Origin of the sequence: Pontibacter toksunensis, assembly GCF_042686245.1 — a bacterium.
GTDB classification, from domain to species: domain Bacteria; phylum Bacteroidota; class Bacteroidia; order Cytophagales; family Hymenobacteraceae; genus Pontibacter; species Pontibacter toksunensis.
The window spans coordinates 1-57,671 of record NZ_JBHUOX010000002.1 but is presented as its reverse complement, the minus strand read 5'-3'; the positions used below and the strand labels follow the sequence as shown (position 1 = coordinate 57,671).

Sequence of the window (57,671 nt, the reverse complement as noted above, 5' to 3'; positions counted from 1 at the left end):
AAATGGATAAAGATACAGTCGCTTTAGACACCGTTGTTTCGGTAGAGAATGTAGAGAAGGCAGCGAAGAACCTGAAAGGGGTCATCAATAAGACCCCTTTGCTGCAGAACCACTGGCTGTCGCAGTTATACGATGCCAATGTGTACCTGAAGCGGGAGGACCTGCAGGTGGTGCGTTCTTATAAGATCAGAGGTGCCTACAACAAAATGAGCATGTTGCCACAGCAGGAGGGGCGGGAAATTGTCTGCTCCAGCGCCGGTAACCATGCGCAGGGTGTGGCCTACGCTTGCCAGTTGCTCGGTCTGAAGGGCTATATCTTTATGCCAGCTGCTACACCTGCTCAAAAGGTGAGCAAGGTGCGGGGCTTCGGAAAGGAAATGGTGGAAGTGGTGCTGACCGGTGCCACCTATGATGACACGTTTAAAGCCGCCAAGGAGTATTCCGATAGCCGCGGCAGCACCTTTGTGCCTCCCTTCGATGACATAGCCATCGTGGAAGGGCAGGCAACGGTGGGGCTGGAAATACTGAAAGCCGCCACTTTCCCGATTGATTACCTCTTTATGCCGATTGGCGGCGGCGGTCTGGCCGCCGGGGTATCCAGTGTGTTCAAGCAACTTAGCCCCAAAACAAAGCTGATTGGCGTGCAGCCAGAGGGAGCTCCTTCGATGTACAATTCGCTCAAAGCGCAGAAGCGCCTGGCACTCGACGTAATTGACTCCTTTGTGGATGGCGCTGCCGTGAAAAGCCCGGGAGAGCTGACCTTCGAGATTTGCCGGGAGCTGCTGGATGATGTGGTGCTGGTGCCGGAAGGGCAGATTTGCGTGGACATCCTGAAGATGTACAATGAAGAAGGGGTGGTGCTGGAGCCAGCGGGCACGCTGTCGGTGTCGGTGCTGAAGTACTATGCCGATAAGATCAAAGGCAAGAATGTAGTCTGCGTTATCAGCGGCAGCAACAACGACATCACCCGCATGGAAGACATCAAAGAGCGGGCGATGCAACACCAGGGCCTGAAGCATTATTTTATGATCACGTTCAGCCAAAAGCCCGGTGCCCTCCGGACTTTTATGAACAAGGTGCTGCACCCGGACGATGACATCATCCATTTCCAGTATATCAAGAAGAACAACAAGGAGAAAGGTCCTGTCTTTATTGGCATTGAAGTGAAGCAGTCGGAAGATGTACAGAATATTAAAAAGAGGATGACGGAAGAAGGGTTTGCCTATGAGTACCTGAACGGCAGGCAGGATATCCTGAACATGTTTTTATAAAGTTTTTATTAGTTAGTGTGTTTGTTAGTTAACCATAAAAAGCCGCTCATTCTATAATGACGCGGTTTTTTGGTTTAATACAATTCAAATCTGTAATGCCGCAGGATGTTCACGATGCACCCATGAAAGCCTAAGCGGCAGCATTCCAAATTTTTCAAATCTTTACCTCCTGCCTGTTTGTACCTGCTGTCCTCAAGTAGCCGGATTTCCTTATAAGAGAAGTCCTTCTCCAGTCATATATTGTCCGGAAAATATGAAGTATTATTAAAAAAAATGGGTTAAATACGTATTAGTAATAAAATTTATACGTATAATTCTAGTGTATAACTGTGACTAAAAAGGAAACCTAAAGCTATAGATGTGAGAAGACGCCCTCCGTCTTTCAGAAACATCTGTTGTAGGAATGTAAAGTAATGAGCTGAATCACCCTCTTTAGCTTGTTTATCTGGATGTATTGATACAGGAATCTATAGTGTTGCCCCAGAGGACCAACTACTTCTGGTGCAGCTAGTTCTGAGCAGGTACTTTATTTTGAACTGGCGTTATGAGAATATCCCATTCTCTCTTCATGCATGTTATCTTGTTACTGCTAACATGTTTCAGCACCCTATCTGCACAGCAGGTTGCTTTTAAGCGCGTTCCCCCCTTAGAGGAGCTAAGCTCCGGAGGCTTCGTCACAGGTATGAGCCAGGACCAACAGGGGTACATGTGGTTCTCCAGGCAAACAGGTCTTTTCCGCTACGATGGCTACCAGTGGGTAGCCTATAAAAATGATCCGGCTGACCCTGGGTCACTGGCAGCCAACTGGACAGAGTGTGTTTACGCAGATAGCAAAGGGTATGTATGGGCCGGCACTTTTGGGCAAGGACTGGAGAGACTGGACCCCGCAACAGGTAAATTCACTCACTTCCCCCACGACCCGAGTAACAGGAACAGTCTCAGCAGCGATACCGTTACCGGCATACTGGAGGACCGGGAAGGGATGCTTTGGATTGGTACGCACAACGGGCTCAACCGCTATAATCCGTCAACGGGAATATTCACACATTACAAGCAGAATAAAAAAGATCCTTATAGCCTAAGCAATAACCAGGTGCGGGCGCTTTATGAGGACAGTCAGGGCACGCTGTGGGTGGGCACCGGGAGCCCCTTTCCGGGAGAGACACCGACAGGAGAGGGCGGCCTGAATCGGTTTGATAAGAAGACAGGTAGGTTCCAGCGCTTTCTGCACGACCCGGGCAACCCCAGCAGTCTGATTGACAACAAAGTGCGTGCAATCTTAGAGGATTCAAAAGGTAACTTCTGGATTGGCACATACGGGGATGGCTTGCATACCATGAACCGTGAAAAGGGCACTTTTATACGCCACCAGTTTGACCCGGAGCAGCCTGAGAAGCTGAGCAGGCCATACCTGCGAAGTGGCAAAACAGAAGATGGCGTCTCTTTTATTCATGAGGATGCGTCCGGGGCTATCTGGATTGGCTCCTACAGGGGAGGATTAAACCGCTATGACCCTAAAACAAAAAAACAGAAGCACTTCGAGTACAGCAAGAACATTCCGCAAAGTCTGGAGGACAACGGCACCTGGTATGCTTACACCTCCCGGGAGGGCGTGCTCTGGATCAGCACCTGGGGAGGAGACATTTACCGGGTGAACCCACACATGAGCACCATCCCTTATATGGAAATGGGAACAGCCGTTTATACGTTTTTTGAGGAGCCTTCCGGTGTGCTGTGGTTAGGTACGGAGCAGGGACTTATTCGCCGGGACCAGCGCAACAACAGCAGCAAAAGGTTTACACATGATAAACTGAATCCTCACAGCCTTAGCGATAACATTGTGCTGACAATAGAGGAAGGGGATGATGGGATGCTTCTGATAGGAACACAGAATGGAGGCCTCAACCGCTATGACCGCACCACAGACAGATTCATGGCCTACACGCATAACCCGCATGTAAGCAGCAGCATAAGCAGTGACACAGTAGGCATCATCAAAGTAGATGAGAAAGGAAACATTTGGGTAGGAACAGCCGAGGGTCTCGACCGTTTTGATGAAAAAACATCCACTTTTGTCCATTATATAGATAAGTCAGATTTCGAGAAGAACGGAATACAAAGTGTAAAGTTCAGCTACTTTACCCACGATAGCCGGGGTAATTTCTGGATAGGAACCGCTCGCGGCCGGAATGGCCTGCACCATTTTAACCCTGCAACAGGAAAGCTCCGGCAATACCTGAAGGGAGAAGATATCAACGGTATTTATGAGGATATAAGCGGGAAATTATGGGTAGGCACAGACAATGGACTCTTCCGCCTGGACACTGCTACAGGTCAGTTTACTCCTTTCCTGGATCCACTTACAGGAAAGCACCTTGCCAGCGTCGTCCACATCACCGAAGATAACCAACAATGCCTGTGGGTAAGTACTTCTGTGGGGTTGATGCGCCTTAGCAAAGCCCGCGACGAAGTAGGTGTGTATGGCTGGAACCATGGCATCAATCCCAGTGCCTTTACTTATTGCGGGTATAAGGGCCGGAGAGGGGATATTTTCCTTGGTGACATGAACGGATACTATAACTTTGCTCCGGCGCATGTTGGCCTGAACAACAGGCCACCACAGATCCTTTTGACAGGTTTCCGGCTTTTTGATAAACCGGTATCTCCTGGTAAAAGAAGCACTTTAAAGGAACCCCTTCAGCAGGTAAGGGAGATACAGCTGCCTTACAACGAGAACGTCTTTTCTTTCAGCTTCGCTGGTATCCACCACATCAACCCGGAGGGAAACCGCCACCTTTATAAGCTGGATAATTATGACAATGCCTGGCGCACAGCAGGGGCCGACCGTACAGCCTCGTATTTTAAAGTGCCCCCGGGGGAGTATGTTTTTAGGTTGAAAGCTGCCAACAGTGATGGGGTGTGGGCAGAGAAAAGTTTGGCTGTAATTGTAAACCCTCCCTGGTGGAGTGCCTGGTGGGCCATTGGGTTATATGTGTTTGTGTTCGGTGGCTTTGTTTGGGGGGCTATAGAGTACCGCTCCCGCAAGTTGAAGTGCCAGAACAGGTTACTTGAAGAGAAGGTGCTTGAGCGTACGTCAGAAGTAATGGCACAGAATGATGAGATCCTGAAGAAAAACAGGAAAATACAGGCGCAACGCGACCAAATGGAAAAAACGCTCCGGGAACTGCAGGCTACACAGGCGCAGCTGATCCAGTCGGAGAAGATGGCCTCTCTGGGCGAGCTTACTGCAGGTATTGCACATGAGATCCAGAACCCGCTGAACTTCGTGAACAACTTTTCTGAAGTAAGCGTGGAGCTGTGCGCCGAAATGGGGCATGAACTGGATGCGGGAAGGGTGGAGGAGGCGCAGGCGCTGATAGGGGACCTGGCCCAGAACCTGCACAAGGTACAACAGCACGGCAGGCGTGCCGACTCGATTGTGAAAAACATGCTGCAACACTCCAGAGCCAGTTCCGGCCAGAAAGAACCTACTGACCTGAATGCGCTGGCTGATGAGTACCTGCACCTGTCTTACCACGGGATGAGAGCGAAGGACAAAACCTTTTCAGTGCGGCTGATAAAAGAACTGGACCCAGCCCTGGAAAAGGTTGAGGTAGTGCCGCAGGAAATGGGGAGGGTGTTGCTGAACCTGTTTAACAATGCCTTCTACGCAGTTCAGCAGCGGAAGCGGCATGCTTCGCCAGGTTATGAGCCGGAGGTGCAGGTGCACACACGGCAGCTTGAGGGCCTGGTAGAGGTGCGCGTGCGCGACAATGGTACCGGTATAATAGGAAAACTAAGAAATAAGATCTTTCAGCCTTTCTTTACCACGAAGCCCTCTGGGGAGGGAACCGGCCTAGGGCTTTCACTCAGCTATGAAATTATTACAAATGGCCACGGTGGAAAGCTACAGGTAGAGACAAAACAGGACGAATACGCAGAATTCATTATAACACTGCCGGTGAGAGACCTGGTAATAGCAGAAAGCGCAGCAGTATGAGCAGCGGTGGCGTGCAGTTTATTTTGAGTGCTTTAACAGACAGTATGATAGGGAGAAATATGCGGGATTAAACAGTTTTATAAAAGAACACGATGGAATGGTTCCAACTCCGGCCACAGTCCATAGCAGCTCTAGCCGAGTTTACCCTCTGCCTGACGCTTGCAATGTACCTGCTAAGCATCAAAAACAAATCAAGTGATGGCCTGCTGATTACAGGCATGTTTATACTGCACACGATATACAATGCCATCTCCTTTCTTCGTAATTCCGCATTTGGTACTGATGCCTATGAGCCTATAGTATGGGTGCACAGCGTTGTGCTGGTTTTCCTGGGACTTTACAATCTGCTTTTCTGCTATACTTACCGCTACAACCCCTATCCGCGTGAAACGAAGGTGGCGCTCCTGGTAAGCTTTGCCTTAATGAGTATGGGCATGTACTTTCACCAGGTTGGTTACCCCTGGACATTTCCTGTACAACTGTTGCTAGCTATCTGGTTTGTAATAGTATTTGTAAGGAAAGCCACACTGTCTGCCCGGGTGCACGTCGAGACAGCAGGTGCCACCGGTTCTGTGCCCCCAGGCGGATCTCTGCACAGGTGGAGCGCTATACTACAAGAACTAATGGAGCCCTCTACCCGCGATACGAAAGCGTACAGGGCCTTTGCCTTCTGGTGCATCCTGCTTGTTGTTGCCTGGCTGAATGCCAATCTCGGTATATTCCGCATCACCTCCACGTGGTGGGAACCGGTTCATCATGCCATTTACCTGATACTGATAACCGGGATTGTCATCAACTACATGACCTATGCCCAGGAGAAGACCACTTTCCTGGCAAAGCTGGTAGGGTTGTTTATGTGCCTGACCTTAATTGTTCTGGGGATGCTGGGCTTTATGCTGTACGGCAACTATAACGAAGTTGGCGTAGCAGACGTGCATACACAGAATGCGCTTCGGTACCTGGCTTACCTGATCCCCATTTCCACCCTGTTAATCGTGCTAGTATTCCCACCTTTCTTTCGGAATAATTTGTTGCGCCCCCTCAACTATGTGCTGGAAGGTGTGAAACGGGTAAACGCCGGGGAACTGAAGGTAGAGGTGCCTATTGAAGTGCAGGACGAGATTGGGGCGCTGGCCAGGCATTTCAACCTGATGACCGAATCTTTAAGGCGCTATGCAGAGCAGATGGAAAGCCTTGTGGCACAGCGTACAGCTGAACTGGAACGGAAGTCAAAGGAGCTGGAGCAGCAGAAAATGGAGTTGCAGCAAACCCTCGACAACCTAAAGTCTACACAGGCGCAACTCGTGCAGTCAGAGAAAATGGCTTCGCTGGGTGAGCTAACAGCCGGTGTTGCCCATGAGATTCAGAACCCGCTGAACTTCATCAACAACTTTTCAGAGGTTAGCGCAGAACTGGTGGAAGAGCTACGCCTCGGGCCCGCTCAGCAACTGCAGGAAGAGCCAAGGCGGGAGGCAAACAGCCTGCTTACGGAACTGGCACAGAACCTGTCTAAAATCTACACTCATGGTTTGCGTGCCGATTCTATAGTGAAAGGCATGCTGCAACATTCCCGAAAGAGCCTGGGGCATAAGGAGTCAACAGACATCAATGCTTTCGTTAACGAGTACCTGCGCATCTCTTACCACGGCTTGCGGGCAAAGGACAAGACCTTTACAGCAACAGTCGTGACGGATTATGATGATGAAGTAGGCAAGGCAGAGATAATCCCACAGGATTTGGGCAGGGTATTGGTTAACCTTCTGAACAATGCCTATTATGCAGTGCAAACAAAGCAAAAAAAGGAGGGACAAGCCTATGAGCCACTGATTACCGTGAGCACACACCGCCTCAGCGATGCCTTTGAGATAAGGGTGAAAGACAACGGAACCGGTATTTCAAAAGAAGCTATGAACCGTGTTTTTCAGCCCTTCTTTACAACCAAACCTACAGGCCAGGGAACCGGCCTCGGCTTGTCGCTGAGCCATGATATTGTGACGAAGGGACATGGTGGCAAATTATACTTTGAAACAGCAGAAGGCCAGTATACAGAGTTTATTATACAGGTGCCTGTGGCGCATGTAGATGATAAGGTACTGGTTTCACATTAACAGGGGGTGTTCCTCAAACAGGATAGTTAACAGTTATAATTTTCCACTTAGACGAATTTTCTCATGGCAGTACAAATCAAAACCTCAGGTATACATCACATTGCTTTAAGGTGCAGGGATATGGACAAGACAAAGACATTTTACCATAAAACTTTAGGGTTCGAACTGGTGCTGGACACACCGGACCTGTTTGGTTTTATGATCGGTTCAAACTTTGTCGGATTTGAGTTAGCTAAAATAGAAGTTGGCGGCGAAACACGTTTCAATCCTTATCATATTGGCATGGATCACCTGGCGATGGCCTGCGAGCAGGAGGAAGAGTTAAAGCGGGTGGCACAGGCGCTAACGGATGCCGGAGTAGAAAACACCGGTGTGAAAAAAGACGCTACTTTGAATAAAGACTATGTTGCGTTCAAAGATCCAGACCGAATACAATGGGAGCTTTACATGGTCTGACGCCTATGCAGAAGATTGTTGTGTCTTCCGTTGCTGAAGCCACTAAAAAGAAAGTAGATGCATTGAACAGCGAGGCAAAAGCGCTGATGGTTATCCAATCGAACCAGGCGCTTTTGCTCAGCCAGGAAGCGTTGCGTCTGGCCGAAGGTGTTGCTTATGCTAAGGGCGAAGCAGAAGGCTTGAGCACCCTGGGGTTTTGCCACATCCGCCGCTCAGAGCATAACCAGGCAATTAGCTGCCTGGACAAAGCATTTCCGATTTTCCAGACACTAAATGATTTAAAAGGACAGGCTGACATATGGCAGTACAAGGGCATTATAAACCGTTACCACGGTAACTATGTATCCTCTCTCAAATGCCTGTTCAAGGCCTTAAGCATCAGGGATCAGTTAGCAATTCAGGAGGACATCCCATTGAACCTGTATGATTTGGGGATAACGTACAAGTACCTGGGGAGCTACGGCAAAGCACTTGACTACCTGCTGAGGAGCCTGCAGGAAGCAAGAAAGATTAAAGCCACTTTAACAGAATCCTATGTACTTAACAACATAGGCCTTATCTATTACGAAAGCAACGAGTACACCAAGGCGCTCTCTTATTACCAGCAGAGTTTGAGCCTTCGGAAATTAAGCGGAGACCAGTGGGGGGAAGCAGGATGCCTGGATAATATTGGCACTGCTTACTATAAACTAGGAGACCACACAAAGGCCCTTACCTACTGCCAGGAAAGCTTAGGAATAGCGGAAGCCATTGGAGATAAAAAGGGGCAGGCAAACGCGTTATTCCACATAGGCAGCATTTACTTTAAGCTCAGGAGCTTTGAACAGGCACTTCTGAACTGGAAAGCAAGCCAGCAGATCCGAGTGGAGATTCAGGACAAAAAAGGCCAGGCGGAGGTACTGTTTTGCTTCAGCGAACTCTACTGTGACAAAGACTATGCCGGAGCAGACACCGGAAAGGCCTTGGGGTTTTTGAATGATGGCCTGGCAATAGGGGAGGAGATAAAGGCGAAAGACACGCTTTCCAAAATCCATAAAGGCTATTACCAGGTGCTTAAGCAGGTAGAAAGGTACCAGGAGGCACTGGTACACTATGAAAAACACATTGCGCTGGATAAAGAGATCTATAACGATGCGATGAGCAAAAAGGTGATTGACCTGGAAATTACTCATGGCATAGAGAAAGCAATAAAGGAAATGGAGTCGTTCCGGCTCCGTAATTCAGAGTTAGCCAAACTGAACGAAGAAATACAGGAGCAGAAAGAGCGGACGGAGCTACAGCGGGACGTACTCAGAAAAGCGCTGACAGATCTGAAGGCCACGCAGTCGCAGCTTGTCCAGTCGGAGAAAATGGCCTCGTTGGGAGAGCTGACAGCGGGGATTGCGCACGAAATACAGAACCCCCTCAACTTTGTGAACAATTTTTCGGAGGTGAGCGTGGAGCTGTGCACTGAGATAGAGCAGGAGCTTGAGGCGAATCAGACGGAGGAGGCGAAGGTGTCTTTGGCGGTCCTTGTTCAGAACCTCTACAAAATTCAGGAGCACGGCCATAGGGCGGAAGCGATTGTGAAGGGCATGCTACAGCACTCGCGCAACAGCACCGGCCAGAAAGAAGAAACAGATTTGAACGCGTTGGCGAACGAGTACATGCGCCTGGCTTACCACGGCCTTCGGGCAAAAGACCAGACTTTTAACACCGCCCTTACCACATCTTTTGATGAGAAGCTTCAAAAAGTCAGGGTAGTGCCCCAGGAAATAGGACGAGTACTGCTAAACCTGTTTAACAATGCCTTCTATGCCGTTCAGCAGAAGCAGCAGCAGGCAATTGAGGGGTATAAACCAGAGGTGCGGGTGAGCACGCTGCAGTTAAAGGATAGGGTGGAAGTGCGGGTGCGCGACAACGGCACCGGAATTCCAGAAAAGGTAAAGAGTAAACTCTTCCAGCCTTTTTTCACGACAAAGCCTAGCGGGCAGGGCACCGGGCTCGGGCTGTCGCTAAGCTTTGATATAGTTACGAAAGGCCATGGCGGAAAGCTAAAGGTAGATAGCCAGGAGGGGAAATTCACAGAGTTTATCATAGAGTTACCGCTGGAAAAGTTACATTAGGCAGACGATTGAAAACAACTTTTATTTCTTCAGGTATAGTGAAGATGGAGCTTCTAAGGGTATGATATTCTTTCAATAGGAACTCCTGGTACTTTTTAAGAATTTTATTTTTAATGTTCAGCAAGCTATACTGGTTTGCTTTGAATCTTAAATATCAATATATTCAGAAGCGTTTTGCTTTAGCAGGCATAACAAATGCAGCATTCCCGTCATTAATTCTGGGGATTTTGCGTAGTAAATATCAGCCTGTAAGTGTTTTTGAGTTATATTGTATTATATATATTAGCAATGAAGATACTTGTAGTAGACGATGAAGCTGATGTTCAGCCACTGTTCGTGCAGCGCTTCCGGAAAGAAATACGAAATGGGGAACTTAGCTTTTCCTTTGCTCTCTCCGGCGAAGAGGCTGTTTCTTACATGGAGCAACATCCATCAGAGGTAGTGCTTATTTTATCCGATATCAACATGCCTGGCATGAGCGGTATTGAGCTACTCCGGCAGATACGTAAGAAATACAACTCGCCTCCTCCGGTTGTGATGATGATTACGGCTTATAGCGACGAAGAGAATTACCAGCAGGCAATGCAGTATGGAGCCGATGATTTTTTAACCAAGCCGCTGGACTTCACAACTTTGAAAGATAAGTTTAAAACTTTAGCTATTTGATGGCAAAAATACTAGTGGTAGATGATGAGGCCGATTTAGAGCTTCTGATCAAACAGAAGTTCAGGCGGAAGATCAGGGAAAACGCATACAAATTCGTTTTCGCACAGAACGGTGTGGATGCGCTGGCAAAGCTGCAGGAACACCCTGATCTGGATATTGTGCTCAGTGACATTAACATGCCAGAGATGGATGGTTTGACGCTGCTCACAAAACTGCCGGAAGTTAACCCTATCATCAAAGCAGTTATCGTTTCGGCTTATGGCGATATGGATAATATCCGGACCGCCATGAACAGGGGGGCCTTTGATTTTGTGTGCAAGCCCGTGAATTTTGAGGACCTGGAGCTCACAATGGAGAAGACCCTGCAACACGTTAACCAAATCCGCGCAACCCTGAAGGCTATAAAGGAAAACAACATTCTCAAAATGTATGTGGACGAGAATGTGCTCAACTTTATGACACATAAAGAGTTTGAGAACAGCCTGATGCTGAACGAGACGATCGAGGCTACCGTCATGTTCATTGACATATGCGGCTTTACTGCTATCACAGAAAGCATGCCTGCCAATACGGTTATTACCATACTAAACAAACTCTTTGACCTGATGGTAAAGGGCGTAATAGCTCAAGAAGGACATGTAGATAAATTCATGGGAGATGCCGTGCTGGCTGTTTTCCGTGGTGAATATCACTTAGACAGGGCTATAGATGCAGCCATCGCCATCAGGAAGGAGTTCGATGCTGTTGAGGAGATAGTTTCTGATGGCACCGCATACAAACCGAAGGTATCCATTGGCTTAAGCTCAGGCGAAATGGTATCGGGTAATATTGGATCCGCATCCCTCAAACGGCTGGATTATACTGTTATTGGCGATGTCGTGAACGTTGCGCAGCGCCTGCAGTCATCGGCCCAGCCCGGGCAGATCGTCATTACCTCCAATGTGTATGAAAAGGTAAAGGAGTCGTTTATGTGCCGCCAGATTGGGGAAGTGAAGCTTAAAAACAAGACTAACCCCGTGATGCTCTTCGAAGTGCTGGAGTAAGAGCCGGCTTTATTACAGGTGTCAGGTACTTATTATACTTATCTAATCTTGTCGCTGCTTGGTTGCAGGAGCATTGCTACATCTAACTTGTAAAAAGTTATTCCATCAATAGTTTCTGAACATAGTGTTAGAAGCCCCGCTTTCTAATCTCCGAAAATAATCCTCTTCCGGACATAAAGTCCAACAGCCTGAGTTACCAGGGTTGGTCACCATCACCGATGCTCCCGGTGCTGTTTTCAAACCCATTTTGTGGGCTGTAAGGGGTGCCTTTGCCCTCCAGGTGGTTCTGCATATCTCTGTCAAGTTTCATCCGGTCCATCCGCATAAATTCTTTCCAGAGTTGTTTGTCCCTGGCCGTCATCCTGTCAATGAGTTCCCCCAGTTGTATACTTTTGCCCTGGCTCACCGCCTCCTGCAGAAAAGTGTCAGTAGTTAGGAGTTCGTTTATTTTCTGCCGGAAGTGTGCATTCAGCAGGTTGTATTTTTCATCGTCCCATTCGTTTGAGTTCTGTTGTGGTATCATGACTAAATTTTCGTCTGTTCTATATAAAGGGAGGTGGCAGGAGAAAAAAAGGTAAAGGCTCCCACAATCGGAGAGCCTTTACCTTTTTATTAGAATTTACTTTTCAACTTTTAGCCATTTTATTCTACGTGTAGAAGCTGTTGTTAGTTTTAAAGTGTCTTAAAGTTCAGGGCTGCTGTTTGTGAACAATGCAACTCGCAAACAGCATTGCCAGCGTTTCCCATACGTCAAGTGTCGGGTGGAATTTGCCTGCTGTATGATTGTGTTAAGGAGAGTTTAAACACAGGCTTGTTTTAAAACAAGCCAACCTTAATCTGATTTTAGTATATTGATTTCTGAAGCGCTTGAGCAGTCCAAACAGCAGATAGCTTTTCCCAGAGCAGAATAGCATATTCATTATCACCCGAAATGAAAAAAAAACTTTTATGGACAGTACTGCCGCTTGCCGGCGTCTTGTCTCTTTCATGTGTAAAACAGTTCACAACAAAGCACGAGGAGGAGCCTGCTGGCTATAGCGGTTGGCCTGCCTATGCCGGAAGCAAAGCAGGTAACCGCTATTCCTCAAACGAGCAGATTAACCCTGGCAATGTACACCAGTTGCAGGTAGCCTGGCGTTACAGTGCGGGTGACAAAGACCCCAAGAACCGTTCGCAAATACAGTGTAACCCGATTGTGGTTGATGGAGTGCTGTTCGGTACATCACCTTTCCTGAAGCTGTTTGCCCTGGATGCTGCCACCGGAGAGCAGAAATGGTTGTTTGACCCAGCTTCGGCTGGAAACAATCAGGATGGTAACATGGCATGGTTTCACCAGATTAACCGTGGTGTGGTGTATTGGGAGAGTGCCGGGGGGGCTGAAAAACGTATCCTATACAGCGTGGGGCCTAAGCTTTTTGCTGTCAATGCCGCAGATGGCTCGCTCGTGAAAAGTTTTGGCATAGGTGGTTTTATTGATCTCTCAGAAGGGCTGGACAGAGAGGGAACAGAGGATGATTACATTGCCGGCACCACCCCTGGTGTTATTTATAAAGATTTGCTCATCATGGGCATGCGCGTAACCGAGGATGGTGATGCAGCGCCCGGCCATATCCGGGCTTTTGATGTGCGCACCGGGGAGCGCCGCTGGATATTCCATACCATACCCCATCCGGGAGAAAAAGGCTATGAAACATGGGAAGATCCTGATGCATGGAAGAAAATAGGTGGTGCCAACAGCTGGGCGGGCATGTCGCTGGATGAGGAGCGGGGGATTGTTTTTGTGCCTACAGGTACGGCTGGCCCTGACTTCTACGGCGGCGTGCGCAAAGGACAGAATCTCTTCGCCAACAGCCTTTTGGCACTGGATGCCGCCACCGGAAAATACATCTGGCATTTTCAGGTAGTGCACCACGACCTCTGGGACCGCGACCTGCCCGCTAATCCCAACCTGGTGACTATCAGCAAGGGAGGAGAAAAAATTGATGCAGTTGCCCAGATAACGAAGCACGGTTATGTGTTTATGTTCGACCGGGTAACAGGCAAACCCATTTTCCCTATAGTAGAAAAACCTGTGCCTACCGATGGTTTGCCTGGTGAAAAAGCCTGGCCAACACAACCTATTCCGACATTACCCGAACCCTTTGCCCGACATAAGTTTGAGGAAGAGGATGTGTCGGATCTGACACCTGAGACACATCAGCAAATGCTGGAGAAATACAGGAAGGTCCAGCACAAAGAGGTGTTCTACCCACCGACTAAAGAAGGCAGCTGGATTTTCCCCGGCTACGATGGGGGTGGAGAGTGGGGAGGTGCTGCAGTGGATCAGGAATCCGGCATTATGTACGTAAACAGCAGCGAAATGCCCTGGATCCTGACCATGATGGATGTGCCGAAGGAAGCTAAAAAAGATCTGTCCCTGAAGGGTATTGGCAAAACAGTGTACAATAAATACTGCATCTCCTGCCATGGAACAGAAATGAAAGGCAACGGGACCTCTATTCCAACCCTGGTGGCACTCAACACCCGCATGAATGAGGACCAGGTGAACCACATCATCGAAAGCGGCCGGAACATGATGCCTGCTTTCCGACAGATACCGGAAAGTGAGCGGGTGGCCCTGATTGCGTTTCTGCTGGACTCAGATGAAAAAGAAGCTCACGCAAAGCTGGAACTGGCAAAGGAAATAGGCGGTGCCGAAGCTGATAACATAGCGGGAGTAAAGAATATTATGGATGATATTCCTTATGTATCTACTGGCTATCATCGTTTCCTGGATAAGAACGGCTACCCCGGCATCAAGCCTCCCTGGGGAACGCTGAATGCGGTTGATTTAAACAGCGGAAAGCTTCTCTGGAAGGTGCCGCTGGGAGAGTATGAAGAGTTGAAAAAGAAAGGGATTCCGCCAACAGGAACCGAAAACTACGGAGGCCCTTTGGTTACAAAAGGAGGCCTTGTGTTTATTGCCGCAACAAAAGACAATATGATAAGGGCGTTTGACAAGAAGACAGGCAAGGTGCTGTGGGAGGCGAAGCTGCCGGCCGCAGGCTATGCTACTCCTGCCACTTATAGCCTGAACGGTAGGCAGTATGTTGTGATAGCCTGTGGAGGCGGCAAAATCGGTAGTCCGTCAGGTGACCAATACGTGGCATTTGCCCTACCTGAGAGCTACAAATAACAGGATCATTTTTAATAAAAATAGCTTCTTTAAATGCTGGAGGATTCAGCATTTAAAGAAGCTATTTTTTTAATATAAAGCTATATCCAATTGAATTTATATACGTACTGAGTTTAGACATGCCATGATAATATAGGACTTTAGCCTTGTTCCAGAATCTGTATCATGAGGAATTAATTTTCACGGGAAAGTTCCTGCACAAGCGATCACCCTGCGCTTATAAACTTTTTCCATAACTACCCGAAAGGCAGCCTGTGGCTTACCGGGCAGAACTCTGTTCAATTTGAGGTGTCACGTACTCCCGGGTTCTTTTTCCTGTTGTGTTGTTCATCAGCTTAAAAGTAGCTCTTGCTAAACATCCATCATCTACTAACTATATAAGGCCATGCCACCGGCATAGGTCCGGGCTGAAGTATACATCAGCCGCATTGCCGGTTGCCTGATCCATGAGTACTTTAGTTTCTTATCGGTTTAAATGGTACATGCTCCTGGTAAAACCTAATGTAGGTGAGGAAGCTGAATTTCCTGATCGGTTAATTGCAAGGGCTGTTTATATGAATTCAGCTTCAGAAAATGGAAATAACTTATCTTTTTAACCTTTAATACAACGAAACATGAAAGTAGAACAGTTTACTATCAACAATGGCCTTGTGCAGTCAGAACTGGCTGAACTGCGTGCTCGGATTAAGGGAAAAATTTTTTCCGATGTTGTGGATGATGAAGGACACCAGTATGTGGACCTGGTAATGGAAGGAGGAGGCATGTTGGGCATAGCCCTTGTAGGTTACGTATATGCGCTGGAGCAGGCGGGAATTCGGTTTTTACAGTTGGGAGGTACTTCAGCGGGCTCTATTAATGCGATGCTGATGGCAGCTGCCGGTCAGAAGAACATGGAGGCTAGCAAATGGATACTGGGAATTCTGGCTAACAAGAACTTCGATGAGTTTGTGGATGGTGACGCAGATGCGAAGATTTTATAAAGGCCATTACGACAAACAGCAGCCTGAAGAAGCTCATTTTTAAAGGAGCACAGGTGGTGGATAACATGCGGGATGACTTTGGGTTAAATCCCGGCAAGAACTTCCATAACTGGTTAACAGGTCTTCTCAAGGAAAGAGGAGTAGAGACATGGGGGAAGTTAAAGCTGCTCAGGCAGCAAGGGAATGAAAAACTAAAGCTCAGGAATGGCAAGCCTTATACTTCTATACCGTAGGCCGGATAGCCCTGGTGGCCGCAGACATTACGACACAGACGAAGGTCAACTTCCCGGCGATGGCAGACATGTACTGGGCAGACCCTGATCAGGTGAACCCGGCTGATTTTGTCCGAGCATCCATGTCAATCCCTTTCTTCTTTCACCCTTTCCGGCTCAAGGACCTCCCGTTTGGCCCTAATGAGCTGAAGAAATGGAGAGAAGTAGGTTATACCGGTAATGTTCCTGATGAAGTCTTTTTTATAGATGGGGGAATCAACTCAAACTTTCCTATCGACCTCTTCCACGACAACAATAAAGTGCCGGAGGCACCGACTTTTGGTGTGAAGCTTGGCGCAGACCGTAATAAACCGAAGCTCATCAATAAACTGCCAAATTTAGTCGGCGCTATTTTCGACTCCGCCCGGCAGGTGCATGACTTCGATTTTATTACCAAGAACCCGGATTACCGCCACCTGGTACATTGCCTCGATACAGACCACTTTGACTGGCTTGACTTCAGCATGCCAGACGAGGAAAAGCTTCGGTTGTTTGAGGTAGGGGTGAGGGGTGCTGCCAACTTCCTCATCAAGTTTGACTGGAAGAAGTATAAGGATCTCAGGTCAGCTATGGTAAAGCTGAAGCACAAATCAGACGACATGGTTGCCAATGCCGCTGTTCAGAAGCTTATAAATGAAGTTAAACCCGATAAGGAAAGCGCTGGCCATATAAGGTGTTTAGATACAACTACAACGTAAACCGTCGCCTGAAAACCAGAAGTATGGCGGGCGCTTATTCATGTAAAAGATTAAGCTGAAATGGCTTTTATCCATTTGTTCAGGACTCCTAAAATCGATAATGCTATAAAATGAAACTGCCTCTGAAAAAATAAAATGAACTTAAAGGATCTTTGCTCAAGGCCTGCCTTTCAGTTTCTTCTTATGTGAGGCGAATATACCGCTGCGTTTCAGTAGGTAACCGGCCTTACTACTGCATCTGATTCTGGAACATGCAAAGGAGGGGGGCATAAACCGCGGCTTGTGTTAAGTAAGCGTTTGACCATTCACTTAGGCATATGTCACTTTCCCTGCACAAGGTACCTACAGGTTGAAGCGTAGAACAGGTGCCTCTTAGCAGGAGAGAGAAGCCATTCTTGTTTCAGGTTGGTACTTCTGAAGCAGACAGCAAGCCTGAAGTCAGATTGTAGCAAGGCTGCTAATAGCTAAATTTTTAGTTTACCGTTTTGTCATGTAGCATAATAATATCTAAATCAGGAGGTAAGGTCAATCAACCTTATTCTATTGTACAAATATGTTTTGTCTTTCAAGCCTGCTTTTTTGCTTGTCTCAGGTTCTGCTTTTAAGTGTTAGCCGGGAGAAATCCCGCTGGCAGGTATTATATGAAAGCTATCATTTGTGAGCAATTGTTTTTATCTTGTGGTAGATTCAACTATTGCTACGAACCTGCTTTCTAACAGAACACCTTGAAAAAACATACCTTCTTATACCTTGCCCTCCTCCTCATCATGATGGCCGGAACGCAGAGCCTACTGGGGCAGTCCTCCGGCTCTAAGTACAGGAAACCTGCAACTCAAAGAGCAGATACCCTGGTGCTGTTTAATCCGGAAAAAGACCCGCCGTTTCTGAACGGAAAGCACGCGTGGGTAGATTCCGTTTTTGCTACTCTGACGCCGGAAGAGCGCATTGCACAGCTAATCATGATTCCGGTGTACTCTAACCGGGACCAGGCCCATATTGACTCCATTGGTAACCTGATCAAGACCTACAAAGTGGGTGGCGTCATTTTTTTTCAGGGAGGACCGGTGCGGCAGGCTAAAATGACTAACCGCTACCAAAGCGAGAGCAAAGTGCCCCTGATGGTGACCATAGATGCAGAGTGGGGCCTGGCTATGCGCCTGGACAGCACCGTGCGCTTTCCGTACCAGATGTCGCTGGGCGGCATAGAGGATGAGCGGCTGATTTATGAGATGGGGGCAGAGATAGCCCGTCAATGCAAGCGCCTGGGTATTCATGTTAACTTTGCGCCAACCGTTGATATCAACAACAACGCCAACAACCCGGTTATCGGCTTCCGCTCTTTCGGTGAAGACAAGTACAACGTTACCCGTAAGTCGCTGGCATATATGCGGGGTATGCAGGACCAGCATGTGCTCGCCAGCGCCAAGCACTTTCCTGGCCACGGAGACACCAACGTAGACTCCCACTACGGGCTGCCCCTGATCAACTTCTCCCGCATTCGCCTGGACTCTGTGGAACTATACCCTTTCAGGGTGCTGATGGAAAACGGCTTGGGAAGTGTGATGGTGGCGCACATGAACATACCGGTGCTGGACAACACCCCCAACCTTGCCTCCACACTTTCGAAGCCTATCGTAACTGAACTGTTAAAAGAAGAGCTGGGATATAAAGGGCTGATTTTCACGGATGCTTTAAATATGCAGGGGGTGGCAAAATACTATGAACCGGGTGTGGTAGATGTGAAGGCACTGCTGGCGGGCAATGACATGCTCCTGAACTCGATGGATGTGAAAATGACGATTGAAGAGGTGAAGAAAGCCATCCTGAACAAAGAAATCACCCAGGAGGAGGTGGATGCCCGCTGCAAAAAAGTGCTGGCTGCCAAGCAGTGGGTGGGCCTGGACAAGTGGCAGCCCATTGAGACAGCCCACCTGATTGAAGACTTAAACAACCCATACGCTTTATACCTGAACCACCAGTTAACAGAAGCCTCGCTCACCCTGCTGCGGAACAAGAACAACATCCTGCCTATCCGGAACCTTGACACCCTGCGGGTAGCTGCCCTGGCCATCGGTACAACCACTGGAACTGAATTCCAGCGGGACCTTGCCCGGTATATGCCAGTAGATACGTTCTTTTTACCGGCTAACAGTACAATTGCAGAACTTCAGCAACTAAAAGAGAAGTTGCAGGGGTACAACCTGATTATAGCAGGTGTGCACAAGCTTCAGTTAAAAGCAGGTAGCGCGAATTTTGGCATCACAGCAGAAATGAATCTGTTCCTGAAAGACCTCATCCGGTCGAAGCCGACCATTGTGAGTGTGTTCGGGAACGTGTACAGCCTTGCCAAATTCGAGAGCATCGAGAATGCAGACGCAGTACTGACGGCTTACCAAGAGACGCCCCTGACGCAGGACCTGGCCGCGCAGCTGATTTTCGGCGGCATTGGTGCAAAGGGCAAATTACCTGTTGCCGTATCAGGCGCGTTTAAGCTTGGCGATGGACTGAAAACGGAGGGAGGACTTCGGCTGGCATACAGTGTTCCGGAAGCAGTCGGGATAAAGACAAAGGATTTAGCCGGCATTGATTCTCTGGTGGCCCAGGCGATGCAGGAGAAAGCGGCACCAGGTGCGCAGGTGCTGGTGGCCAAAGACGGCAAAATCATCTACCAGAAAGCTTTTGGGTACCACACCTACGAAAATGAAACCCCCGTGCATAACAATGACCTCTATGACTTGGCGTCCCTCACGAAAATAAGCACTTCTCTGGCTGCTTTCATGAAGTTAAAAGGGGAGGGCAAGTTTGACCCGGACAACACCCTCAGCACCTACCTGCCTTTGGCGAAAGGCACAAACAAGGAACAGCTGAATTACCGGGACATCCTCACCCACCAGGCAAGGCTGCAGTCGTGGATTCCATTCTGGAAAGAAACGGTACGGAAGAATGGCAAGTTTAAATGGCGAACGTTCAAGGCTGATTCCTCTGCCCGCTTCCCTATAAAAGTGGCGCAGAACCTGTACATGCACCGCAAGTACACCCCTAAGATATACGCGCAGATTATGGATTCTCCAATGAACCAGCAGCCTGGCTATGTGTACAGCGACCTGTCATTTATACTTGCACCGTTGGTGGTGCAGCATATTACCGGCCAGAGCTTTGAATCCTACCTGAAGGAAAACATCTACCAGCCTATTGGTGCCACTACACTTACGTTCAATCCTTACAAAAAGTACCCGCCCTCCAGGATAGTGCCGACAGAGTACGAGCCACACTTCCGGAAGCAACTGCTGCACGGCACTGTGCACGATGAGGGGGCTGCGATGCTAGGCGGTGTGAGTGGCCACGCCGGTTTATTCGGTAACGCCAATGACGTGGCCAAGCTAATGCAACTGTACCTCAACGACGGGAAGTACGGTGGGAAGGAGCTGATAGCAGGGAACACGGTTAGTGAGTTCGGCAAGTGCCAGTTTTGTGATTTCGGCAACTACCGCGCCCTGGGCTTTGACCGACCTGCTAAACCCGGCACACAGAATAGTAATGCTGCTCCGGGTGCACCAGCTGAGAGCTTCGGGCATTCAGGCTTTACAGGCACTTATACCTGGATAGACCCTGTAAACGATTTGGTTTATGTTTTTTTATCTAATCGGGTAAACCCAACACGCGAAAACAGCAAGTTGAGCCAGTTAAACACCCGAACCAATGTGCTGCAGGTTGTATATGACGCTATAGAGAAATCGGAAGGCAAGCCGATCTCCATCAGGCAATAGTACAAACTCCGTTTCATCTGCTGATGTGAGTGAGCGTATAATAAAGCCACCCGCCTGAGTATACCGGCGGGTGGCTTTATTATGAAAGAGGAGGTTTTTCCCCTGGAAGTATGCAGCTACCAGTACAGGTTATACCGCATCTCTTGAACCGTATTCTATAGCATCAAGCTGTATTAATAGTATGTAGTTCTGTCCAAGCTTCCGTGGCTAAGGCTTGTTCAAGGCTAGTTCACTAATGTTTCATCTTGCCTGTCTTTCCTCGCTAGGCCGAGAGGCCTCGTCTTGGGTTTGGCCCTTAAAAGAGCCCTAACCCAAGTCGCACAACCGAAAGACTGGAAACACATTCACTCTGTGCTGACGGGGTGAAAATGCTACAGCTTTTTGGAAGGTGCTTTACCTCACTTATATTAGTCGAAGACTTCTTGTTTTTTAGCTCGCCGCTTGCCTCTTGCAGGCTAGAACTGGGACCTGTCCAGTTTATTTTTTTAGCAAAGTTGATTAAGGTTTAAAGAGATTTCTGGCACGAGCCAAGCCAAACTTTATATTTCTGCCAGTAAAGATTCATTTCGTTCAAAATCGTACAAGGTGAGGCGTCGAATTCTGTAATAAGCTTCCCAAAAGCTTTCCAAGGAGCTGATGTAGCTGCGGGTAGCCTTGTCTCTTTCTTCCGTGGCAACGTTCAGGTCAAGCAGGCTGAGCTGGCCTTTAAGGTAGCGGGCCCTTGTCAGGCTGTAGCGCTTTTCGGCTATTTCGTTGGCTCGTTTTGCCCCAATCATCTGTTTCCGCAGCACTCTAAAGCGTTTCACATTCAGGTAAATTTCCTGGTCAAAGTTAATGCGCTGTTGCTCTATATTCGCCCGTACCAGCTTCTCGTTTGCAGTGGCAGTACCCAGCCTGGCGTCCGTCCGGCCCCAGTCCATCACGGGCATGTTAAAGCCAACCCGTAAGCGCTGCTGTGGTACAGGCTCCTGGTATACTTCCCCTATTTCCAGAGCCTGCTGCGTAAGACCAAATGAAGCAAAAAGGTCGGCTGTGAAGCCTGTTTCACCCTTGGCCTCTGCCACCCGTCTCTCAGCCTCCAGTAGTTCCCTCTTATACCCGATAATAATCTGGCGGTTTTTGTGGGCCTGTTCCAGGGCAACTTCTTCATCTACTTCAAACTCCGGAGTTGTATCCGGCGGAATTAAACGGATAGGAAAGTTATCGGTAATGCCTAAAAATACTTTCAGCCGAAGTGTGTTCGCCTCTACGTCCAGTGTTGCCTGCTCCAGGTTCTGCAATGAGTTCAGAAGGGTCAGTTCCATTTGCAGCAGTTCGTCTTCCGGAATCTCATTCACCTCGTACCTGACCTTAGCAATCTTGTAAAGGGTATCGTTATTGGCTACATTTTTCTGTGCTATCTGCAGGCTTATCTGGCTTAGCAGGAGGTTAAAGAAGTTGTCGGTGGTTTCGCCGGATATTTCCTCCATTTCCTCCCAGAAATCGCGCTTCGCTTCTTCGAAGCGGAGCGGCGCAATTTTCCTGTCCCAGGCACGGTAGTTAAAGCCAAATATTGGTTGGTTAAGTGTGATAGTGGCTGGCACCGAGGAGTACCTGGTACGGTTTTTATCGGCCTGAAAATCATCAATCCGCTTTAGCTGCGTGTCGATGGAGATGTAGCCGCCTGTAGGCCATATTTCCTGGCCCAGGGAAAGCTGCAGGTAAGAGTTTGCATTGTGGGTGTTTATAAAGATCAGGCTTCCGTTATCTGTAATGCGAGGGTCGATGGTTCTGTTATACTGTGGCAAAACACCACTTAAGTTCAGCTGCGGGTAAAAATTGGAGCGGTATCTTTTATACTGCCATTGCCGGTTTTCATACTGAACCGCAGCGCTGCGGTATTGTGGAGATTGTTCCTTTGCCAGTTGAACAGCGTCAGCAAGTGTCAGGGTGCGGGTGTAGGGTACGTCTTGGGCCTGAAGCGGCAAGAAAACAGCTGTAAGCATCAGCAGCTGTAGGAATGCAATTAAAAGGTTATTCATTTTACTAATTATTAAAACATCGTTCCGGCACAACTTTCATAGGATGGCAAAGTTTCTTTACCACAAAGATTTGTTGCCTAAATAAGGGGAGTGATGGGTATGAAACAGGCTTATTTCGCAGAAGCCCGTGTATTTTACCCGACAGAAAAATCTTTCTGTACAAAGAAAAACTATTCTATTAAATAATGTACGGCGAACAGTTAAAATGGCTTCATTATTAGCAAATAAGTATCAATTTCATCCTCCCGCTTCTGAAAAGACAGCTTAATAGGCAGGAAACCTTCGTTTTTAGTATACTCTGGGCCTGCTGTTATATCATCAAAGAATCATTTTGCTGACAAAGAAAGAAGCTTAGCCGTTTCTGCCCGATTCCCGTACGAAAGGTTACATTCTTTTGCAACTTAATAGATCCATTACATGACTTTCCACTCCACCAACCAGCAGGACTTACTTTTTGATGCTGCCCGCAAGGGTGATGTTGCTTATATGCAGCAATTGATAGATGAAGGTGTAGACATGAATGTTCAGAATGCAAAAGGGTTTACCCCCCTGATATTAGCATCTTACGATGAACATTTAGAGGCCACCCTGCTTTTGTTGAAGGCTAACGCTAACCCGAATTTACAGGACGTAACAGGAAACACTGCGCTGATGGGCGTTAGCTTTAAAGGCTATCCTGAAATAGCCAGAGCGCTGATAGACAATGGAGCAGATCTCAATCTACAGAACGGAAACGGTGGTACTGCTTTGATGTTCGCGACCTTGTTTGGCAGAAACAACCTTGTGAAGCTGTTGCTGGAGGCCGGTGCGGACCGAAATATAAGAGATGTCCGTGGTCTGAGTGCAGTAGATTTAGCTTACCAGCAGGGCAATGAGGAAGCCGTGGAGCTTTTCCGGGAGTTGGGTGAAAGCTGACAGGCCAAGCCTTTTATCTGCAAATGTGCTTAGCATTCCGGTTAATGAATACAGCAGCTACGAAGCAGCTGATGGTGAACTGGGTTTTCAAAACACTTCTTCAACCCATACTTTGCGTGCAACACCCAAGCCCACAAAATTACCCTGCCCGCCGTTTCTTAATAAGATGGCTACATTTTGCCCCTGCCGCAGCTCACTCAGGCTAATGGACTTTCCGTCTATACCAATAATCTGTGTAGTTGGCTGTACGAGTACATAAGCGCGGTTATAGCGGGAGTCCGGGGAGGGGAATCCTTCTACCTCCAGCATGACCTGCCCCTGATCATACTGGCTCCTGGTAATGCTGCCCCTTATATCTACCCGTTGAGGCGCTAAACCTCTCTTTTCAGCCGTTGCCGTATTGGCAGTACCAGCTGTTGAGGAACTGGTTTGGCAGCCAGACAGCCAAACGGTAGACAAGAGGCATAAAATTATCATGCCTTGCTTTATATGCTTTGTGCCCATTCCTAAAATTTGTTTTAACCAGTTTTTATAACGGTATAAACTGGTTAAAGAGTTATGTTCCTTAACAGATTTTGAAAGCACGGGTACAGCTGTAGGCCATAAAGCTTGTATAAAGTATAAGAGCGGAAAGTTGTAAAGTACAGTCTTGGGATAAAAATATGCCTGCTACTTCAGAGGATTTTATTTTAAATCTTACTCTTTAAGCTATCAAAAAAAGACTTAAGAAAGCTTAAACTACCGGTGTCCTGTTTCTCATAAAAGTATCGCCAGTTTATAAAAGCATTGTTGTTCTCCAGGAGGAGATCTTCGAAGGCCTCTTCGCTTATGGTCAGGTCTGTCATTACAAAGGTTTTTATCTCGTCCTGTAAATAAGCTGGGAGCTGGTTAAAAAGAAGCTTTAACTCGTGCACATGCTTTGGCATGAGGTCTTCTTGCTTTATCAATACTTTCAAGGCCTGTTCTATCGCCAGGCTAAGAACGACTATAGCAGGTATTGTTTGCGAAGCCAGCAACGTATTAACTGCTACTTCGTCTCTTCTATGCAGCGCCGTTACAGGAGCTTCATCCCTGGCGCCGCCTTCCAACCTTCTGAGGTTTCGTTGCCCTTCCTTAGCTTTTCGTTCTAGTTCCAGAAACGCGTACTCGAATATTCTTACAGCATCCCTTTGCGAGTTAATGTCCATAACAATAGGTTCTTAAAAGGGTTTTATCTCGATAATTTTCAATGTCAGCTTGTCCCTTATATACGGTGTCCCGCGCGCCTGTTCAGTTAAGACACCTCCAGCATATGATACGCTAGATTTCACCTTTTAACTAACCATCTATAGGCAAACATTTGATGCTGCCACAGCTGTTAAGCATGTTTCCCTGCTTGTGAGCGACAACAGAGGGTATAAGAATAGTATGAGTAAAGAGGAGCTACTTTAAGCATCAGACCGCACCGGAGATAGGAAAGGAGAGCATCAGCTTTTTTAAACTTGATTTCATGGATTAAGTACGGTTAAAATTCAAGTATACCACATCTTAATAGCTTGATGTAAAGAAGTATAGACGAATTAATTAAATATTTTTTTATATCTTAAAGTTCTGAGTTAAGGCTCTTTTGTTGTTTCTGAGTTTTCAGTTTGAAACAGAATAAACAACAAGAACCGGTTGCAGGAATGTCCTAACCAACACATGAAATTGTTTCCGAAACCCATTCCTGTTTTACTCAATAGACATGGACAAATTACTTGGAAAGTCTGCCCTGGTTATAGGAGGAAGCTTTGCAGGCCTACTCACTGCCCGCATCCTCAGTGACTACTTTGAACAGGTAACCATTGTTGAGCGTGATCCGGTGCACGATGTTCCTGAATCCCGAAAAGGGCAAGGCCAGACGCGTCACCTGCATGGCCTTCTTGCACAGGGGTTGAATATACTGGCAGGCTATTTCCCGGACCTGATGGAAGGACTGTTAAGAGGGGGAAACCCTTTACTGGACATGGCCCAAAGCATGCGGTGGTATTGCTATGGAGGATACCGTGCCAGGTTTGAGTTCGGGATAAGTGGCATCTCCATGAGCCGGCCATTCCTGGAGTGGCACATGCGACAGCGCGTACTGGCATTACCGAATGTGAGTATGCAGGATGGCTACGCAGTGGAAAAGCTGTTAATCAGCGAAAATGGAAAGCAGGTAACAGGCCTGCATATCGTAAGACAGGGAGAAGACACCGATGCCGAAAACCTTAACGCCGATTTAGTCATAGATGCAAGCGGACGCGGTTCCCGAACACCTAAATGGCTGGAAGAATCTGGCTATACCAAACCAGAGGAAAGTACAGTCACCTGTGGTGCTGGTTATGCTACCCGCGTGTACGAACGGGATGTTTCTCTTCCCGGAAGCTTTGACTGGGTGTTCATTACTCCACAAGCGCCTAAAGAGTATATAGCAGGTGCCGCACTTCCTGTTGAGCATGGTAAATGGATTGTCTCTTTGGGCGGCTGGCATGGCCACCATGCACCAGCCGATGAGGAAGGGTTTCTCTCTTTTGCCAGAAGATTACCCGCGCCCGACGTTTACAACATTATATCTACCTCCAGGCCGCTCACTGATATTGCAACCTATAAGTTTCCAGCGAGCCTGCGTCGCCATTATGAAAAACTAGTGTATTTTCCGGACAAGTACCTGGTACTAGGCGACGCTGTGTGCAGTTTCAATCCACTCTATGGGCAGGGGATGACATCAGCTGCGATGCAGGCAGCAGCTTTAGATCAGCTGCTGAAAGCGCAGCATAGTCTTCAAGGCTTACATACAGCATATTTCAGGAAAATAGCCAGTATTGTTGACATACCCTGGCAGACTGCAGTCTGCGAAGATTTTCGGTTTCCTGAAACAAAGGGAACAAAAGCTCCCGGAACAGATTTTATTAACGCTTACATGAATCAGGTGCATAGGGCAACTCACCGCGATCCAGCAGTAGGCGCAGCCTTTCTCAAAGTTGTCAACATGATTGAACCGCCCGCAAGTTTACTGAGCCCTTCTATCCTGTGGCGTGTCCTGCGAAGCATGGTAAGAGGGCGTACTATATAAAACCTTCACAAACCATTGAGAATGCCATGTTGCCGGACGTCGGATCGGAGAGCAGGAAGTGCTGCTAGTCAATTAACAGCCTCTTGTGAGCAGGTCAGCTGAATTCCAGATGTCCTGCTAACTCTTCTTTGAAATCCAGTATACGCCTTTCATCAAAGGCAGGAGGGGGAGCATGGGCTAACTCAATTGAACTGCTGAAACAACCGTTGCCTACATCCTGACTTACTTTGTACGCTATGCGAGCTATCTACCTAAATGTCAATTAAATTTACAAAGCTTTGTATATACATTGCTACTTCGGAGGGTGTGTCTTCTGCCAGTCCAGGTGGTTCTAAGCAAAAAAAATGCGCATACCAAAGAAGGAAGAACAGGCTACAGAATGAGTCAGATGGCATCTAATATAAAATTGCTTAAAGCTCCTTCCATAAAGCTAAATTTTTCTGTTCGTCGGCACGGAGTGAAGGAGTTTCCAATCTTTTGGTTGAGCCCCTTCCCCCGGCAGGTTCAGCAACACAGCGCGATGCCTTCAATAGGGCCACTACCTCCAGAACGCGCCCTCTGGGCCTGGAGAGTACAGCGCTACAGCTATAGATAAGCAGGTCTGATGCCGCTGGATGAACTACAGCTACGGCAGCTTAGACAGCTTTCCTATGGAATACGTTTTCTGCGATTTGGTATAAGCTGTGTGATTAGCTGCACATAAAAGGAAAACCAGCATTATCGGACGACAAGTTAAATTTTCATCAGATAATGCTGGTTTCAAGTGATTTATAAGGATTGCTGCTTCGGCAGGTGCAGCCAACTGAGCTTCTTTAGCTCTTGCGCCTACACAAACCTGCGCGCGAGTACTACAAGCTTTTCAATGATGGCACCTAAAATTAACCCGCCAATACCGCATGCCAATGCTTTGATGATCCAGGCAAGAGCTGGCAAACCGGACAGAGAATGCTCCAATGCATCCAGCGCATGGCTTGTAAAGGGAATTCCGTGTGCTATAATTTCTGCACCTACCCACAGCATGGCTGCCGTCCCGACATAGCCAAGTATTTTCAGAAAGTGCGGCATGAATGTGACGATGTTGCGGCCAATTTTCCTGACCTGCGTATGATTATTTTCCTTTGCCATGTGCAGGCCAAAGTCATCGGCCTTCACGATAAGCCCTACAAACCCATAAACAGCAATGGTAATGAAAACAGCCACGGCTAACATGACCGCAATTTGTTCAAATAATGGTTTTTCAGCTACACTGGCATAAGTGATCGCAACAATTTCGGCAGAAAGAATCATGTCCGTGCGAACCGCGCCCTTCACTCTTTCTTTTTCCAGTTCTTCCGGTGTAATAACCTTCACCTTTTCTCCTGCATGGTGGGCGCCATCATGATCGTGCTTGCTGAACATGGAGTGCACTTTTTCATAGCCCTCAAAGCACAAAAAAGCACCACCCAGCATCAGGATAGGCGTTATGGCCCAGGGTGCAAAAAAGCCGAGGAGCAGTGCTGCCGGGCTTAAAATGATGACTTTATTGAGCAGTGATTTCTTTGCGATCTGGTAAATGATAGAAAGCTCGCGTGACGGATCGAGACCTACCACATACTTGGGTGTCACGGCAGTGTCATCAATCACAATGCCGGAAACTTTACCCGTAGTTTTTGCCACCTGGGCGGGAACATCGTCCAAACTTGCCGCACTGACTTTCACCAGGGCAGACACATCATCTAATAAAGCAAGAAGTCCTGTAGCCATTAGTTGTTCTTCATTTTAAGAAGAAAAAATTTCTCCTTCTGTTTTGATTTTATTCCTGCTTCTTTTAGCAGAAAAGGTATACTGTTGCGGACAGCTTTCTCTGAGCAATGGTTCTTCATCCTGTCTCATTTGAATAGAGCACTCCGCATCAGGTAGCGATATTACGAAAAATATTCTCTAGTCTGCTTTTGCGTATGATAATTTAGTAGGTACGATAACTGTAGTGCCTCCCATTCCACAAAATAATGCACACAAGACAAACTCTTTTAATAATAGTAACAGCACTCAGGTATACTTCTTCGCTGCACTTTACTTATTTATAAAAGATAAAATGTGTTTGCACCGGTTGGCATAGCCCTGCACTTATGAGCGAAAATTTCATTCCGCCATCAATCACTCATCTGTTTAAGTTTCGGAACTGCTCAGGTGTAAAGCCGGTGTGCTTTTTGAAAAAACGGAAGAAGTAAGTGATATCAGCATAGCCTAGCTCAGCTGCAACCCGCGAGCTGGTTAGCCAGAGTGTACCAGCAGTCTTTGTGCCTCCAATAGCACACGTTCCTAAATAAGCTCACCTGTAGTCTAGCCCAACGAACGTTTACAGACCTCTGTAAGATACCTTGCCGTCACATGCAGTTGGTCCGCATAAAAGGTTATTGGCAGATGGTCCCTGTAATGTTGCGTTATCAGGTTCTCCAGTCGCTGTAAAAGTGATAGCTCCCCACCAGGCACCTGCGTGTCTTCTCCCTGAGACTGGTATATCCGGGTCAGGTATATCAGCAGGATATTAAGATAACAGCTAAGTACTTCATTCCGCATTAGCCCCTGAGTTAGATATTCCTTCTGCAATGCCTGGAGATTGGGCATCAGAGCATATTTCTCTTCCTGAGAAATGTAGAGCACCGGGGTGCGCAGCAGCGTATGGAAGAAAGGAAAACGTGATATGTTTTTGTGAGGGAGCTCCTTTAGGTTAAATTCAGAAGAGAAGAAAATTACTAAGCCATCGGCATCTTCTGAAAGCGTCCAACTGTGCACTTGCCCTGGTGACAGGAAAAAAATCATGTTGGGCCTTACCTCATAGCTCCTCAAATCGATGGTGTGGGTTCCGGTGCCCTGATTTATGAGAAGGATAATGTAAAAGTTATGCTTGTGTGGTTCACGAATAAACAGGTGCTCCTTCAGGTGCACTTTAAATAAACTGAAGTAAAAGTAGCTTTCTTTCTCGGCTTGTGCCTTAAAGTCCTGAATCTGGTAAACAGGCAAGTGTTCTTTGGGCATTTTTGTTTTTTTCGTACGCTCAAGATACTCAACAAAAGACAGCTTTTAAGGCGATTAGGGATTGCCTTCTGAAGGACTTTTAGGATTCTTTCTTATCATCCACACCCACGAAAGCTTATAGGAGCTATTTTTACTTTATACCCTGAACAGAATCCTTAAACTGCTGCGTAGTCAAATATGTTGAGCAGTCTTTACTAATCAGTCACGTACAAATGCTGCAGCGATGTAGATGAATGTAATAAGGTTTAAAAGTCCAGTATATTGTGCTTTTTGTCCCGTAAACTAGATTTATTGAGACAGTACCTTTGTAGAGGAATGAAAATTTTGACCCATGAGCCAGCAGAACTCATTTTTATATAGCATTTTAACTGTGAAATGCCCCAGGTGCAGGGAGGGGAACATGTTTCCGGAAGGCACTTTGTATAGCACTAAATTTGCGGATATGCACAAAGGTTGCCCTTGCTGCGGCCAGTCCTTTGAGCCCGAACCCGGCTATTATTATGGTGCCATGTATGTGAGCTTTGGCTTCAATGTGGCTATCTTCATCATTTCTTTGGTTGTTCTATACCAGTTTGTAGAAGAGGTTACCATGGCGATGATGATGGGACTCGTTGCTGTTGTGGTGATAGGACTTCTGCCTGTCATCTTCAGGTTATCTAGGGTACTTTGGATTCATATCTTTATCAGGTATGAGGGACCATGCAGCCAAATTCCAAAGAAACACAGTTAGCAGCAAACGACTACATTCATATCCTTTTCTACATGTAGGCACAACCTGAATTCAGAAGTATAGTATCTGCAACAGGCCAAGGCAACAACAGCATGTCAGAGTCTGGAGGAATATAAAGCAGAAAGGCAGGTTTCCCTGCCTTTCATGTTATTTAATCTCAATTCGTTTTGCAGGCTTCACATTCGCCTCGTCTGTTTTCGGAACAGTTATATGGAGTATGCCATCATGGTATTTGGCAGAGATTTTATCGCCCTTCACCAGCCTTTCAGGTAAGCTGAAGGTGCGTACGAAGGACTGATAGCTGAACTCTCTGCGGGTGAACTGCTCCTTCTCATCCTGCTCCTCTTGCTTGCTCTCCTTTTCAGCGGAAATCACAAGTATGTTATTTTCCAGCTCTATTTTAAAATCCTGCTTATTCATGCCCGGAGCAGCAACCTCGAGTTCGTAGGCATTGTCTGTCTCCCTTACATTGACAGCAGGTACTGACCCTCTTTCTAAACTGCTGTTCATTGGCCAGTTGAGCCAACCCCGCATAAAGCTGTCATCAAACAAGGATGGGATGGCTGGAAAAAAGCTTCTGTTATTTTTCATTAATGTTCCCATAATTTTACCCTCCTTTCTTTAATAATAGTATTAAAGTTTTCAAGTTAACTATGAGCTTCAAAAGCTAATTAACTAACAGCAAGGGCTTTGCCAAAGCTTCTTTGTTGAAATTCTGACATATTTATGTGTCAAAATTTCAGTTGACGCTGAAAAAATTTCAGCGTGCTACCGGGCATAATACCACCAAACCTGTATCAGTAGAGCAGGAAAATTAATTTCAGGAGGAAATTTATTCATAGCCTGCCTGACCGTTACCACCCAATGGCTTCCCGTTTTTCATGGAGGCAGTGAGATGCTCTAACTGCTCTGTCAGCTTTTCGCCGCCCTTTATTCCAAAGTCCAGCGTGCGGATTGGGAAGGGGATAAGGATATCATTTGCGTCAAATGCCTTTTTGATGCGAATGATGCCATCGCTCTTCGCACTCACATAGTCAATCTCCTTTTTATACGTTATCCAGTAGCGCGCTTTAAAGTTAATGGAGGAGTCGCCAAAGGCATCGTACATCACCTCAATCTCTTTTTCCTTTATGCGGTTTTTCACATCCTCCAGTGCCTCTGTTACTACCTGTTGCACGTGCTCCAGGTCTTCGGCATAGGAAACACCTACCTCCAGATCAACGCGTCGGGTACCGTAAACAGAGAAATTTGTAAGCGGATTCTCAAACACCGTCTTGTTCGGAAGATGCACTTCTTCTCCCGTCAACTGCCGGATATCTATTGTGCGGAGGGTAATCCGTTGGATAACGCCGCGGTAGTCGTTGGTCTCGATTAAATCACCAACCCGGAATGGCCTCCGTAGGGCAATAATCACACCCGATACAAAGTTGGCAGCTATGTCCTGGAAAGCAAAGCCCAGCGCCAGACCTACAATACCGACACCAGCCAGCATAGAGACGACCACCCTGTCGAGGTTCAGCACATTGAGCACAATAAAGAAACCCACCAGGAGCATGCCGATGTAGAGGAGCGTCAGGATGAGGTTATTAAGAGCGGCACTATGCGAAAACCTGTTCATAAACTTTTCGAGCCACCCTCTGATTAAGCCAGCCAGTTTGAAAGTGATGATCAGGAGGAGGATGGCCAGAAGCAGGTTGGGGAGCATGAGTACGGCGTATTCTCCCCATGTTTCCAGTTTTTTCCAAAGCAAGCCTAATTCTACATTAAAGTTTTCCATTACATAGTTAATTAAATCTGTTAGAGAGCACACGTACCCCCGGTATTAAGTGGAGTATCTATGGAGGCAGGCTTCGAAAAAGAAAGAAACAGCCTCAGGTACATATACGGTGCAATTTTTCAGAAGCGGGAGGATTGCACCGTTCTCCTCTTTTAGCATGAAACTACAGTCAACATAATGTCAGCCTATCATGCACCTTGCACAGTTATAGCACTTTTAAGGGTACAGGCATAATGATCTATCCTGGATAATAACACTCTTCTGTCTTATCTGTTCAATTGAAAAATGATACCTGAAAGATGTTTTTTCGATAGAGTATAGCGGATATCTTCTAAATCCGCTGTCAAGAAGCGAAGCTGCGACTTCCTAGAGTTCAAAACGCTGTCTTGATAGTATAGCATATCAGCCGCTTTCAGAATATGGCGCCAAAGCTGAATTTCTGAATGAGGTAATGTAGGGGGAGTATAGGTTTTTTTCGTACTGCATAAGCTGATTTTGCACGTGAAGCAGCACCTGCACGAAGTAGTTGAAACAGGCACAGGAAAAGGAGTGGGGCAGGTGTTTCAGCAGTGTACCCGCACTGAAATTGTCAGCACATTATACCCTGCCAAGCTTTCCGTAATCAAGGCAGGAGATGATTACCAGGAGCAGGTAAAGGCGATACTTCAGCAGCAAAGACTTCTGAGCAGCGGGAAAAATCCAGGCTTGAGCGAAAAGCTGCGCAGGTTTGAGCTGCAAACTTAGCCTGCTCATGCTAATTAGCAGGCTACAGGTGAGCCTTGTTTACTTTTGCGTGAAGTTTATCTATTAAGGAGCAATTGTGAAACGGCAGTACGAATGGCGAATGTAGCCTTATCCTGTTAATAGGAGCAAACGGTAATATTTTATTCCGGCAAGGCTTTGTCCAGTATATTCAGTAACGCATCAGTGACCACTCCTACTGCTAAGTGGCCAACGAGTCCACGTGCGTGTGCCTGCCACGGATAGGCAGCAGGTCCAGAAGACAGCCCTGTTGCTGGTGCTACTATTTCATCCATCACTACAAAGAGGCCAAAGCCGTAGAGTGAGCCTCCTCCGGCGTCCAGCCCCTTTACCTTGTGCCGCATGGCAGCATAAAGTATTCCCGGTGCCATTCCCAGAAAGTAATGTACCCCTCTGCCTGCCATCCAGCGCTCTCTGGCATCTAAGTTTGCTCCGGTTGCGTCCAGCACTTTGTCTACTGCCACGTCTGCCACATACTTTCCGTGCACCTGTGCTTTTTTCTCCTGTAAATAAGCTTTAGGGTCCTCATTCTGGTACATATACCAGGTAATCTTGTCCATCACCCAAACAGAAGCTGCTCCTGCTATCGCACCCTTTATCAATTCTGCTGCTATACTTTTTGATCCTGTTGACATATCCATCCATTCATATTAAACATCTGTAATTCTTCTTCCAAGCAACTTATACTACGGGCACAGCCAGTGGTGGTTCTGAGTAACATCAGTCGAGGTTAAGCTGATGTAAAATGAAATACATGGAGAAATGGTAAGAGGATAGCTATCATCTGGAGAACTATGGAAGGAAACATGTGAAGCGCTCAACAGAAAGCCTCTGATGGAGTGCCAGGCTTTATCGGCTGACCAAGCCTTGCAGCTGCTTTTCCTGCTGAATGAATGTCTCCTTTTCTGTATAAGTGGGGCGATTACTGTATGCATTGCTGTTAATGACTTGAAAGTAAAAGTTAAAACAAGAAAACAAAGACGTTCCAAAGCGTATAAAATGTACAACGGCAGCGGGTACATCTTCAATACCATGTAAAGCAGCACTTCATATAATGGAAGAGAGGTAGAAAAGCAGCATCCCGAAGTCCGTTTTAGTTGATGCTGGCAAGTCCTGCATATTGAAAGCTTAAAGAATAAAACGAATCAACAACAGATTGAAAAACGGCACCCCAGCATTTAAACCGAACAAGAAACCGGTAGCTACCCTGCCCGGACTATACCTTCTGTGTTGCTGCACCATCCTTTGGCTTTCCGGATGTTCACGCAAAGTGGCCGATGTTATGCTTCCCTTCGAAACCCCAGAAGCTTTCTCCCTCCCTGGCGAAACCCAGGTGCCGGACCAATGGTGGGTAGTTTTTGAAGACCCGAAGCTCAATGCGCTGATAGACTCTGCTTTTGAAGCCAACCTTCCTCTGAAAATCGCCTGGTACCAGTTCCAGGAGGCAGAGGCATTGGTGAACATAACGGCATCCGCGAAGGTGCCTGACGTGTTTCTGCAGCTCCAGAGCGGGCTGAGCCGCCCGGAACCTGACTTCGTAGGGGGTGAAAACACGCAGCTCTCCTTAAGATCAAACTATGAAGTGGACCTGTGGGGCCGGATCAGGTACAGCGTGCATGCCGAAGAGTTCAGGTTCATTGCCACTTATTATGATTACAAAACAGCGGCAGTCACGCTTTCCGGTGAGGTTGCCCTGGCCTGGTTCAGGCTGAAGGCTACCCGTATTCAGCTTCAGCTCCTGGACGAACAGCTTATAACCAATGAACAGGTGCTGGCGCTTATCCGAAACAGGTTTGCCAGCGGACAGGTAAGGGGTGTCGATATTCTGCGGCAGGAGCAGCTCATAGCCAGCACCAGGGAACAGCAGATAGCTCTAGAACTACAGCAGGAGTTGCTTGAGAACCAGTTGTCCGTACTGCTCGGGCATCCACCCGCAGATGTGCTGGATGCCCCCGCTCAGTTACCAGACCTGCCCCCGTTGCCTCTCACCGGTGTTCCCCTGCAACTTGTCAACCGAAGACCCGATGTGCAAAGTGCCTTTTACAGGCTACAGGCCTCCGACAGGGAAGTGGCTGCTGCCATCAGCAACAAATACCCGCGCCTGAACTTTTCACTCAATGCGGCTGTCAGGTCCAATTCCCTCATCGGCTTACTTGAATCGCAGGCCATCTCGATTGGCAGCAGTGTGCTGGCCCCTATATTTTACGGAGGAAGATTGGATGCCCAGGTAAACCAGGCAGAAGCCATCAGGCAGCAGTTACTAAATGATTATGGACAAACAGTGCTCATCGCTTTTCAGGAAATTGAAGACGCGCTGATTCAGGAGGCAAAACAACGCCAGCGGATTGAAGTTATCCAGGAGCAGGTTGAGCTGGCGGAGAAGACCTTTGGGCAGCTACGGGTGGAATACCTTAACGGATCGCTCCCTTACCTCGATGTGCTGGTAACCCTGAACCAGCAGCAGCAGCTCCGCAGGGATCTGATTAACGCGCAACTGGACCTGCTGGAAATAAGGGTAGCACTTTACCGGGCGCTGGCAGGTGGCTTTGACACAGAAAGAGAGCTTCTGATGGAGGAAATACCGGAGAACCAGTAGACTATACAATGAAATGGATGCATCCAGATGACTAAAAAGAAAACTATTATCATCAGTGTTTTTGTGCTTTTGGTAAGTGCTGCCATCACTTTATTTGTTTTTATGACGGAACCGGAAGCACAACGTGAGGCGGCAACCAAAAAAACGGCGATGCTGGTGGACGTGGTGCAGGTGAACAGGGGCAATTATGTACCTACTGTAGTCGCTACCGGTACCGTACAGGCAGCGAAAGACATTATACTAAGTCCGCAGGTAGGGGGAGAGATCGTCAGTATTTCCGAGAACTTTATACCAGGTTCATTTGTGAAGAAAGGCGAAGTACTGCTTCAGATAAACCCTGCTGACTATAGAAACATATTGCAGCTCAGGCAAAGCGACCTGCAACTGGCCAGGTCGGAACTGAGTGTGGAGATGGGCCGGCAGGATGTGGCACGAAAAGACTTTGAACTGATAGGGGCCGAACTGGCTGCTGATAACAGGGACTTGGTGCTCCGGAAGCCACAACTGGAGGCAGCAAGGGCCAATATAGCAGCCTCAGAAGCCGCTGTAAACCAGGCCCGGCTCGACCTGCAGCGAACCACTATTCGGGCACCTTTCGATGCCCATATCATCAGCAGGAGTGTAAATGTGGGCTCTCAGGTGGCACCTGGGGCAGAGCTCGGACGGCTGGTGGGAATGGACGAGTATTGGGTGGCTGCCAATGTGCCCATGTCTAAAATCAGCTGGCTCTCTTTTGCAGAAAAAGATGCTGCAAAGGCCTCAGATGTCAGGGTAACAAACGATACAAGCTGGCCGAGCAGCCAGTTCAGAAAAGGAAAGCTCTTCCGCCTGGTAGGCGCCCTCGATACACAAACCAGAATGGCCCGTGTGCTGGTTTCTGTTCCTGACCCCCTCGCACGCGCTGCCCGCTACGATACCATTCCTCCTTTAATGATAGGGACTTTTGTTGAAACACACATTGAGGCGCGGGAAATAAAGGACGCTATCAGGCTCAGCCGTGATTACATCAGGAAAGATGAAACGGTATGGGTAATGGAAGACGGAAAGCTAAGTATCCGCGATGTGGAGATCTTGTTTCAGGATGCGGACTACGCCTATATCAGCAAAGGACTTTCTGATAACGATATGGTTGTAACCACTGATCTATCAACCGTGGTGGAGGGGTCTGGTTTACGCACAGAAAAAGCCGGGGCTTCTAATGAAACAGCGCAAAGACAGGAAGGAGGGCAGGAATAAATGGATAAGGACAAGAAGTTAACGGATAATACATACAAGGGCCCCATAGCGTTCATGGCCCGTAACCGGATCATTACGAACCTTCTGATGGTTATTCTGATAGGGGGAGGCATCTGGACGATGTTCAACATCCAGAAAGAAGTCTTTCCGCAGTTTCAACTGGATTTTGTAGACGTCAGTGTGGTTTACCCGGGTGCGGCCCCAACAGAAGTGGAGCAGGGGATCCTCCTACCCGTAGAAGAAGCGATCAGAGGTGTTCAGGGAATAAAAGAGGTCACCTCCACTGCCAATGAAGGTTCCGGAAATATCTCTGTGGAACTGGTGGCGGGCACCAACCGGATGAAGGCGTTTCAGGAGATTGACCAGGCCGTTAACAGAATACAAACCTTTCCGGACGACATTGAGCAGCCGCAGGTAAGCCTGCGGGATGAGCAGCGCGATGTAATGGGTATCGGGTTGTATGGTGACGTGGATGTGTGGACGCTCCGGATACTGGCTGAAAGGCTGCGCAACCGGCTATTGAGTAACGATGAAATTACGCAGGTAGAGATAGGCAACGTGCCTGACTTTATTACGCATGTAGAGATTCCGGAGCACCGGCTTCGGGAGTACAACCTTACGCTGGGGCAGGTGGCCAGTATCATCCGTCAGTCCAGCGAGGATGTGCCTGCCGGTGCTATAGAAACGCAGGCGGGAGAAGTATTGCTGCGGATGGAAGAGCGCAAGCTTTGGGCAGAGGAGTTCGGCAGCATCGACATCATTTCTTCAGAATCGGGCGCTACCGTAAAACTGGCGGACATAGCCGAGATAAGGGATGGCTTTGAAGAAGTAGGTTTTTTCGGACAGTTTAACCAGCAGAACACTGTTGACCTGGAAATATATCGGATTGGAGACCAGTCTCCGCTGGAAATAGAAACAATAGTCAAAGATATTATAAAGGATTATGAAAAGTCGCTTCCTCCCGGTGTAAAAGTGCGCATAGAGAGCAACAGGGCAGAAGACTATCGGGAACGCTTGTCGCTACTGACGGAGAATGGCTTGTTAGCCATTGTGATTGTGTTAGTCATTCTTGGTTTGTTCCTGGAGTACCGGCTGGCGTTCTGGGTAATGACGGGCATGATCATCTCTTTCATCGGGGCCATGGTTTTTTTACCCCTGGTAGATATCAGCATCAATATGATTTCCATGTTTGGTTTTTTAATTGTGTTGGGGATTGTGGTGGACGATGCCATTGTGGTGGGGGAAAACATCTACGACTATCGGCAAAAGGGATATTCTTATATGGATGCCGCTATTCTGGGCACCAAAGATGTTTCCAAACCTGTGGTTTTCAGCATTCTGACCACTATCATGGCCTTTATGCCGCTTCTTTTTATACCCGGTGAAACAGGTAAATACTGGTGGCCGTTACCGGTGGTCGTTATTGTGATGCTCATCGTTTCTCTTTTTGAGGCGCTGTTCATCCTGCCCTCCCATGTGGCGCACAAGCCGAAGGAAAACAACAACAAAGCGGTGCGGAAACTGGAGCATTGGCAGGGTTCCATAGCCGAAGCCTTCAATCGGTTTGTCAACCGCTTCTACAAGCCTTTTCTCGACCTTTGCCTGCGCAACCGGTACATCACATTCAGCTCTGCGATTGCCTTACTGCTGTTAGTAGGTGGCTACGGATACAGCGATCACATGGGAATGGTGCTGATGCCGGAGGTAGCGGCTGATGAAATAGAAGCCGCCGTAAGGTTGCCGGTGGGCACCACAACTGAGCAGGCCGCCAAAGTGGCCAACCAGTTATCGAACTCCACCCAGCGCATGTTTGAGGAGAATAACCTGTATGAGGTAGCAGAAGGTATCAAAACCAATGTGCGTGGGAAAAACTTCATTGATGTGGAAGTAGTGATGAAGCCGCCGGATGAAAGAGACATGAGCGCGAAAGAACTCATAGCCTTGTGGCGCGATAACATTGGCGATATTGAGGGGGTGGACCAGATAACCTTCGAAGCTGAAAGAGGACCCGGAGGTGCCCGGCAGGACATCAGCGTGGATTTGAGCCACACCAATATTGAAGTGCTGGAACGTGCCAGCAAGGCATTCCTGGAGCGGGTAGAGTCTTTTGAGGAAACCCGTGATGTGAGTGACAACTACAACATGGGTAAGGTGCAACTGGGCTTTGAACTGCTGCCGGAAGGAAGAAGTTTGGGGTTCACACCATCTAGTGTTGGACAGCAGGTGCGGGATGCTTTTTACGGAGCCTTGGCAATACGTCAGCTTCGGGGCCTTAATGAAACTGAGATTCGCGTGAAGCTGCCGTGGGAAGAGCGGAAGGATATGAACAACCTGGAAGAGTTCATCGTCCGGGCACCTGATGGCACAGCCGTGCCCTTGCTTAATGTTGTAAAGGTGGCGGAAGGAGTAACGTTCACCAACATCAACAGGAGAGACGGGCGCAGGGTAGTGAACGTTGGTATGGATGTAGAGCCGGCAAATGCCCAGTCCCGCGTGCTAAACTCTCTGAACGAGGAAATTCTACCACAGTTAAGAGCCGACTTCCCGGGCATCACCTGGACATATGAGGGAAGCCAGGCAGAAATGCGGGAATCAACGCAAGCCTTATGGTCTGGGTTTATCATTGCCATGCTCCTTATTTTTGCCTTGCTGGCAGTGGCATTAAATTCTTATATCCAGCCCCTCATCGTGATGCTGGCTATCCCTTTTGGCGTGGTAGGCGCTGTAATAGGCCATATATTACTGGGTTATGACCTGTCACTCGTCAGCCTGATGGGCGTGATTGCCCTTTCAGGCGTGGTGGTGAATGACTCCCTGATCATGATTGACTATGCCAATAAAAACAGGGGGGAGCTCTCCGCTTACGATGCCATTCACGAAGCAGGAATCAGGCGATTCAGGCCGATTGTGCTCACCACCCTCACCACCTTCGGCGGACTGACACCCATCATACTGGAAACATCCAGCCAGGCCTATCAGCTTATTCCCATGGCCATTTCCCTTGGCTTCGGGATTATATTCGCCACCTCCATCATCTTAGTCATAGTGCCCTGCTTATACATGATCCTCGATGACGTGGTGACGTTGACCAAGAACAAGAAAAGTGTAGTTGGAGTTGAGCACAGACTAAAACAGTAGATAATACTTTGATTTATTATGTCTTTTGTTAGCACATAATGCTACATTATATGTGGCAGTATAAGGGCTTCACATACTTTGTCTATTTCTCATTCTCAGGCTAGGTCGAAGCACGTTCTACTGTAACAGCTACTTCGTCTTTATCTAAAGACAAATTAGCATGTTGCACCGTATACTCCTTATCCTTCAGAATTACCTTCATCCCCGGATACACCTGTACAGGTTCGTTATAAGTTTTAAGGACAATTGAACTGCCCTGCAACACAAACAGTGTTTTCATCTTTATTTTCTGTTGATAGATTTTTTATAAGTACAGTTTTACAAAACTACTTTACAAGAAGCTGTACTTTCAGGTTGCTGCAACTTTGTAATAGCTTAGATAATTCAGGAGTTGAATTTAGTGCCTAAGGAGAAGCAACAGGATAGTTCGTCTGCGGAAGTCAGTTGTCTATATGCTATACTCTCTACAAAAGGTTAAAGCAGAAGCAGAACCGTTCCCTTTCCCGTGCAACACATCATAGAAGGCTTCAGTAGGAGGTGGGGGAATTCAGCAGCAATTAGTATATTGCTGATACAACATCTACTCCAAATACATGAAAATACGTTACCCCCGGCTGATCACAGTCTTTCTCCTGGCATTGATTTCCGCCAGTTCCTTTGCCCAGAGCACCACCACTGTAAAGTTAGAACCGCAGCAATACCAGGACAGCTTGTACCTGGCGCAAAACTATGAGCACCGCAAAGTGATGGTGCCAATGCGCGATGGTATAAAGCTTTACACCGAGGTTTTTGTGCCGAAGGATGCTTCTAAAGCAAAAAAGTACCCTTTCCTGATGACCAGGACCCCCTACAACGCTACCCGCGTACATGGCAGGTTGTATGGTAACGCTTCGTTTGCAAAGCTGGCCCGGGAAGGGTTCATATTTGTGGAGCAGGATGTACGCGGCCGCTGGCGTTCAGAAGGTGAATTCTCTCATGAGAGGCCACTGGTGAACAATGACAATAAAAAGAAACAAAAGCAGCCTGATGAAGCGACCGACACCTATGATGCCATCGATTGGCTTTTGAAAAACGTGAAAGGCAACAATGGGAATGTCGGGATTCATGGCGTGTCGTACCCGGGCTTTTATAGTACGGCTGCCGCTGTTAGTAACCATCCGGCGCTGAAAGCTGTTTCGCCGCAGGCACCTGTAACAGATTGGTTTGTTGGGGATGATGTGCATCACAACGGTGCTTTTTTCTGGATGGACTTCTTTGATTTTCTTCCCCGCTTTGATCAGGACGAGCCTGATAAACCCGCCACCCGGACCTTTGGTGTAACAGACAGCAAAAACCGTGATAATTATGATTACTTCCTCAACACAGTCATAACGCCTAAGCGTGCGAACACAGAATTCTTTAAAGACAGTATTCCCTTCTGGAATGATATACTCGCACATCCTGACTATGACGTTTACTGGAAAAGCCGCAACCCACTGCCGCACGCAAACAAGCTGAAACCAGCTATTTTAACTGTTGGCGGCTGGTTTGATGCTGAGGATCTGTATGGTGCCCTGGAAACCTATGAGCGAATTGAGGAGCAAAATCCGGGAGCTACAAATAAGCTGGTGATGGGCCCCTGGTGCCATGGCTGCTGGTGGTCTGAAGCAAAGTCATTGGGCGATGTCTCCTTTGAAAAACCTACCGGGCAATTCTACCTCGACAGCCTGTTCCTGCCCTTCATGAACTATCACCTGAAAGGCAAGAGCAATGCACCCAAGCTAGCCGAAGCCACTATGTTTGAAACCGGAACCAACGAGTGGCGTACGTTTGCAACCTGGCCACCGAAAGCAGTGCAGGACAGAAATTTATACCTGCTTCCGAACGGTAAAATCGGGTTCTCGGCTCCAACAGTCACGAATTCTTATGATGAATATGTTTCTGATCCGGCAAACCCGGTGCCGTACCAGGGGCAAATTCACCGCAAGCGCACCCGGGAGTACATGCTCGACGACCAGCGCTTTGCCTCCCGCAGGCCCGATGTGCTCACCTATACATCTGAGCCCCTCACGGAAGACTTAACTTTAGCTGGTCCGGTTATAGCTGATTTAGTAGCCAGCATCAGCACCACCGATGCCGATTTTGTGGTGAAACTGATTGATGTTTATCCGGAAGGTACCTCTGATTCTCTTGCCGCAGAGGGCAGTGAGGCAGTAATGGGAGGCTATCAGCAACTGGTGCGAGCCGAGATATTGCGCGGCCGCTACCGCAACAGCTTTGAGAAACCTGAGGCGTTCAAGCCAGGTGCGCCAACTCCTGTAAAGTTCGAGGTGCCTGACTTGCTGCACACCTTCAAAAAGGGGCATAAGCTGATGGTGCAGATTCAAAGCTCCTGGTTCCCGCTCTCTGATCGGAATCCGCAGCAGTTTATCAACATTTATGAAGCCAACCCGGAAGACTATATCAAGTCTACCATCCAGATTTACCACGATGCACAAAGAGCTTCACACTTAAAAGTTAAAGTAATACCGGAGTAAAGTAGTAGCTATGTGTAAGAGAGTTAATTACTGTGCTACCCGAAGCATGGGTTATATTATAGATGAACATAGAGGTTGGTTGTTAGTGTTAGTGTTAGTGGAGGAACACTTTGCAGCCAGCGTTATAATCTTGCGCCATAGTTTAGCCAAATCACCGAAAATAAGATACTATCCTTTAAATTTGATACCATACATTAAAGACAAATTTGACTGATGAAAACGCTATACAAATTACTATTCGTTTTATGCCTCCTGGTAGGCACTTCCTGCAGCCAGAATGCACAGGAGGAAGAAATTACAGTTGAGAGCGCAGAGGAAGGAGCCGCTGAAAAGGACACAACCCAGGCAAACGACGAGGTGCCTGAGGAACTGATGCACCACTAATCAATTCTAATTCCTGTCTATTAAAGGCAATCCGGCAATGTATACTTTAGAACATCAACCTCAATGAGCAACAGACGCAAATTCATCAAGCTGTCCGCCTTAGGCGCAACGTTTTTAGGCAGTGGCTTTCACTTTGAAAATGCTTTCGCCGGGAAACTGGGGAAGGCCAAGGCTAACATGCCTGTTGTTATCTCTACCTGGAACCACGGTATACCGGCCAATGCCGCGGCCTGGGAGGTGCTGTCGAAGAGGGGAAGCGCGCTCGATGCGGTGGAGGCGGGGGTGAGGGTGCCGGAGGCAGACCCAAATGTGCGGACAGTGGGCTATGGCGGCTATCCGGACAGGGAAGGCAAGGTGACTCTTGATGCCTGTATCATGGACAAGGACAGCAACTGCGGCGCAGTAGCGTTTTTGCAGCACATTAAGCACCCGATATCGGTAGCCCGCAAAGTGATGGAAGATACGCCGCACGTGATGCTGGTGGGAGAGGGTGCTTTGCAGTTCGCGCTGGAGAAAGGTTTTGAAAAGGAGAACCTCTTAACGCCAGCCTCAGAAAAGGACTGGAAAAAGTGGCTGAAAGAATCGAAGTATAAGCCCGTTATCAACATTGAGAACCACGACACCATTGGTATGCTGGCACTGGATTCAAATGGCAATTTAGCCGGAGCCTGCACCACCAGCGGAGCCGCCTTCAAAATGCACGGTCGTGTGGGCGATTCCCCCATCATCGGAGCCGGTCTGTTTGTAGATAACGAAGTAGGAGCCGCCACAGCTACAGGACTCGGTGAAGCCGTTGTGCGGATGGTGGGCAGCCACCTGGTGGTGGAATTGATGCGGCAGGGAAATTCTCCCGAAGATGCCTGCCGACTGGCCGTGGAGCGGATTATCAAGAAGCAAAAGGATGTGAAGGACCTGCAGGTAGGTTTCATTGCCCTGAACAAAAACGGCGAGTATGGCGGCTACTGCATCCATAAGGGCTTTGATTATGCCGTGCAGGATAAGTCGGGGGGTAAGCTGATTGATGGAAAAAGCAAGCTGTAGGCAAGAATTGACGCTGGAAATATGCGTTGACTCCGTCGCCTCTGCCATGGCAGCAGAGCAGGGCGGTGCCCAGCGTGTGGAACTGTGCGACTACCTGGCTGGCGGGGGCACTACTCCAAGCGCCGGTATGATAGAGGTAGTCAGGAAGAACATCAACATTGGCTTGCACGTGCTTATCCGGCCCCGCAGAGGTGACTTCCTGTATTCTGATTTGGAGTTCGATGTGATGAAGCGGGACATCGAATGGTGTAAAAAACTTGGAGTGGATGGTGTGGTGATTGGCATGCTTACCAGGGACGGAAGTATAGACACTGCCAGAACACAGGAATTAATTGCGCATGTAGGTACGATGAGTGTCACCTTTCACAGAGCCTTTGACCTTACTCCCGACCCAATCAAGGCCCTTAATGACCTGCTGCAGCTATCGGTGCACCGCCTGCTCACGTCTGGTCAGCAGGAAACGGCTCTGCAAGGTGTGCCACTCCTCCGGGAACTGCAGGTAAGGGCTGACGGGCAACTGATCATTTTACCTGGAGGCGGCGTGAACCCAACGAATGTCTCGGAGATAGTCGCTAAAACAGGAGTAAGTGAGGTGCATGCCTCTGTCCGCAGGCTTGTAGAAAGCAATATGGCGTTTCGCAAAGACTATCCTCCCATGTCCAGCAATAAAGTCCTTTCTGAGTATGAGCAACTGATAGCTGATGTGACGCAGATTAAAGCCATGCAGGAAGCTTTACATCTCAAGCCGAATGCCTGACAAAGCTGACACTGAAAATGGAGCATTGGTGTCGAAAACTTTATTGTCAGCCAACACTTATTTAGAACAGTCCCTCACGCTAGAAGTAAAAAGGATAGGATGGTGTCTGATGTAATTTTCACTGATCTGTCGTTACAACAGCTTAGGCAAGGTTGGTTGTTGCATTTCCCGGTATTACCACTGTTGCCTCTTTTCCGTCTCTCCTGGGTAAGAGTAAAGAAAGCTTTCTACGTTGAAATGTGTCAATTCTATGGCAGCCCTGGTATCTCCTTTATAGTTCCGCCAACTCACTCCTGCTTTCTCCTGCTGATTTAAGTTCCTGGTGCCTCTGTAGCATTGGCAGATCTAAACTGCTCCAGTAAACAAAATAGAACCCGGCGGCCACTTCGTCACATCTTTCTCCAGCTTTATCACATTTAGTTGATGCCATCCTGAAGGCTCCTTAATCTTGCTCATAAACTAATCTGTATCACCAGACCTGTTATGAGACATATGCTATTTACTTCTCCAAACCCCTGCGGTAGTTTTCTTTTCACAGCCTGTATACTCCTGTTATCGGGTTGCACGCCAAAAGAGCAGGCCTACAAGAGTGCTGCAGTGCCAGCAGAAAGCAGCCCGGTTCCGGATGAGGCAATTCCTGTGAGCCTGCTAGAATCCATTGCAGACTCCATGGCCAACAACTACATAACAGCAGGCGATGTGCCCGGCATGACAGTGGCCATTGCCCGGGAAGGGAAAGTCATCTTCTCCCGGAGCTACGGCAAAGCAGATGTGGAAATGGATGTGGCTGCTGGTCCTGAGACAGTTTATAATATTGCTTCAGTAACAAAGCAGTTTACGGCTGCTGCTATTATGCGGCTGGTTGAAGCAGAAAAGATTTCACTGGATGATCCGCTCACGAAGTACCTGCCGGATTACCCCACACAGGGGCACCACGTGACCCTGCGGCATCTCCTGACGCACACATCAGGCATCAGGGACTATACGCTCCGAAACGAGGCCATGCCCAACTGGTTTGCCCTCGATCTCTCTTACAAGGACATGATTGTACTATGGGGCAACAGGCCATTTGACTTCAAGCCAGGTGAGGGCTACGACTACTGCAACATGGGATATTACCTGTTGGGCCAGGTAATCGAAAAGGTTACGGGTACTCCATGGGCAGATTATGCAGAACCCCAACTGCTTCAGCCACTCGGGCTGAGACACATCTTCTTTAACGATCTAAAGCGTGTAATACCCAACAGAGCAGAAGGATACCTGCATGAGGGGGAGAAGCTCATCAACGTGCCGTACCGCAACTTACGCGTGTTCAGTGCAGGTGGTGGATTATGTTCGACAGTCGGCGACCTCATCCGCTGGACTTACCTACTGCACAACGGACAGGTAGTTTCACCGGAGTCTTTGCGCCAGATGACTACGCCAACAGTACTTGCCAGCGGAGACACAGTAGGCTATGGCTATGGCCTTTATATAAATGAAACTGGCGGTCACCGTAAGATCTACCATGGCGGGACGTTCGGCTTCGGCGCCTACCTGTCTCATTATCCGGAAGACGGCCTGACGATTGGCATCCTGTCTAATTCCTCAAAGGGGAGGGAAAGGGCTGAGCAGCTGGAAACAGCGCTTGCAAGGGCAGCACTGAACGTAGTAGTACAGGACCTGCCGGTAAGCAATGAGGAGATTGTCCGCTACGAGGGTGTTTATACCTATCAGTCGACCCCAACAAAAATGCGGGAGCTACGGGTATTCAGTGAGGATGGGCAGTTGAAGGCGCAATTTGGAAACGGCCGTGCGTTGCGGCTTCGCTCCCAGGGCAACCACTACTTTATCCCGGAAAAGGTGGATGACATGCGCATTGCATTCAATGTAGAGAACGGACGCGCGGAAAGCCTTCAGATCCATGAGGGCAGGTGGGAGGTAACACCTGCAAAACGAAAGCTGTAACTCTGCTACTGTTTTATACCTTATTATTTTCAATTAAGCTGTAGCCTTTGTAAGTGGAGTTAAAAGAAATGGAACCAGTTACAGGCCTTGTTTCCCCTATTTTGCTTCAAACGCCTGTTACGTCACAAATACCTTTGGTTTCATCACATTTTTTATTCTTCCTCACAGCTATAAATTATCATTGTTGCATGAAAGATTTTACAGTGAATAATATTATCGTCAACCCCTTCTCCCTGAAAAAGATAGAGTTTTGGGCTGCTACTACCATTTTTGTGTTTGCTGTGTTTTTTCTCAGCACAGACCTTCATAGCCCAACAGAATATTATTTCGAACAGGCAAGAATCCCTTTTAATTACTATGAGGATTATTTCTTTCCGCAGCTCATCAAGTACATCCTTCTGTATGGTGCCTTTCTGTTGTTCAACTTTAAGGTTCTCCCGACGCTAATCCAGAAGAGATTATTGTTTCTGAACTTCTTTTCTATCGTGCTTACCTTTGTCACTATAGGAGTGATTTTTGGAATAGCAGACACCTATGAGAAGAACTACCTCTTTAACAGGTACAACAATGAGCAGGAAACTTATAACCTGATATTCCGGAATAGCTTCCGTTATTCGCTTTGGTTGATACTCATGTTCGGGTTTTACTCCGTTACAAAATACTTTGGGCTGTACCTTCTTTCTAATTCCGAAGCAATTCAATCTAAATACAGGATACTGACAAGAGACGGACTTGCCGCATTTGTTCTGTGGATGGTAAGTATGTTCTTGTTGATGATCATGGGTGCAGATGGTGAAGTGATAGTTGGTTGGGGAATATTGATTCCTTGTGCTATACTTTTATACTGCTACTCATTTTATGCGCTCATCCCGAAGGCCTTAACCCGTAAGAATCCTTTCAGGGCCTATCTCCTCAGCTGCATTATTGTTGTCGTACCTTCCATGGTACCGGTATGGCTGGTGGGGCTGTTCCTGACACAGCAGGAGGAAACAGCGTTGGCAATAGGTTTCATGAATGTTCCCTTTCAGTTGCTCCTGACGGTGCCTCTGTCGTGGGTGCTTTTTAAACGCCAGATGCAGGGTAATGAGGAACTGTTTGTTCTTAAAAAGGAGCTGGGGCGTTCTGCTGCTAACCTTGATTTCCTTCGCTCTCAGATTAACCCGCACTTTCTCTTTAACGCTTTAAACACGCTGTACGGCACAGCCCTGCAGGAGAACAGTGAACGTACAGCACAGGGAATACAGATGCTGGGCGACATGATGCGCTTTATGCTGCACGAAAACCACCAGAGCAAAATACTGCTGTCCCGGGAAATAGAGTATATGCGCAACTACATCGATTTGCAGTCGCTGCGAACCGCTAACTCACCCGGTATAACCATTCAAACTAAAATTGAGGATGTGCTGGCACAGAAGTTTATTGCGCCCATGCTGCTGATTCCGTTTGTGGAAAATGCCTTCAAACATGGCATCAGCCTGAAGCATAAGTCCTGGATCAGAATCACGTTACACTGTGAACAGGACAAGCTTTTTTTTGATGTCTACAACAGCACGCATGCGAAGCAGGAAAGTGATCCGGAGAAAGATAAATCTGGTGTTGGTTTGTCGAATGTAAAGCAACGTTTAGCCCTGCTCTATCCGGGCAAGCATGATTTGGTGATAAGAGAAACGGCTGAAGAATACTTCGTGCACCTGACACTGAATTTGTAGGCCGAATAAAGAAGGAAAAAGAAAAAGCACTGCAAACATAAGACAGTGCTTTTTCTTTTTCCTTCAGTAAGTGATCTTACCATAAAGCTAAGTTTTAGGCTGCCTGCTGAAATCAAAGCACCAACTCCTGCTGCATTCACATCTTCTGAACTTACTGATTGAGCTGCTATCCAACCGGGGGGTTTCAGAGGCCTCAGGTGACCTACCTGCTGCGTAGTAACCGTATTTGCCTGCTCGAGGACCTGCAACATGACTTGTTGGTTACCCTCGGATGTTATCACCGGGTCATCATCAGACGCAAGGACTGTAACTGGTATCTTGAGTGACTATATTTTTGAGCGATAGAATGGTCTATGCCCCATAAACCACCACTTCCAGGTAGTGTCGTCAAGAATGGGGTGCGTTTCTACTGCAAGAATCAGGAATACTCAGCAGCAGGGGTCGGAGGGGAGGCAAATACCTTAGGTTAGCGGTAAGGTCATTTTTCTTCCAGCAGATGATAGGTTGAGGCGTTCTTCTACAGAGTGTGGAGAAACCTACCCAGATAGCTTCCTTCTTTCTACACAACTTTGCTATTCCTGATCACTAGTTAAACTACTGATAATCAGTTATATATGTTGAAATATCTAGTTTGGCACAGTTCTGATAAGATAGATTGCAGAACTTAAACATACGATTATGAAAAAAGTAACCTTTCTAGCAGCAGCTATCGCATTAATTGGATTATCTTCAATGGATGCTAACGCCCAAACAACTCCTCAGCAGGAGCAGACGCAGGCTGCGCAGCCGACGCAGGATGAGAAAAAAGAGAAAGTAACACAGGAGCAACTACCAGCGCCAGTTCAGGAAGCATTAAAGAGCGATACTTACAAAGACTGGACAGTAGGAGACATTTACCTGATTAAGCCTGCAGCAGAAGATACAGAAGGTGTTGTAGTGTACGAAGTAACTATGACGAATGCACAGGGTCAGGCAGGTGTTGTAAGAATGAATGAAAAGGGCGGAGACGCTTCAAAAAAAGAGTAGTCATTGATTAGAGCCAAAGCGAAGAAGCCCCCGTCCTGCGGGGGCTTTTTTTGTTTCGGTCAGAATGCTCTTCAAGTGCCATGATGAAATATCCTGCTGTTTTCTACAGCTTCAGTGTATATTTTCTTTACTATTGTGTTTTGTATATATATCCCTTTGCGGTACAGGTTCGTGTATATTTGTATAACTTTTCCATTACAGCTATGCCCTTTGAGACAAAATACGAGTCGGCCTTTTACAAGATAGAGGTAGACAAAGATATCCGGCTGCTGCAGGCGCGGTGGCTGAGGCCTGTAACTGCGGAGGAATTGGAGATTGGCGGGACTAAACTCTTCGAAATACTTCTTGAAACGCAGGCTGAGAAAGTTGTAGCCAACGCACAACTTTTAGGTGCGCTCAGTCCTGAGGCAAAGGAATGGTTATCGAGCAGGTTTTTCGAACTACTCTCTCAAACGCAGTTGAAAATGCTGGCCAGAGTGCTGCCCGAAAACATGTTCCATCGGATATCGCTGGAGTCAGTTGTGACCAGAGCGGAGGCTTTAGGTGTCACTAATTTCCAGGTAAAGAATTTTTCTCTACAGGAAGAGGCTCTTGAGTGGCTTGGGCATTAGAACCGATTAGCCTCCTCTTTTGGTAAAGTCCAACACATGTTTGATTTGTACTATTTAGGGTGAATAAGCTTTGAATTAGTATAGGAGGTAGAGGTGTATCATTTTTTGGCTATCGGGCGTACAAGCCGTATTACCTAAACCTGAGAAACCATGAAAATAATATCTAGTTTATATACACTCGTTATGGGGCTTTCATTGGGAGCATTTATGTTTTCCTGTGACCAGCAAGCCGCAAACGAAACAGACGCGGAGGCATCCGAAATACAGGCTGAGGCACATGAAGGTACACACGAGGCTGCCCGTGAAATGCATGAAGCCACAACGGAAGCAGAAGGTGAAGTAAATGAGTTTTCTGCTTGGGTAGAGCAGAACTCCTCAAGAACTGAAACAACCACAGAAGCGGAATGGCAGGAGCTAGAAGGGGAGTATAAGCGCCGCGAAGCTGAACTTGATGCCAAGAGCAGCACCTGGGACGACAAGACGAAGCAGGAGTGGAGAGAAGTTAAAAGCGACTGGAAAAGAACAGAAGACAAAGTGCAGGAACGTCTGAAAAACTTAGGTGATGTTGACGTGGACGTTAATGTAAAGAAGCAGTAAGTAATAATTTTTAATTTTGATAAGGCTGTTGTTGCACTTGTGCAGCAACAGCCTTATTTGTTTAGAAAGAAGTAAAGACAACCAATAGCCTTGATACATAAATAAAGAGGGTGAGTCCCTTTCTAGAAATGCTGCTTAACGTTTCTTTGGGGAGTGTTAAAATTTTCGATGCAAAGATACCGATTACTACAAGGCTGTAGTAATCGGTATAAGAACTTCGTATACACAAAAGCTTGCTTGAGAAAATTAGCAGAGACTCGTATGTGTTGAGCAGGAGCAGTTAGCTCCTGGCCAATGTTGATAAATTGATAAAGGTGGATGAGGAAGTTTCTTTTATTTATTTTACTGCTGGTTACGAGTAATGTAGCTTTTCCGCAACTGCACTTCATTAAGGGTAGGGTAGTGGAGAAAGAAGCCGGAGCCCTGCCTTCTGCCTCTGTTTTTCTGCTGCAATCCACTGACTCAGCAGTCGTGCATTATACCACTACCAACACAGAAGGGCATTTTCTCCTTGAAAATATCAGGAAAGGCAACTACATCTTTAAGGTGTCTTTTCTAGGCTATTCCCCTTTTTATTCAAACCTCACCATGCCTCCTTCTACCTCTGATACACTAAACCTGGGCACCATTGCGCTCAAGCCCGTGGCAAGTCAGCTACAAGAAGTAGAGGTAACAGGTATAAAGGCACCAGTTATTGTAAAGCAGGACACTGTGGAATATAATGCCGGCTCGTACACCACTCGCCCCAATGCCAATGTAGAACAATTGCTGAAAAAGCTACCTGGGTTAGATGTGCAAAGCGACGGCAACATTAGCGTGCAGGGCGAACGTGTAACACGGATTTTTGTGGATGGAAAAGAATTCTTTGGAGCAGATTTGAAGACTGCTACAAAGAATTTACCCGCTGATGCCATTGAAAATGTGCAGGTAATTGATGAACAATCGCAGGAAGCCAGATTTTCAGGTATAGATGATGGGCGCCGGCAGAAGGTGATTAACCTGACCTTGAAGGAAGACCGGCGAAATAATGGTTTCGGAAAAGCAACGGCAGGTGTTGGCACAAGCAAGCGCTATATGGCGCAGGGTAACTATAATCGCCTTGATGAGAGGAATATGTTATCCCTGTTTGCCACGAGTAATAACATAAACAATATAGATCTTTCTTCGGGTGGTTCAGGTTCTAACGCTGCCCAGACGGGAGCGAGCGCCTCAAGAAGCCCTGGCCAGAATGGCCTGGTGAATGCACACTCGGGCGGAGCAAATGTGTTCAGGCAGCTTACACCTAAAACCAGCCTAACAGGAGCTTATTTCTTCAACCACACAGATGCCACGATTCAAAGCAACCTGATAAGGCAGAACTTTTTACCGGAAGGTACTGCCTTGTATTATGAGGATAGCCGGAACGAGAACAGGAATAGCCTCCACAATGCCACGGCAGGTGTAGAGCACAAAGATTCTATCAACACTGTGAGGTTAAACGGCTCCTTTGGTTATTCGGGCGCGCGTAGTGCCAGCAGCAGCAGCAGACAGTCCTTCTCAGTAGCAGATTCGCTTGTATATGAGGGGGAGAGGACGGCTTTCACAAGAAATAAAAGCTTTAACCTGGATACTGATTTGTTCTATGGGCACCGTTTCGGTAAAAGTGGTAGACTTTTTACCGTTACAAATCAGTTTTCAGCTTATCAGGACGATGTCCGAGGACAGGCATTTTCCTTTACCAGGTTCACGGAGGGTGATGAAGAGGCAGTACGGCAGCGGAATGAGCAGGAAAATAAGGATTTAAGCTATAGCCTGAAAGGAACTTATACGGAACCATTGGGGAAAAAACAATATCTGCAGGCGACTTACGATGTCTCTAACCGCGCCTCTAAAGCTAACCTGGAGGTATATGACCTGGTAGGCGATACCAGCTTGTTTGCTGCAGACCAAAGCAGTCGGTTCAGTTCTTCTTATCTGTATCAGCGCATTGGAGTTGATTACCGCCTCAACCAGCCCAAATATAATTTGTCTGTTGGAGTAAGGGTACAACAATCAGATCTTGCTAGAAAGATGGAGGCTCCTGATGATGATTTAACGCGCACTTTCAGGAATGTATTACCGCACATCAACTATAACAGGAGGTTTAGCCGAAGTACGCGGTTAGGCTTTGATTACACTACCTCTGTCAGAGAACCTTCTATCAGCCAGCTTCAGCCTGTGGTATCGCGGTATGACCCGCTACACCTTTATATTGGTAACCCCGATCTGCGGCCAGAGTACACACACCAGGCTAAACTTCAGTTTAATACCTCGGATGCCACGTCGGGTATCTTCTTAACAAGCTCCCTGAATCTTAACTACACAACAAACCCGATTACGGCTGCTGTTACGATAGACGAAAGGCAAGTGCGCACCACGCAGTATGCGAATGTGAGGCAGAGCAATTCTTTAGCGGCATATGTTAATGTGGGGCTTCCGGTCAGGAGATACAACAGCCGTTTTAACGTAAGCCCTTACCTGCGCCAGGGGGAGAGCGTTAATCTTCTGAATGGTGTGGAGGGTACAATAACCCAAAGGTCAGTTGGTGCCAATATAGGATATGCCTACACTTATAAAGAATTTGTAGACGTTAATATCCGCGCTTTTTTAACACGGACAAGCTCAGAATATGTACTGAACCAGCAGAGGAACCAGGTTTTTGTAAATGCTGCTTATGTTGCAGATGCTACAATAAATTTTCTTAAAAGTTTCTATTTCACCGCCGATTTTACCTACAGTAAGTTCAGAAACAGGCAAGCCAACTTCAATCAGGGAATTCCTACCTTAAATCTCTCTTTATCGAAGTTAGTATTGAAGGATAACAGAGGAGAGGTGAGACTTTCCGGGCTCAATATGCTTAACCGTAACATAGGAGCAACTCAGTTCGCCACACAAAATTACATTGAGCAATCGGTTCAGAATGCTTTAGGTAATTTTTACATGCTCAGTTTTACATACAATTTTGGTAGTTCATTGAACTAGAGTATTTTTGTACTTTATAATTATTATTCTATTAAATTGGATTTGTACATTTCTTGCACGAATTGTCAGCTATCTTTTCATGCGTGTTTTTTAAGTTCATAGAAATGTTATATAAATATTGAGCCTGTTGTTTATAATCTTCCTATTGTATGTAAAAAATTTTATTTTACTAATGTGAAAGGGATTTTATAAGGTTGATTTTTGATAAATTTTAATGTTTCTTAAAGATAGGTTTGTAACTTTTCATATTTAGGCTATATGTTTATCAATTCCTATATAGTCATGGTAATAAATAATAAAATTTTAATTTTTACAGATTTGTAAATAGTTGAAATACGGTGATTTTAGGGCTTTATCCTGTAATTAGAATACCTTGATAGCTAAATATAATTGTATTTAATTAAGTTTTGGTTTTGCAACTATAGAAATTTTTAGCCGTTAAAGGTACAATAACACATTTATCACACACTTAAATAACAAACTTATGAAAAATTTAAAAGTTCTATTCGCAATGATGGCTGTGGCCATGCTTACTTTCTTCTCTGCTAATGATGCAAAGGCACAGACAACTACTGTAGGTACACTCCTTACAGGTTTGCTCAATGTGAATGTTTCAGATATTGAGGTTAATATTGGTGATATAACCGTTCAAGATTTAGTAGATGTTGAAAATGTTCTTAACAATAACAATATACAGTTTTTAAATCGCTCGATAAACAATAACTCAATTCTGAGTGACATACAGATTGATTTGACTAATGCATTTAGAGAGGCCAATTTGATTAGTGGTAATCAAATTGTTGTTGGTGTATTGAGTGGCGGACAGTTTGTAATTCAGACCCTACCTTTGTAATTCAGAAACTACCATTATCAACCAGTTTAAGCTGAAGCATACCTTTAAAAGTGAAACTAAAGCTTAAAGTTAGAAGTTACTGATTACAATTAAGAAGCCCTACGGTTATTTATCGCAGGGCTTCTTTTTGTGGGCTTCTGTACTAACTTAAATGTATGTTATAGCTAACTTGTTTTGTAAATTCGGAGTGAACGGGAAGAGGAGTTAATTTAGCATAGTGTACACTATAACAGTGGCATCAAATTTCTGTAAAAGTAAAGTAGTTCTCCTCTGCTATATGATGCATCCAAGGAGCAGCGAAGTCACGCATTCAGAAGTAGCATAATAAACTGCTGGTAATGTAATCTCATAAACTACTTAAGATTATTTAACATAAAATTAATTCCCCAGCTATAAGGCTTGTTTATTGTAAATTAGTATCACTAGAGCAGAAAGATGACAAAGGAAGAATTTAATAGCAAGTTCAAGGAGACCTTGGATACTATTCTGTTAGCCATGGCTGAGAACTCAGAAATTAATCCGGAGAAGTTCTATAGCATGACTTGTGTGCTGGAGAACCTGAGCTTTTTTAGCCCTATATTATATGGTGCCATCAAAAATAAAAAGGAGTAACATCTACAAGAGATAGGTATAATCCGTACCAGCGGAGTACGGGCACACAACAGGTATAACAGATTATTCTCCAACAGCAAATCTTAACCTACGCTATACCGCTCATTAAATTTCCTTGCTCCCTTGTTCACATCTACCCGTAATTTTTATGTAGTTATAATTTTGCTGTCTTCTCGGAAGAGGTAATGAGTAGAGCATCCTGAAATCCTTTGACACATTTTCTTCTATCAGCTTTACTAAGTTTAACTACTCTCTTTCCTCACCGCCTGCACAAACAGTAATTGCTCTATGATGCAAATTTCTGATAGCAGCTTCAAATTAATAAGGAGTAGAGGCTTACTTTTCTTTTAGGCTTGAATCGGTAACTGCACTTGCCCCAGCGCATCAATTATCTTTTCTGCCTTGTCTTCGCTGTAAGTCTTGCGGATGTATTCTTCGTTTATAGTAAAGCTTGGCGCCGCCGGGTCTCCGTCTGCTTTATATTCTTTGCCCTCTGTCAAACTGCCGTTTTTGCTACCAGATTCAATATCCAGATCTGCAACCAGAGCGTTGGCGCGATGCCGGAAAGCAGTTCGAATGAGCGCATCAACATTCTCTCCATCCGCTTCCTTTTTAATAACCTGCGGGTCGAGGTCATTTACTTTGCATATCTGGTCAAATATTGCCGCTTCAGTTTCTTTATTGTCCATAGTTTTAATCTTTTTATACTGACTTAAACGACTAACGCATCACAAGGTCACGTTAGTAAGCAAAAATGGGCAAGTAGACTGGGATGGAATTCTCCTTTCGAACGCTTAATTGCTTGAATCATTGAGCAGTATTGAAGCATAAAAATTTGCAGCAGGATAGAGAAAGATTTGTGAAGGATTTCAGCAGAATATGACTTAATACATTAACTGACCTGCTATATGATCGGTAAAAGTTTTACCACCCTCTGGTGTACCTTCATTTTATTATAGATTAGATTGATGTGGTGTAAGACCCGTCATAGCTAAAGAAGTATAAAGTGAAGCTGTTACTGTTCATTCACCTGCTTAACCATCTGCAAGCTTGTTATTCTATACAATATAGGTGGAACTCTTGTTTCAAGGTGCCGTTGAAAATAAAGATTAACTAAAATAGAAACGAATGAACCTTAAAGATAAGAAAGTACTCATTTCCGGTGGTAGCGCTGGTATAGGGAAGTCCATTATTCAAGAATTAGTAAGACATGGCGTGCAGGATATAGCCGTGATAGGTAGAAGAAAAGAAGCGTTAGATGCGCTGAAGTCGGAGTTTTCATCTGTTAACATTCTCACCATACAGGGAAATGTTTCTGAAGTTCAGGACCTGGAGCGAGCAATTACTACCATAACTGAGGTATGGGGCGAGTTGGATATACTGATAAACAATGCAGGTGTCGTAAGTGCCGGTTTACTTACAGAACAAAGTGATGAAGACATCATCAACCAGATAAACATCAATCTTACTGGACTGATTCTGCTGACAAAAAAAGCACTCAACCTTTTAATGAAGAGCAGGGAAGGAGCTATTATGAATATTTCCTCCGGCTACGGCTATATAGCGATGCCGTTCTACAGCGTATATGCCGCCACCAAAGCTGCTGTTGGGCAGTTCTCAGATGCTATGAGAAGAGAACTGCACCAGTACCCGCTCCATGTAATGACGGTTTATCCCTCCGCTACAGACACAGATATGATGAAAACTGCTGTTGTTGGAGAAATGGATACTCCTGAGGATGTAGCACATATGTCTGTTGAAGGATTAGTGAACGAGGAAATAAATGTCATCTTGGGAGGTAAAGAAAGAGAGGAACAGATAAAAATGAATTTCCTTGAGCCAAAGAAAATAGATGAATTTGCCAAAGCTCATTTTGATGCCCTGAAGGAAAGGACTAAAAGTCACCGGTCAATGTAGAATTCATGCGCTTTGTTATGAAAGCACAAATATGCCAGTCTCTGTATTACAATCGGGGACCGGCATTACATGTTAAAGAGCAAGTAATACACCTCTTATTCACTATCGCTTATTCAGTTGCTGGGAGAGTTGAAAGGATGTTGGAAGAGCCAAAGAATGATGAGAAAAACCTTCGAATCACAGGAACTCCCGGTGTTCCCCCGGTTGTTATAACTTAGTGTCTGAGACGCAGGCTTAGGTAGAGCAGAACCTGATTTAAGATTTTGTCACACACCTGGAACTTCCGGCTCCCTGGCTGCTATTACTCCCCGGCGATCAGTTTTGAAGAGCGGGTAGAACAGCAAAAAGCAGCGCTCAACACCTCTTTAAAATTGGTCCCAGCCACTCCCCACGCTAAACAATAAGGGCCTCGTGCAGGCCCAGAGGAGGCAGCTAAAGTTCTTTCAATTTTTTCCCCCGCAGTATCAGTTACTTGCACAGCGAAGGTCTCTTTTTAGGCGCTTTTCTTTGCCCGGGTGCTTGCGTTGCGGGGAAAGTTTGCTACTTTTGCATCCCGCTTCACAAGGAAAGGGGGAGAGGGGCTGGTAACACAGCCTCCACGTCATGAAAAGCGGCAGGGGGAAAGAGAAAAAAACTTTACCTCCAGCCTTGCGGAAAGGGAAAGGTTTCTTACCTTTGCAACCCGCTTCACAGGGAAGCAGAGGGCAACGGATAGGGAAGAGAGGCAGAAAAAAAACTTCTTCTTTTTCATTGCAGGTTAAGAAAAGCTTCTTACCTTTGCATCCGCTTCCAGAACAAAAGGTTCTAAGAGATTGAAAACACCGGCACAGGCTGTGCCGCAGGCGAGGAGAGTAGCTCCTCGACACGTTCTTTGAGAGATTGGTTGAGACAGAA

General features: G+C 46.8%; 44 protein-coding genes. 32 read left to right on the top strand and 12 right to left on the bottom strand.

Annotated features, from left to right (window positions below):
• Window positions 1–2: 2 nt before the first annotated feature.
• The 7 genes from ilvA to ACFS7Z_RS03145 all read left to right on the top strand — a co-directional run bounded on the left by ilvA (window position 3) and on the right by ACFS7Z_RS03145 (window position 11,649).
• Window positions 3–1,271, top strand: a complete 1,269-nt coding sequence (gene ilvA / locus ACFS7Z_RS03175; RefSeq protein WP_377480792.1) for a threonine ammonia-lyase IlvA — start codon at window positions 3–5, stop codon at window positions 1,269–1,271.
• 682 nt (window positions 1,272–1,953) lie between these two features.
• The gene (locus ACFS7Z_RS03170; RefSeq protein ID WP_377480789.1) at window positions 1,954–5,271 is read left to right on the top strand and encodes a two-component regulator propeller domain-containing protein; all 3,318 of its coding nucleotides are present in this window, start codon (window positions 1,954–1,956) and stop codon (window positions 5,269–5,271) included.
• A 92-nt stretch (window positions 5,272–5,363) separates the two neighbouring features.
• Window positions 5,364–7,379: a sensor histidine kinase gene (locus ACFS7Z_RS03165; protein ID WP_377480786.1), complete on the top strand. Its 2,016-nt coding sequence runs from the start codon at window positions 5,364–5,366 to the stop codon at window positions 7,377–7,379.
• A gap of 63 nt (window positions 7,380–7,442) precedes the next feature.
• On the top strand, window positions 7,443–7,835 hold the full coding sequence (locus tag ACFS7Z_RS03160) for a VOC family protein (protein WP_377480783.1): 393 nt from the start codon (window positions 7,443–7,445) through the stop codon (window positions 7,833–7,835).
• A 5-nt stretch (window positions 7,836–7,840) separates the two neighbouring features.
• Window positions 7,841–9,940, top strand: a complete 2,100-nt coding sequence (locus tag ACFS7Z_RS03155) for a tetratricopeptide repeat-containing sensor histidine kinase (RefSeq protein ID WP_377480780.1) — start codon at window positions 7,841–7,843, stop codon at window positions 9,938–9,940.
• Between the two features lie 288 nt (window positions 9,941–10,228).
• Window positions 10,229–10,606, top strand: coding sequence for a response regulator (locus tag ACFS7Z_RS03150; protein WP_377480777.1), 378 nt, complete (start codon window positions 10,229–10,231; stop codon window positions 10,604–10,606).
• A complete protein-coding gene (locus tag ACFS7Z_RS03145; protein WP_377480774.1) occupies window positions 10,603–11,649 on the top strand; it encodes an adenylate/guanylate cyclase domain-containing protein in 1,047 nt (348 codons plus the stop codon). The genes ACFS7Z_RS03150 and ACFS7Z_RS03145 overlap by 4 nt, the downstream gene beginning before the upstream one ends.
• Before the next feature lie 193 nt (window positions 11,650–11,842).
• On the opposite strand, the gene ACFS7Z_RS03140 is transcribed toward ACFS7Z_RS03145, so the two are convergent.
• On the bottom strand, window positions 11,843–12,172 hold the full coding sequence (locus ACFS7Z_RS03140) for a hypothetical protein (RefSeq protein ID WP_377480771.1): 330 nt from the start codon (window positions 12,170–12,172) through the stop codon (window positions 11,843–11,845).
• 408 nt (window positions 12,173–12,580) lie between these two features.
• Between ACFS7Z_RS03140 and ACFS7Z_RS03135 the strand changes: the two genes are divergently transcribed.
• The 5 genes from ACFS7Z_RS03135 to ACFS7Z_RS03115 all read left to right on the top strand — a co-directional run bounded on the left by ACFS7Z_RS03135 (window position 12,581) and on the right by ACFS7Z_RS03115 (window position 20,541).
• Window positions 12,581–14,824, top strand: a complete 2,244-nt coding sequence (locus ACFS7Z_RS03135; RefSeq protein ID WP_377480768.1) for an outer membrane protein assembly factor BamB family protein — start codon at window positions 12,581–12,583, stop codon at window positions 14,822–14,824.
• Window positions 14,825–15,438: 614 nt separating this feature from the next.
• Entirely contained in the window at window positions 15,439–15,804 is a 366-nt protein-coding gene (locus ACFS7Z_RS03130) for a patatin-like phospholipase family protein (RefSeq protein WP_377480765.1), read from the top strand.
• Window positions 15,805–15,860: 56 nt separating this feature from the next.
• A complete protein-coding gene (locus ACFS7Z_RS03125; RefSeq protein ID WP_377480762.1) occupies window positions 15,861–16,037 on the top strand; it encodes a hypothetical protein in 177 nt (58 codons plus the stop codon).
• Window positions 16,038–16,051: 14 nt separating this feature from the next.
• Complete coding sequence (locus tag ACFS7Z_RS03120) at window positions 16,052–16,774, top strand: patatin-like phospholipase family protein (protein WP_377480759.1); 723 nt, start codon at window positions 16,052–16,054, stop codon at window positions 16,772–16,774.
• A 725-nt stretch (window positions 16,775–17,499) separates the two neighbouring features.
• Window positions 17,500–20,541 carry a glycoside hydrolase family 3 N-terminal domain-containing protein gene (locus ACFS7Z_RS03115; protein WP_377480756.1) on the top strand — a complete coding sequence of 1,014 codons (3,042 nt, stop codon included), beginning with the start codon at window positions 17,500–17,502 and terminating at the stop codon, window positions 20,539–20,541.
• A gap of 539 nt (window positions 20,542–21,080) precedes the next feature.
• Here the strand turns inward: ACFS7Z_RS03115 and ACFS7Z_RS03110 are convergent.
• Window positions 21,081–22,562: a TolC family protein gene (locus ACFS7Z_RS03110; protein WP_377480753.1), complete on the bottom strand. Its 1,482-nt coding sequence runs from the start codon at window positions 22,560–22,562 to the stop codon at window positions 21,081–21,083.
• Between the two features lie 417 nt (window positions 22,563–22,979).
• On the opposite strand from ACFS7Z_RS03110, the gene ACFS7Z_RS03105 reads away from it, so the two are divergent.
• Window positions 22,980–23,477 (top strand): ankyrin repeat domain-containing protein, encoded by a 498-nt coding sequence (locus ACFS7Z_RS03105; protein WP_377480750.1) that lies wholly within the window; start codon window positions 22,980–22,982, stop codon window positions 23,475–23,477.
• An 87-nt stretch (window positions 23,478–23,564) separates the two neighbouring features.
• Here ACFS7Z_RS03105 and ACFS7Z_RS03100 read toward each other — a convergent pair whose 3' ends face one another.
• The gene (locus ACFS7Z_RS03100) at window positions 23,565–23,954 is read right to left on the bottom strand and encodes a hypothetical protein (protein ID WP_377480747.1); all 390 of its coding nucleotides are present in this window, start codon (window positions 23,952–23,954) and stop codon (window positions 23,565–23,567) included.
• Between the two features lie 212 nt (window positions 23,955–24,166).
• Window positions 24,167–24,664 (bottom strand): hypothetical protein, encoded by a 498-nt coding sequence (locus ACFS7Z_RS03095; protein ID WP_377480744.1) that lies wholly within the window; start codon window positions 24,662–24,664, stop codon window positions 24,167–24,169.
• Between the two features lie 536 nt (window positions 24,665–25,200).
• Here ACFS7Z_RS03095 and ACFS7Z_RS03090 point away from each other — a divergent pair.
• Entirely contained in the window at window positions 25,201–26,550 is a 1,350-nt protein-coding gene (locus tag ACFS7Z_RS03090; protein ID WP_377480741.1) for an FAD-dependent oxidoreductase, read from the top strand.
• 825 nt (window positions 26,551–27,375) lie between these two features.
• On the opposite strand, the gene ACFS7Z_RS03085 is transcribed toward ACFS7Z_RS03090, so the two are convergent.
• The 3 genes from ACFS7Z_RS03085 to ACFS7Z_RS03075 form a co-directional block, all read right to left on the bottom strand.
• On the bottom strand, window positions 27,376–28,293 hold the full coding sequence (locus tag ACFS7Z_RS03085) for a DUF808 domain-containing protein (RefSeq protein ID WP_377480738.1): 918 nt from the start codon (window positions 28,291–28,293) through the stop codon (window positions 27,376–27,378).
• Between the two features lie 397 nt (window positions 28,294–28,690).
• Window positions 28,691–28,765: a hypothetical protein gene (locus ACFS7Z_RS03080; protein WP_377481736.1), complete on the bottom strand. Its 75-nt coding sequence runs from the start codon at window positions 28,763–28,765 to the stop codon at window positions 28,691–28,693.
• Window positions 28,766–28,872: 107 nt separating this feature from the next.
• On the bottom strand, window positions 28,873–29,568 hold the full coding sequence (locus ACFS7Z_RS03075) for an AraC family ligand binding domain-containing protein (protein WP_377480735.1): 696 nt from the start codon (window positions 29,566–29,568) through the stop codon (window positions 28,873–28,875).
• A gap of 442 nt (window positions 29,569–30,010) precedes the next feature.
• Here ACFS7Z_RS03075 and ACFS7Z_RS03070 point away from each other — a divergent pair, with 442 nt between their 5' ends.
• The gene (locus ACFS7Z_RS03070) at window positions 30,011–30,298 is read left to right on the top strand and encodes a DUF983 domain-containing protein (protein ID WP_377480731.1); all 288 of its coding nucleotides are present in this window, start codon (window positions 30,011–30,013) and stop codon (window positions 30,296–30,298) included.
• 147 nt (window positions 30,299–30,445) lie between these two features.
• Here the strand turns inward: ACFS7Z_RS03070 and ACFS7Z_RS03065 are convergent, their stop codons facing one another.
• Window positions 30,446–30,889 (bottom strand): Hsp20/alpha crystallin family protein, encoded by a 444-nt coding sequence (locus ACFS7Z_RS03065; RefSeq protein WP_377480728.1) that lies wholly within the window; start codon window positions 30,887–30,889, stop codon window positions 30,446–30,448.
• A gap of 241 nt (window positions 30,890–31,130) precedes the next feature.
• Window positions 31,131–32,075, bottom strand: coding sequence for a mechanosensitive ion channel family protein (locus tag ACFS7Z_RS03060; protein ID WP_377480725.1), 945 nt, complete (start codon window positions 32,073–32,075; stop codon window positions 31,131–31,133).
• A gap of 501 nt (window positions 32,076–32,576) precedes the next feature.
• On the opposite strand from ACFS7Z_RS03060, the gene ACFS7Z_RS03055 reads away from it, so the two are divergent.
• Window positions 32,577–32,819: a hypothetical protein gene (locus ACFS7Z_RS03055; protein ID WP_377480723.1), complete on the top strand. Its 243-nt coding sequence runs from the start codon at window positions 32,577–32,579 to the stop codon at window positions 32,817–32,819.
• 140 nt (window positions 32,820–32,959) lie between these two features.
• On the opposite strand, the gene ACFS7Z_RS03050 is transcribed toward ACFS7Z_RS03055, so the two are convergent.
• Window positions 32,960–33,472 (bottom strand): DUF1440 domain-containing protein, encoded by a 513-nt coding sequence (locus ACFS7Z_RS03050; protein WP_377480721.1) that lies wholly within the window; start codon window positions 33,470–33,472, stop codon window positions 32,960–32,962.
• A 521-nt stretch (window positions 33,473–33,993) separates the two neighbouring features.
• On the opposite strand from ACFS7Z_RS03050, the gene ACFS7Z_RS03045 reads away from it, so the two are divergent.
• Genes ACFS7Z_RS03045 through ACFS7Z_RS03035 form a run of 3 tightly spaced genes read left to right on the top strand, consistent with a single transcriptional unit; the run spans window position 33,994 to window position 39,807 of the window.
• On the top strand, window positions 33,994–35,433 hold the full coding sequence (locus ACFS7Z_RS03045; RefSeq protein ID WP_377480718.1) for a TolC family protein: 1,440 nt from the start codon (window positions 33,994–33,996) through the stop codon (window positions 35,431–35,433).
• A gap of 27 nt (window positions 35,434–35,460) precedes the next feature.
• On the top strand, window positions 35,461–36,669 hold the full coding sequence (locus tag ACFS7Z_RS03040; RefSeq protein WP_377480716.1) for an efflux RND transporter periplasmic adaptor subunit: 1,209 nt from the start codon (window positions 35,461–35,463) through the stop codon (window positions 36,667–36,669).
• Window positions 36,670–39,807, top strand: a complete 3,138-nt coding sequence (locus tag ACFS7Z_RS03035; RefSeq protein WP_377480713.1) for an efflux RND transporter permease subunit — start codon at window positions 36,670–36,672, stop codon at window positions 39,805–39,807.
• Between the two features lie 100 nt (window positions 39,808–39,907).
• On the opposite strand, the gene ACFS7Z_RS03030 is transcribed toward ACFS7Z_RS03035, so the two are convergent.
• Window positions 39,908–40,087, bottom strand: a complete 180-nt coding sequence (locus tag ACFS7Z_RS03030) for a hypothetical protein (RefSeq protein WP_377480710.1) — start codon at window positions 40,085–40,087, stop codon at window positions 39,908–39,910.
• 313 nt (window positions 40,088–40,400) lie between these two features.
• Here ACFS7Z_RS03030 and ACFS7Z_RS03025 point away from each other — a divergent pair, with 313 nt between their 5' ends.
• From ACFS7Z_RS03025 to ACFS7Z_RS02970, 12 genes are all read left to right on the top strand, one after another.
• A complete protein-coding gene (locus ACFS7Z_RS03025) occupies window positions 40,401–42,323 on the top strand; it encodes a CocE/NonD family hydrolase (RefSeq protein ID WP_377480708.1) in 1,923 nt (640 codons plus the stop codon).
• 213 nt (window positions 42,324–42,536) lie between these two features.
• A complete protein-coding gene (locus tag ACFS7Z_RS03020; protein ID WP_377480705.1) occupies window positions 42,537–42,707 on the top strand; it encodes a hypothetical protein in 171 nt (56 codons plus the stop codon).
• A 63-nt stretch (window positions 42,708–42,770) separates the two neighbouring features.
• Window positions 42,771–43,748, top strand: coding sequence for an isoaspartyl peptidase/L-asparaginase family protein (locus ACFS7Z_RS03015; RefSeq protein WP_377480701.1), 978 nt, complete (start codon window positions 42,771–42,773; stop codon window positions 43,746–43,748).
• Window positions 43,729–44,505 (top strand): copper homeostasis protein CutC, encoded by a 777-nt coding sequence (locus ACFS7Z_RS03010; protein WP_377480698.1) that lies wholly within the window; start codon window positions 43,729–43,731, stop codon window positions 44,503–44,505. The genes ACFS7Z_RS03015 and ACFS7Z_RS03010 overlap by 20 nt, the downstream gene beginning before the upstream one ends.
• A 483-nt stretch (window positions 44,506–44,988) precedes the next feature.
• Window positions 44,989–46,452 (top strand): serine hydrolase domain-containing protein, encoded by a 1,464-nt coding sequence (locus tag ACFS7Z_RS03005; RefSeq protein WP_377480695.1) that lies wholly within the window; start codon window positions 44,989–44,991, stop codon window positions 46,450–46,452.
• Between the two features lie 188 nt (window positions 46,453–46,640).
• Window positions 46,641–48,161: a sensor histidine kinase gene (locus ACFS7Z_RS03000; protein ID WP_377480692.1), complete on the top strand. Its 1,521-nt coding sequence runs from the start codon at window positions 46,641–46,643 to the stop codon at window positions 48,159–48,161.
• A 678-nt stretch (window positions 48,162–48,839) separates the two neighbouring features.
• Window positions 48,840–49,187: a hypothetical protein gene (locus ACFS7Z_RS02995; protein ID WP_377480689.1), complete on the top strand. Its 348-nt coding sequence runs from the start codon at window positions 48,840–48,842 to the stop codon at window positions 49,185–49,187.
• 203 nt (window positions 49,188–49,390) lie between these two features.
• The gene (locus tag ACFS7Z_RS02990) at window positions 49,391–49,798 is read left to right on the top strand and encodes a hypothetical protein (RefSeq protein WP_377480686.1); all 408 of its coding nucleotides are present in this window, start codon (window positions 49,391–49,393) and stop codon (window positions 49,796–49,798) included.
• 150 nt (window positions 49,799–49,948) lie between these two features.
• Window positions 49,949–50,395, top strand: coding sequence for a hypothetical protein (locus tag ACFS7Z_RS02985; protein WP_377480683.1), 447 nt, complete (start codon window positions 49,949–49,951; stop codon window positions 50,393–50,395).
• A 318-nt stretch (window positions 50,396–50,713) separates the two neighbouring features.
• Window positions 50,714–53,395 (top strand): outer membrane beta-barrel protein, encoded by a 2,682-nt coding sequence (locus tag ACFS7Z_RS02980; protein WP_377480680.1) that lies wholly within the window; start codon window positions 50,714–50,716, stop codon window positions 53,393–53,395.
• 484 nt (window positions 53,396–53,879) lie between these two features.
• Window positions 53,880–54,248: a hypothetical protein gene (locus ACFS7Z_RS02975; RefSeq protein ID WP_377480677.1), complete on the top strand. Its 369-nt coding sequence runs from the start codon at window positions 53,880–53,882 to the stop codon at window positions 54,246–54,248.
• A gap of 435 nt (window positions 54,249–54,683) precedes the next feature.
• Window positions 54,684–54,860, top strand: a complete 177-nt coding sequence (locus ACFS7Z_RS02970) for a hypothetical protein (protein ID WP_377480674.1) — start codon at window positions 54,684–54,686, stop codon at window positions 54,858–54,860.
• A 347-nt stretch (window positions 54,861–55,207) separates the two neighbouring features.
• On the opposite strand, the gene ACFS7Z_RS02965 is transcribed toward ACFS7Z_RS02970, so the two are convergent.
• Entirely contained in the window at window positions 55,208–55,549 is a 342-nt protein-coding gene (locus tag ACFS7Z_RS02965; protein WP_377480671.1) for a hypothetical protein, read from the bottom strand.
• A gap of 439 nt (window positions 55,550–55,988) precedes the next feature.
• Here ACFS7Z_RS02965 and ACFS7Z_RS02960 point away from each other — a divergent pair, with 439 nt between their 5' ends.
• A complete protein-coding gene (locus ACFS7Z_RS02960; protein ID WP_377480668.1) occupies window positions 55,989–56,777 on the top strand; it encodes an SDR family NAD(P)-dependent oxidoreductase in 789 nt (262 codons plus the stop codon).
• Window positions 56,778–57,671: the final 894 nt, after the last annotated feature.

Excerpts from the sequence above, each read along its gene's own strand:
- ACFS7Z_RS03065 (WP_377480728.1), bottom strand. The coding sequence starts at position 30,889 with ATGAAAAATAACAGAAGCTTTTTTCCAGCCATCCCATCCTTGTTTGAT.
- ACFS7Z_RS03160 (WP_377480783.1), top strand. The coding sequence starts at position 7,443 with ATGGCAGTACAAATCAAAACCTCAGGTATACATCACATTGCTTTAAGG.
- ACFS7Z_RS02970 (WP_377480674.1), top strand. The coding sequence starts at position 54,684 with ATGACAAAGGAAGAATTTAATAGCAAGTTCAAGGAGACCTTGGATACT.
- ACFS7Z_RS03030 (WP_377480710.1), bottom strand. The coding sequence starts at position 40,087 with ATGAAAACACTGTTTGTGTTGCAGGGCAGTTCAATTGTCCTTAAAACT.
- ACFS7Z_RS03130 (WP_377480765.1), top strand. The coding sequence starts at position 15,439 with ATGAAAGTAGAACAGTTTACTATCAACAATGGCCTTGTGCAGTCAGAA.
- ACFS7Z_RS03095 (WP_377480744.1), bottom strand. The coding sequence starts at position 24,664 with ATGGACATTAACTCGCAAAGGGATGCTGTAAGAATATTCGAGTACGCG.
- ACFS7Z_RS03075 (WP_377480735.1), bottom strand. The coding sequence starts at position 29,568 with ATGCCCAAAGAACACTTGCCTGTTTACCAGATTCAGGACTTTAAGGCA.
- ACFS7Z_RS02995 (WP_377480689.1), top strand. The coding sequence starts at position 48,840 with ATGAAAAAAGTAACCTTTCTAGCAGCAGCTATCGCATTAATTGGATTA.
- ACFS7Z_RS03025 (WP_377480708.1), top strand. The coding sequence starts at position 40,401 with ATGAAAATACGTTACCCCCGGCTGATCACAGTCTTTCTCCTGGCATTG.
- ACFS7Z_RS03165 (WP_377480786.1), top strand. The coding sequence starts at position 5,364 with ATGGAATGGTTCCAACTCCGGCCACAGTCCATAGCAGCTCTAGCCGAG.
- ACFS7Z_RS03135 (WP_377480768.1), top strand. The coding sequence starts at position 12,581 with ATGAAAAAAAAACTTTTATGGACAGTACTGCCGCTTGCCGGCGTCTTG.
- ACFS7Z_RS02965 (WP_377480671.1), bottom strand. The coding sequence starts at position 55,549 with ATGGACAATAAAGAAACTGAAGCGGCAATATTTGACCAGATATGCAAA.
- ACFS7Z_RS03060 (WP_377480725.1), bottom strand. The coding sequence starts at position 32,075 with ATGGAAAACTTTAATGTAGAATTAGGCTTGCTTTGGAAAAAACTGGAA.
- ACFS7Z_RS03005 (WP_377480695.1), top strand. The coding sequence starts at position 44,989 with ATGAGACATATGCTATTTACTTCTCCAAACCCCTGCGGTAGTTTTCTT.
- ACFS7Z_RS03105 (WP_377480750.1), top strand. The coding sequence starts at position 22,980 with ATGACTTTCCACTCCACCAACCAGCAGGACTTACTTTTTGATGCTGCC.
- ACFS7Z_RS03015 (WP_377480701.1), top strand. The coding sequence starts at position 42,771 with ATGAGCAACAGACGCAAATTCATCAAGCTGTCCGCCTTAGGCGCAACG.
- ACFS7Z_RS02990 (WP_377480686.1), top strand. The coding sequence starts at position 49,391 with ATGCCCTTTGAGACAAAATACGAGTCGGCCTTTTACAAGATAGAGGTA.
- ACFS7Z_RS03020 (WP_377480705.1), top strand. The coding sequence starts at position 42,537 with ATGAAAACGCTATACAAATTACTATTCGTTTTATGCCTCCTGGTAGGC.
- ACFS7Z_RS03155 (WP_377480780.1), top strand. The coding sequence starts at position 7,841 with ATGCAGAAGATTGTTGTGTCTTCCGTTGCTGAAGCCACTAAAAAGAAA.
- ACFS7Z_RS02960 (WP_377480668.1), top strand. The coding sequence starts at position 55,989 with ATGAACCTTAAAGATAAGAAAGTACTCATTTCCGGTGGTAGCGCTGGT.
- ACFS7Z_RS03170 (WP_377480789.1), top strand. The coding sequence starts at position 1,954 with ATGAGCCAGGACCAACAGGGGTACATGTGGTTCTCCAGGCAAACAGGT.
- ACFS7Z_RS03050 (WP_377480721.1), bottom strand. The coding sequence starts at position 33,472 with ATGTCAACAGGATCAAAAAGTATAGCAGCAGAATTGATAAAGGGTGCG.
- ACFS7Z_RS02985 (WP_377480683.1), top strand. The coding sequence starts at position 49,949 with ATGAAAATAATATCTAGTTTATATACACTCGTTATGGGGCTTTCATTG.
- ilvA (WP_377480792.1), top strand. The coding sequence starts at position 3 with ATGGATAAAGATACAGTCGCTTTAGACACCGTTGTTTCGGTAGAGAAT.
- ACFS7Z_RS03040 (WP_377480716.1), top strand. The coding sequence starts at position 35,461 with ATGACTAAAAAGAAAACTATTATCATCAGTGTTTTTGTGCTTTTGGTA.
- ACFS7Z_RS03010 (WP_377480698.1), top strand. The coding sequence starts at position 43,729 with ATGGAAAAAGCAAGCTGTAGGCAAGAATTGACGCTGGAAATATGCGTT.
- ACFS7Z_RS02975 (WP_377480677.1), top strand. The coding sequence starts at position 53,880 with ATGAAAAATTTAAAAGTTCTATTCGCAATGATGGCTGTGGCCATGCTT.
- ACFS7Z_RS03070 (WP_377480731.1), top strand. The coding sequence starts at position 30,011 with ATGCACAAAGGTTGCCCTTGCTGCGGCCAGTCCTTTGAGCCCGAACCC.
- ACFS7Z_RS03110 (WP_377480753.1), bottom strand. The coding sequence starts at position 22,562 with ATGAATAACCTTTTAATTGCATTCCTACAGCTGCTGATGCTTACAGCT.
- ACFS7Z_RS03000 (WP_377480692.1), top strand. The coding sequence starts at position 46,641 with ATGAAAGATTTTACAGTGAATAATATTATCGTCAACCCCTTCTCCCTG.
- ACFS7Z_RS02980 (WP_377480680.1), top strand. The coding sequence starts at position 50,714 with ATGAGGAAGTTTCTTTTATTTATTTTACTGCTGGTTACGAGTAATGTA.
- ACFS7Z_RS03090 (WP_377480741.1), top strand. The coding sequence starts at position 25,201 with ATGGACAAATTACTTGGAAAGTCTGCCCTGGTTATAGGAGGAAGCTTT.
- ACFS7Z_RS03035 (WP_377480713.1), top strand. The coding sequence starts at position 36,670 with ATGGATAAGGACAAGAAGTTAACGGATAATACATACAAGGGCCCCATA.
- ACFS7Z_RS03100 (WP_377480747.1), bottom strand. The coding sequence starts at position 23,954 with ATGATAATTTTATGCCTCTTGTCTACCGTTTGGCTGTCTGGCTGCCAA.
- ACFS7Z_RS03150 (WP_377480777.1), top strand. The coding sequence starts at position 10,229 with ATGAAGATACTTGTAGTAGACGATGAAGCTGATGTTCAGCCACTGTTC.
- ACFS7Z_RS03085 (WP_377480738.1), bottom strand. The coding sequence starts at position 28,293 with ATGGCTACAGGACTTCTTGCTTTATTAGATGATGTGTCTGCCCTGGTG.
- ACFS7Z_RS03140 (WP_377480771.1), bottom strand. The coding sequence starts at position 12,172 with ATGATACCACAACAGAACTCAAACGAATGGGACGATGAAAAATACAAC.